61 protein-coding genes, 1 tRNA gene and 1 pseudogene (1 of these 63 cut by a window edge) are annotated in these 54,901 nt (G+C 70.4%); 12 read left to right on the top strand and 51 right to left on the bottom strand.

The genetic code is table 11. The annotated features are described in order from the left end of the window. On the top strand, nt 1-345 hold the 3' portion of the coding sequence (locus STRAU_RS39745) for a caspase family protein (protein ID WP_016638216.1). Its footprint begins 1,380 nt before the window's first position; the window shows 345 of its 1,725 coding nt (coding positions 1,381-1,725); its start codon lies beyond the left edge, outside the window; it ends in the stop codon at nt 343-345. 140 nt (nt 346-485) lie between these two features. Here STRAU_RS39745 and STRAU_RS00400 read toward each other — a convergent pair whose 3' ends face one another. The 9 genes from STRAU_RS00400 to STRAU_RS00360 all read right to left on the bottom strand — a co-directional run bounded on the left by STRAU_RS00400 (nt 486) and on the right by STRAU_RS00360 (nt 11,041). Next, nucleotides 486-2,825, bottom strand: coding sequence for a hypothetical protein (locus tag STRAU_RS00400; RefSeq protein ID WP_016638215.1), 2,340 nt, complete (start codon nt 2,823-2,825; stop codon nt 486-488). 15 nt (nt 2,826-2,840) lie between these two features. Then, nucleotides 2,841-3,167, bottom strand: coding sequence for a helix-turn-helix domain-containing protein (locus STRAU_RS00395; RefSeq protein ID WP_016638214.1), 327 nt, complete (start codon nt 3,165-3,167; stop codon nt 2,841-2,843). 14 nt (nt 3,168-3,181) lie between these two features. Beyond that, nucleotides 3,182-4,309 carry a tyrosine-type recombinase/integrase gene (locus tag STRAU_RS00390; RefSeq protein ID WP_016638213.1) on the bottom strand — a complete coding sequence of 376 codons (1,128 nt, stop codon included), beginning with the start codon at nt 4,307-4,309 and terminating at the stop codon, nt 3,182-3,184. 117 nt (nt 4,310-4,426) lie between these two features. Beyond that, entirely contained in the window at nt 4,427-5,152 is a 726-nt protein-coding gene (locus tag STRAU_RS00385) for a Mom family adenine methylcarbamoylation protein (RefSeq protein ID WP_016638212.1), read from the bottom strand. A gap of 88 nt (nt 5,153-5,240) precedes the next feature. Next, on the bottom strand, nt 5,241-6,500 hold the full coding sequence (locus STRAU_RS00380; RefSeq protein ID WP_016638211.1) for a phosphoadenosine phosphosulfate reductase family protein: 1,260 nt from the start codon (nt 6,498-6,500) through the stop codon (nt 5,241-5,243). A 414-nt stretch (nt 6,501-6,914) separates the two neighbouring features. Continuing rightward, complete coding sequence (locus tag STRAU_RS00375; RefSeq protein ID WP_016638210.1) at nt 6,915-7,271, bottom strand: WYL domain-containing protein; 357 nt, start codon at nt 7,269-7,271, stop codon at nt 6,915-6,917. A gap of 856 nt (nt 7,272-8,127) precedes the next feature. Next, nucleotides 8,128-9,192 carry a DUF6292 family protein gene (locus STRAU_RS00370; RefSeq protein WP_016638209.1) on the bottom strand — a complete coding sequence of 355 codons (1,065 nt, stop codon included), beginning with the start codon at nt 9,190-9,192 and terminating at the stop codon, nt 8,128-8,130. A gap of 63 nt (nt 9,193-9,255) precedes the next feature. After that, a complete protein-coding gene (locus STRAU_RS00365) occupies nt 9,256-9,810 on the bottom strand; it encodes a hypothetical protein (protein ID WP_037656787.1) in 555 nt (184 codons plus the stop codon). Between the two features lie 391 nt (nt 9,811-10,201). Beyond that, entirely contained in the window at nt 10,202-11,041 is an 840-nt protein-coding gene (locus tag STRAU_RS00360; protein ID WP_259299790.1) for a hypothetical protein, read from the bottom strand. A 205-nt stretch (nt 11,042-11,246) separates the two neighbouring features. Here STRAU_RS00360 and STRAU_RS42135 point away from each other — a divergent pair. After that, nucleotides 11,247-11,369, top strand: a tRNA-OTHER gene (locus STRAU_RS42135). A gap of 294 nt (nt 11,370-11,663) precedes the next feature. Here STRAU_RS42135 and STRAU_RS00355 read toward each other — a convergent pair. Continuing rightward, nucleotides 11,664-14,396 (bottom strand): hypothetical protein, encoded by a 2,733-nt coding sequence (locus STRAU_RS00355; RefSeq protein WP_078620863.1) that lies wholly within the window; start codon nt 14,394-14,396, stop codon nt 11,664-11,666. Nucleotides 14,397-15,273: 877 nt separating this feature from the next. On the opposite strand from STRAU_RS00355, the gene STRAU_RS00350 reads away from it, so the two are divergent. Next, nucleotides 15,274-18,702 carry a DNA polymerase III subunit alpha gene (locus tag STRAU_RS00350; RefSeq protein WP_037656794.1) on the top strand — a complete coding sequence of 1,143 codons (3,429 nt, stop codon included), beginning with the start codon at nt 15,274-15,276 and terminating at the stop codon, nt 18,700-18,702. Nucleotides 18,703-19,319: 617 nt separating this feature from the next. Here the strand turns inward: STRAU_RS00350 and STRAU_RS00345 are convergent. Further along, nucleotides 19,320-19,520, bottom strand: a complete 201-nt coding sequence (locus STRAU_RS00345) for a hypothetical protein (RefSeq protein ID WP_037656782.1) — start codon at nt 19,518-19,520, stop codon at nt 19,320-19,322. 208 nt (nt 19,521-19,728) lie between these two features. Then, the gene (locus STRAU_RS39735; protein ID WP_158691985.1) at nt 19,729-20,172 is read right to left on the bottom strand and encodes an IS5 family transposase; all 444 of its coding nucleotides are present in this window, start codon (nt 20,170-20,172) and stop codon (nt 19,729-19,731) included. 76 nt (nt 20,173-20,248) lie between these two features. On the opposite strand from STRAU_RS39735, the gene STRAU_RS00340 reads away from it, so the two are divergent. Further along, nucleotides 20,249-20,962 (top strand): hypothetical protein, encoded by a 714-nt coding sequence (locus tag STRAU_RS00340; RefSeq protein WP_037656780.1) that lies wholly within the window; start codon nt 20,249-20,251, stop codon nt 20,960-20,962. Between the two features lie 35 nt (nt 20,963-20,997). Here the strand turns inward: STRAU_RS00340 and STRAU_RS00335 are convergent, their stop codons facing one another. The 39 genes and pseudogenes from STRAU_RS00335 to STRAU_RS00135 form a co-directional block, all read right to left on the bottom strand. Continuing rightward, a complete protein-coding gene (locus STRAU_RS00335; RefSeq protein WP_016638200.1) occupies nt 20,998-21,777 on the bottom strand; it encodes an ATP-dependent DNA ligase in 780 nt (259 codons plus the stop codon). Nucleotides 21,778-22,155: 378 nt separating this feature from the next. Next, the gene (locus STRAU_RS00330; protein WP_016638199.1) at nt 22,156-22,527 is read right to left on the bottom strand and encodes a hypothetical protein; all 372 of its coding nucleotides are present in this window, start codon (nt 22,525-22,527) and stop codon (nt 22,156-22,158) included. A 2-nt stretch (nt 22,528-22,529) separates the two neighbouring features. After that, entirely contained in the window at nt 22,530-22,790 is a 261-nt protein-coding gene (locus tag STRAU_RS00325; RefSeq protein ID WP_016638198.1) for a hypothetical protein, read from the bottom strand. 326 nt (nt 22,791-23,116) lie between these two features. Continuing rightward, entirely contained in the window at nt 23,117-23,338 is a 222-nt protein-coding gene (locus tag STRAU_RS42750) for a hypothetical protein (RefSeq protein ID WP_162473211.1), read from the bottom strand. A gap of 1,698 nt (nt 23,339-25,036) precedes the next feature. Further along, nucleotides 25,037-25,630: a hypothetical protein gene (locus STRAU_RS44365; protein ID WP_016638196.1), complete on the bottom strand. Its 594-nt coding sequence runs from the start codon at nt 25,628-25,630 to the stop codon at nt 25,037-25,039. A gap of 202 nt (nt 25,631-25,832) precedes the next feature. Further along, nucleotides 25,833-26,144 carry a hypothetical protein gene (locus STRAU_RS00300; RefSeq protein ID WP_016638195.1) on the bottom strand — a complete coding sequence of 104 codons (312 nt, stop codon included), beginning with the start codon at nt 26,142-26,144 and terminating at the stop codon, nt 25,833-25,835. A 77-nt stretch (nt 26,145-26,221) separates the two neighbouring features. After that, nucleotides 26,222-26,908: a hypothetical protein gene (locus STRAU_RS00295; protein ID WP_016638194.1), complete on the bottom strand. Its 687-nt coding sequence runs from the start codon at nt 26,906-26,908 to the stop codon at nt 26,222-26,224. A gap of 86 nt (nt 26,909-26,994) precedes the next feature. Next, on the bottom strand, nt 26,995-28,143 hold the full coding sequence (gene dnaN, locus STRAU_RS00290) for a DNA polymerase III subunit beta (RefSeq protein WP_016638193.1): 1,149 nt from the start codon (nt 28,141-28,143) through the stop codon (nt 26,995-26,997). Nucleotides 28,144-28,172: 29 nt separating this feature from the next. Beyond that, nucleotides 28,173-28,412: a hypothetical protein gene (locus tag STRAU_RS00285; protein WP_016638192.1), complete on the bottom strand. Its 240-nt coding sequence runs from the start codon at nt 28,410-28,412 to the stop codon at nt 28,173-28,175. Then, on the bottom strand, nt 28,412-28,897 hold the full coding sequence (locus tag STRAU_RS39525; protein ID WP_016638191.1) for a hypothetical protein: 486 nt from the start codon (nt 28,895-28,897) through the stop codon (nt 28,412-28,414). Before STRAU_RS39525 ends, STRAU_RS00285 begins: the two co-directional genes overlap by 1 nt. A gap of 231 nt (nt 28,898-29,128) precedes the next feature. Next, complete coding sequence (locus STRAU_RS00275; protein ID WP_016638190.1) at nt 29,129-29,677, bottom strand: hypothetical protein; 549 nt, start codon at nt 29,675-29,677, stop codon at nt 29,129-29,131. 239 nt (nt 29,678-29,916) lie between these two features. Continuing rightward, nucleotides 29,917-30,459, bottom strand: a complete 543-nt coding sequence (locus tag STRAU_RS00265; RefSeq protein WP_016638189.1) for an Lsr2 family DNA-binding protein — start codon at nt 30,457-30,459, stop codon at nt 29,917-29,919. Beyond that, nucleotides 30,456-30,737: a WhiB family transcriptional regulator gene (locus STRAU_RS41180; protein ID WP_016638188.1), complete on the bottom strand. Its 282-nt coding sequence runs from the start codon at nt 30,735-30,737 to the stop codon at nt 30,456-30,458. Before STRAU_RS41180 ends, STRAU_RS00265 begins: the two co-directional genes overlap by 4 nt. Next, on the bottom strand, nt 30,734-30,943 hold the full coding sequence (locus STRAU_RS42130; protein WP_016638187.1) for a hypothetical protein: 210 nt from the start codon (nt 30,941-30,943) through the stop codon (nt 30,734-30,736). The genes STRAU_RS41180 and STRAU_RS42130 overlap by 4 nt, the downstream gene beginning before the upstream one ends. After that, on the bottom strand, nt 30,940-31,413 hold the full coding sequence (locus tag STRAU_RS00250; RefSeq protein WP_016638186.1) for a hypothetical protein: 474 nt from the start codon (nt 31,411-31,413) through the stop codon (nt 30,940-30,942). Before STRAU_RS00250 ends, STRAU_RS42130 begins: the two co-directional genes overlap by 4 nt. Then, entirely contained in the window at nt 31,410-31,688 is a 279-nt protein-coding gene (locus STRAU_RS00245) for a hypothetical protein (RefSeq protein WP_016638185.1), read from the bottom strand. Before STRAU_RS00245 ends, STRAU_RS00250 begins: the two co-directional genes overlap by 4 nt. A 100-nt stretch (nt 31,689-31,788) precedes the next feature. Then, a complete protein-coding gene (locus STRAU_RS00240; RefSeq protein ID WP_016638184.1) occupies nt 31,789-32,298 on the bottom strand; it encodes a hypothetical protein in 510 nt (169 codons plus the stop codon). An 86-nt stretch (nt 32,299-32,384) separates the two neighbouring features. Beyond that, on the bottom strand, nt 32,385-32,657 hold the full coding sequence (locus STRAU_RS00235) for a hypothetical protein (protein WP_016638183.1): 273 nt from the start codon (nt 32,655-32,657) through the stop codon (nt 32,385-32,387). Further along, nucleotides 32,657-33,160 carry a hypothetical protein gene (locus tag STRAU_RS00230; RefSeq protein WP_016638182.1) on the bottom strand — a complete coding sequence of 168 codons (504 nt, stop codon included), beginning with the start codon at nt 33,158-33,160 and terminating at the stop codon, nt 32,657-32,659. Before STRAU_RS00230 ends, STRAU_RS00235 begins: the two co-directional genes overlap by 1 nt. Nucleotides 33,161-33,312: 152 nt before the next feature. After that, a complete protein-coding gene (locus STRAU_RS00225) occupies nt 33,313-34,017 on the bottom strand; it encodes a DUF6197 family protein (protein ID WP_016638181.1) in 705 nt (234 codons plus the stop codon). A 105-nt stretch (nt 34,018-34,122) separates the two neighbouring features. Then, nucleotides 34,123-34,362 (bottom strand): hypothetical protein, encoded by a 240-nt coding sequence (locus tag STRAU_RS00220; protein ID WP_016638180.1) that lies wholly within the window; start codon nt 34,360-34,362, stop codon nt 34,123-34,125. Nucleotides 34,363-34,455: 93 nt separating this feature from the next. Continuing rightward, complete coding sequence (locus STRAU_RS00215) at nt 34,456-34,704, bottom strand: hypothetical protein (protein ID WP_016638179.1); 249 nt, start codon at nt 34,702-34,704, stop codon at nt 34,456-34,458. Between the two features lie 135 nt (nt 34,705-34,839). After that, nucleotides 34,840-35,505 (bottom strand): hypothetical protein, encoded by a 666-nt coding sequence (locus tag STRAU_RS00210; RefSeq protein WP_016638178.1) that lies wholly within the window; start codon nt 35,503-35,505, stop codon nt 34,840-34,842. Between the two features lie 117 nt (nt 35,506-35,622). Next, on the bottom strand, nt 35,623-35,823 hold the full coding sequence (locus STRAU_RS41175) for a hypothetical protein (RefSeq protein ID WP_016638177.1): 201 nt from the start codon (nt 35,821-35,823) through the stop codon (nt 35,623-35,625). Between the two features lie 259 nt (nt 35,824-36,082). Further along, the gene (locus STRAU_RS00200; protein ID WP_016638176.1) at nt 36,083-36,277 is read right to left on the bottom strand and encodes a hypothetical protein; all 195 of its coding nucleotides are present in this window, start codon (nt 36,275-36,277) and stop codon (nt 36,083-36,085) included. Between the two features lie 131 nt (nt 36,278-36,408). Beyond that, on the bottom strand, nt 36,409-36,816 hold the full coding sequence (locus tag STRAU_RS00195; RefSeq protein ID WP_016638175.1) for a hypothetical protein: 408 nt from the start codon (nt 36,814-36,816) through the stop codon (nt 36,409-36,411). A 75-nt stretch (nt 36,817-36,891) separates the two neighbouring features. Next, nucleotides 36,892-37,152 carry a hypothetical protein gene (locus tag STRAU_RS00190; protein ID WP_037656768.1) on the bottom strand — a complete coding sequence of 87 codons (261 nt, stop codon included), beginning with the start codon at nt 37,150-37,152 and terminating at the stop codon, nt 36,892-36,894. 11 nt (nt 37,153-37,163) lie between these two features. Beyond that, nucleotides 37,164-37,361: a hypothetical protein gene (locus STRAU_RS00185; RefSeq protein ID WP_037656766.1), complete on the bottom strand. Its 198-nt coding sequence runs from the start codon at nt 37,359-37,361 to the stop codon at nt 37,164-37,166. Nucleotides 37,362-37,448: 87 nt separating this feature from the next. Next, nucleotides 37,449-37,862 (bottom strand): hypothetical protein, encoded by a 414-nt coding sequence (locus STRAU_RS00180; protein ID WP_016638172.1) that lies wholly within the window; start codon nt 37,860-37,862, stop codon nt 37,449-37,451. Nucleotides 37,863-37,907: 45 nt separating this feature from the next. After that, nucleotides 37,908-38,051 carry a hypothetical protein gene (locus STRAU_RS42125; RefSeq protein WP_016638171.1) on the bottom strand — a complete coding sequence of 48 codons (144 nt, stop codon included), beginning with the start codon at nt 38,049-38,051 and terminating at the stop codon, nt 37,908-37,910. Between the two features lie 96 nt (nt 38,052-38,147). Then, nucleotides 38,148-38,351, bottom strand: coding sequence for a DUF4236 domain-containing protein (locus STRAU_RS00175; protein WP_016638170.1), 204 nt, complete (start codon nt 38,349-38,351; stop codon nt 38,148-38,150). Further along, nucleotides 38,351-38,662, bottom strand: a complete 312-nt coding sequence (locus STRAU_RS00170; protein WP_016638169.1) for a hypothetical protein — start codon at nt 38,660-38,662, stop codon at nt 38,351-38,353. The genes STRAU_RS00175 and STRAU_RS00170 overlap by 1 nt, the downstream gene beginning before the upstream one ends. A 135-nt stretch (nt 38,663-38,797) precedes the next feature. Continuing rightward, nucleotides 38,798-39,610, bottom strand: a complete 813-nt coding sequence (locus STRAU_RS00165; RefSeq protein ID WP_016638168.1) for a hypothetical protein — start codon at nt 39,608-39,610, stop codon at nt 38,798-38,800. 192 nt (nt 39,611-39,802) lie between these two features. Beyond that, nucleotides 39,803-42,001, bottom strand: coding sequence for an FtsK/SpoIIIE domain-containing protein (locus tag STRAU_RS43345; RefSeq protein WP_259299789.1), 2,199 nt, complete (start codon nt 41,999-42,001; stop codon nt 39,803-39,805). A gap of 266 nt (nt 42,002-42,267) precedes the next feature. Beyond that, nucleotides 42,268-42,480: pseudogene (locus tag STRAU_RS44610) on the bottom strand (DNA translocase FtsK); the annotation flags it as partial. Continuing rightward, a complete protein-coding gene (locus STRAU_RS00150) occupies nt 42,473-42,976 on the bottom strand; it encodes an RRQRL motif-containing zinc-binding protein (protein ID WP_063890306.1) in 504 nt (167 codons plus the stop codon). The gene STRAU_RS00150 and the pseudogene STRAU_RS44610, both read right to left, overlap by 8 nt. Further along, nucleotides 42,976-44,562, bottom strand: coding sequence for a coiled-coil domain-containing protein (locus STRAU_RS44360; protein WP_016638164.1), 1,587 nt, complete (start codon nt 44,560-44,562; stop codon nt 42,976-42,978). Before STRAU_RS44360 ends, STRAU_RS00150 begins: the two co-directional genes overlap by 1 nt. After that, entirely contained in the window at nt 44,559-44,972 is a 414-nt protein-coding gene (locus tag STRAU_RS00140) for a hypothetical protein (RefSeq protein ID WP_158691984.1), read from the bottom strand. Before STRAU_RS00140 ends, STRAU_RS44360 begins: the two co-directional genes overlap by 4 nt. Next, nucleotides 44,969-45,457, bottom strand: a complete 489-nt coding sequence (locus tag STRAU_RS00135; RefSeq protein WP_037656759.1) for a hypothetical protein — start codon at nt 45,455-45,457, stop codon at nt 44,969-44,971. The genes STRAU_RS00140 and STRAU_RS00135 overlap by 4 nt, the downstream gene beginning before the upstream one ends. A 293-nt stretch (nt 45,458-45,750) precedes the next feature. On the opposite strand from STRAU_RS00135, the gene STRAU_RS00130 reads away from it, so the two are divergent. The 8 genes from STRAU_RS00130 (at nt 45,751) to STRAU_RS00095 (ending at nt 54,763) form a co-directional block, all read left to right on the top strand. Further along, nucleotides 45,751-46,074 carry a putative quinol monooxygenase gene (locus STRAU_RS00130; RefSeq protein WP_016638161.1) on the top strand — a complete coding sequence of 108 codons (324 nt, stop codon included), beginning with the start codon at nt 45,751-45,753 and terminating at the stop codon, nt 46,072-46,074. Then, a complete protein-coding gene (locus STRAU_RS00125) occupies nt 46,074-47,321 on the top strand; it encodes a helix-turn-helix domain-containing protein (RefSeq protein WP_037656757.1) in 1,248 nt (415 codons plus the stop codon). Before STRAU_RS00130 ends, STRAU_RS00125 begins: the two co-directional genes overlap by 1 nt. Before the next feature lie 724 nt (nt 47,322-48,045). After that, on the top strand, nt 48,046-49,122 hold the full coding sequence (locus STRAU_RS00120) for a hypothetical protein (RefSeq protein ID WP_016638159.1): 1,077 nt from the start codon (nt 48,046-48,048) through the stop codon (nt 49,120-49,122). Between the two features lie 81 nt (nt 49,123-49,203). Further along, nucleotides 49,204-50,649: a replicative DNA helicase gene (dnaB, locus tag STRAU_RS00115; protein ID WP_016638158.1), complete on the top strand. Its 1,446-nt coding sequence runs from the start codon at nt 49,204-49,206 to the stop codon at nt 50,647-50,649. A gap of 243 nt (nt 50,650-50,892) precedes the next feature. Then, nucleotides 50,893-51,465 (top strand): hypothetical protein, encoded by a 573-nt coding sequence (locus STRAU_RS00110; protein ID WP_016638157.1) that lies wholly within the window; start codon nt 50,893-50,895, stop codon nt 51,463-51,465. A 3-nt stretch (nt 51,466-51,468) separates the two neighbouring features. Continuing rightward, entirely contained in the window at nt 51,469-53,700 is a 2,232-nt protein-coding gene (locus tag STRAU_RS00105; protein WP_016638156.1) for a hypothetical protein, read from the top strand. After that, on the top strand, nt 53,697-53,948 hold the full coding sequence (locus tag STRAU_RS00100) for a hypothetical protein (protein ID WP_016638155.1): 252 nt from the start codon (nt 53,697-53,699) through the stop codon (nt 53,946-53,948). The genes STRAU_RS00105 and STRAU_RS00100 overlap by 4 nt, the downstream gene beginning before the upstream one ends. Further along, nucleotides 53,945-54,763, top strand: coding sequence for a hypothetical protein (locus tag STRAU_RS00095; protein ID WP_016638154.1), 819 nt, complete (start codon nt 53,945-53,947; stop codon nt 54,761-54,763). Before STRAU_RS00100 ends, STRAU_RS00095 begins: the two co-directional genes overlap by 4 nt. The last annotated feature ends 138 nt before the right edge of the window (nt 54,764-54,901 follow it).

Below are 54,901 nucleotides of genomic sequence, written 5' to 3'. Positions count from 1 at the left end.
GTTGCGTATGTCGCATTTGTTATTTGCTGGCACACCAACATCAGAGTCCTTGAGGATGACGTTACGTCGAGGCTAATCCGATGTGTGGTTATTTCACTTCTTGCCATCCTCTTGCCGGTAGGCGGGCTGGCTATTCAGTCCCGTCAGTTGGGGGCGGGATTAGCTGCGGGTTGGCTGGCCTTTTCCCTGTCAATCGAAATTCAGTTCATTTCAACTTTGGGTTACGATGACTCCATCTTGCGTAGCGATGCTTCGCTGTGGATCGAGCATCTGCTCCTCGGTCTCATGAATCTCGGACTGTTCTGTGCTTATTATCTGCATCTTAGGGAGCGTCGACCCAGCTAGTCCGTGACCGCTTTGGTTCACCGGATGTGATTCGGCAGGACCTCGCGCATGTTCGAAGAGAAGCTCAACACGCTCTCGCAGATGATGGCCGAGCACATGACTATTTCCTTGCTGTGTGGTCTCCTCAAAGGCGCCGATGGTCATCGAGTCATCTTGGCGGTGCGTTCGGGGTGGGCGGCGGTGACATAGCGCATGGCGGTTTGCTCGGTGATGCCGAACAGGCGCATGAGCCTGAGTGGGTCGGCGGTTTCGGCAGCTTCGTTGAGGATGCGGTCTTGTCTCAGGCCGCTCAGCGTTAGTCCGCGGGGAAGGGCTCCGCTTAGGGTGCCGAGGCTGACGGCCGGGTGGTCGGGGTCGACCGCGGTCTTCTGGCTGACCAAGAGGTGGGGGTTGGTCGACGCCGACCAGCGCTGGTGGCGGTAGTTCGTCCAGTCGGCGGCGAGCTGGTGGGTGAGTTCCTCCAGGTAGAGGGTGTGCCGTAGCAGGCCGCGACGTACTTCGAGGGTGCCTCGGGAGAGGTCCAGGCCCGCGGTGTGCAGGGTGCGGATCTCGTACCCGGGCAGGGCGTGGATGGCGGCCAGGGCGACGACGAGGCGGCCGAGCGGTGTCCTGGCCTGGTCAAGAAGCCCCATCAGGAGGTCGGAGGGGATGGGCTTCGGGAGGCCCTTGAGGTCGCCGACCGGGAGGCCGTGGGCGGGGTTGCGGAAGATGATCCGCTCGCGCTTGAGCGCGCGGAACAGGCTGCGTAGGGCTGTGGCCAGCCCTCGGCGGGCGTAGCCGGTCATGCCTTCCACGGCCTCGTCGATGTGGTCCGGTGTGATCTGCCTGAGCGAGGTCACGTCGGCCGTCGTGGTCCAGGCGGTGAGGGCGGGCAGGAGCAACATGAGGTAGCGGCGGATGCCGTCGTACCCGCGGGGCTCGCCCTCGCGGCGGCCCTCTTCCCGCCTGGCCTTCACCCAGATGCCCACCTCGTTCGCGACCTGCTCCGGCAGGGCGGCCAGGGCCGATTCGATCCACGCCAGGTCTGCGTCCCGATGCAGCTCGGGGTCCTCCACGAGCAGGCCGCAGGCGCGCAGGAACTGGCAGACGGGCTTGGCCGCGAGGTTCGTTTCGATCCGGGCGAGGTCGTACACGTCGCGTTCGAAAAGGGCCGCCTCCGCGCCGAGCCAGTACAGCAGGATCGTGAGTGTGCGGATGTTCTTGCGGTACTCCGGCCGTTCGTCGGGGCGATGACGAGCGAACTCCCTGACCAGGCGCCGGGCGGGGCCGGACAGAGGAGGCTCGCCCGAAGGCATGTTCCGCAGCCGGGCCAGCACCGGGGTCCAGTCGCGCCGCACGGTGAACAGCGGTTCCTGTCCACGGCCGATGTGCAGAGCGGGCCGTTGCTTGACGTAGTCCGGTGTCTCGTCGTCGCCGACAGGGAACGCCTCGAACGGGCCGCCCTTGCCCATCGGCAGCGCGAACACCAGCTGCGTAGCCCGCATGGAGGCGGGGTGGGCCTGGTCGAGGAGGCGGTAGGGGTGGCAGCCGCGGCAGCGGCCGTCGCGCACGGCCAACCCGTCACGGCCGCACCGGCAGCACCTGCCCCGCCCGGGCCGCTCCCTCCAATGCCGGCACGGATCGCAGACAAACCCAGCCCGCCGCCCGGCTGGAATCCACGCGTGGCAGTCTCGGCACTGGCGCGGCAGCCGGGGCGGCAGCGGTGCCGGAGCGGTGAGGTACGGGGTCCGCATGGGCTGACGAGCCCGCGAGAACCGCATCGGCTCGGGAGCCTCGTCGAGAAGTCCAGCCCACAGCAGGATCTGACGCACGGCGTCACCATTGGCTAGCAGATCCCGCAACATGGCCTCGGGCAGCCGCTCGGCACCTTCGGCTTCCCGCACGGCGAGTGCGAGCCGGACCATCTCCGAGACCTTGTACATCCAACCCGAGCTCAGCCCGTGCTCGGTTGCCATCTGCGCTATCGCCTGGCGGGCCGCCTGCCAGCCGGCCACCGACCGGCCGACCAGAGCGCTGACCGTTGCCTCGGTCAGCCGTCGCTCCATGGCGAACAGCGGGATCTGGCCTCGCGTACCGGGCTCCAGCACGGTCGGCTGCTCGATGGCGGCCTCGCGCTGCTGCTTCAGCTTCCTCCACCACTCCTGCTGCACGCGTGCGCCAGTGCTGCTGCCCCGCACCAGCGGCCGGGCCTTGGTCGTGTGGTCGCGGTACGCCCCCACGAGCAGCTGGATATCCCGAGGCCGCGCGTCGTCCAGGCCAAGCGCCCACTCGGCGTCGTCCTCAATCCGGATCGCCTGCAGACACGGCTTACACAGCCCGTCGGTGTTCAGGTGCGCCTCGTGACGGCAGCGCGGACACCTCCCGCGTGCGGGATAAGCCTTCTTCCACGCTTTGCAAGCCACGCAGACCCGGCTCCAGTACATCACCGACCAGCCCAGGCACAGCTCGCAGCTGCGAGCTGTGCCCCGCTCGTTCACCATCGCCGCCCTGACCCGTCAGCTCGGCGGAAGCGAGCGCGGCCCGCTGCCCCGGCGTCCGCGCGGTACCGGACGCACCGGCCCAGGCAGCTCCTCCTCGGCGCCGACCGCCCGCCGTTCCGACTCTGGCGCAGCCTCCATCGCTGCAAGCGGCTCGGCTTGGAGCAGGTCGGCGACCGTGCAGTTCAGCGCGGCGCACATCTTGTCCAGATCATCCAGGCGCACGGTGACCGGCGTGCCGCTCCACAGCGCGGCCACCTTGCTCAGTGACGGACTGAACCCGACCTGCTGGAAAGCGGCGAGCACCTCCGTCGGCCGCCACAAATCCCGCTGGGCGGCCACCATCCGCAAATTCCACTTCACCGAAGGTTCCCCTTGTCCATCACCAGTCGTTGAGCCGCACGCGAGCTGGCGGCCAAATTCGCAAGCTCAGGGTCGGCGTGCGCAGTCGCCATGTACCGAAGAGTCGTGGTGGCCCAGTCGTGCCCGAGGACCTTCTGAACCTCCCAAAGCGTCATTCCCCGCTCATAGTTATGAGTCGCGCAAGCGTGCCGCAGCAGATGTGGAAACAGGTCGGTGACCGGACCGCTCAGGTAGTTCGCGGCCGCAGTGTGCAACGCCTTGCGGAACGTCGAGGGCACGATCGCTGGCGCGATCGGCACGTTCAAGTCGGCGATCGCCTTCGACTTGCGCTCCGAAGGCCACAGCGGCGCCCGCGGGTGCTCGGCATCGTCCCCGAACTCGCCCCGTACCTCCTCGATGTACCACCACAGCAGGGCCCGGCCCTCCTGGAAGAGGTACGCCTCCCGCGGGCGGGGACCCGAGCCCCGAGCGCCCTTGCCCAGAACGACAAAACGGCCCCACTGGCCGTGCTCCCAGTGGATGTCGCCCAAACACACTCCGCACAGCTCTGCCGCGCGGACGCCAGAGAGGTAGGCGACCTTCGTCATCACATAGTCGCGGCAGGCCACCGCGTACTTCCGCGTGTCCGGCAGATCCTCGCGCCACCGGCCGAAGAAGTCCTTCATCGCCGTCTGCGACGGCGGGATACGCAGCCCGAAGTCCCCGCGGTGACGCGGCCGGTTGAACGGATCGATCGGCGACTCAACGGCAGCACCGAAGCGGCGCATGATCTCGCCGACGTAACGCTGCTCCAGGAACGCGAAGTACGCGTCGATCTTGTTGATCTTGCCGCGCAGAGTCGACTGGGCCCGCTTGCCCGGGCCGGCGAAGTACCGATCGACCTCGCGGGATGTCAGCTGCCAAGGGACCGTGCCGTAGAACTCACAGACCTCGATCACGGGCTTGATCAGCCCGTCCAGCGTCGCCGGAGCCAGACCTGCCGCATCGCGCGCCCACTGGTACTCGGACAACGTGTCGAGGAAGAAGCTCTCCTCGTCGTGCACCGAGATCCGGGCCTGGCGACGCCGTTGGAGCGTGACCACGTCCGCGAGCCCGGCTTCCACCGACACGCCGGCCGGGTCCACGGGGACTCTCGGGTCCGGGTCCGGGCGCACGAGCGTCAGCAGGCGACTTTCAGAATCTGACACGAAGCCGTAGATTACGGGCGCTACTCGCAGATTCTGCGAGTTACTGCGGAGATCTCACGCCATCGAGTGAACGACGCAAGCACCCCAACTCACCTGCCGAAATGGCCCTCCCGCCATCACGGGGCCATGGCGGGAACCCGCGCGTACTCCACTATTGAAGACCGTGCCGTCCGGCAACAGCTTCACAGTGCGCGCGGTTGCCCGGCCGCAGTAGGCCGCGTTCGACGCCTGGTAGATCGTCCCGACGTGACCCACCGCGATCAGGGCACCGGTGTTGCTCCGGCGTGGTACTGGATCGGCGAAGGACACAATCCCGCGCACACCGTGGGTGAGCAGGGCCTCGAAGCAGCGGGCGAGGAACCAGCTCTCCGAGTTGGCGGGGCATTCGTCCAGCAGGACGAAGCGCGAGCACTCCAGGGATTCGTCGTACGGGCGGAGCTCCGGCAGCGGCTTGGTGAGCACGGCTTCGCTGACGGGGACGCCGAATACCGCTGCGCCGCACAGCCGGCGTTCTGCCCCGGCGGCGAGGTAGAGGCCAAACCGCTCCTTGGCCGAGGGGTAGGAGGCGGAGTAGTGGTGCTGGAGGACGAATGCCTTGGCCTCTTCCTCGGCGAGCGGCTCGACCGTGTAGCGGCGGGCGTCGAAGCCGCCTTCGCTGGCGTGCCGCCACGAGGGTGTGCGCTGCTGCCACCTCTGGCACCAGTCGGATGCGGGCGGGATCTCCGTCTGGACCGTGAAAGGCAGGTGCTCCGGAGAGCTCAAGGCGTCGGTGCACGTCATGTGGATCTCCTTGCGGGCAAGGGCCGTCCGCCCAGGGGCAGCGCCGCGTGGCCGATCGGCGGCTCCGGGGAGGACTGGGGGATGGGGATCAGGCGGCGAGCGCGATGCGGGCTAGGTAGTTGTCGGCGGCGCCGTCGCAGAGGTGCTGCCGGAGGGCGTCGCCGCGGTTCCAGACCAGAGGGCCTTCCTCGCGTTCGAGGCGCTCGGCCTCGCCGTAGACCTCTGCGAGGCTGTGGCTCTGCTTGAAGCGGTGGCCGATCTTCGCTTCCAGGTCGCGGTAGCGGGCGGGCAGCGGCAGGCCGAGGGCCCAGCACAGGCGGGCGGCACGCACGAGGACGGCGAAGGGGGCCAGGACGCAGAACACGCAGGACAGGCGGGGGATCAGGGCGTCGTAGACCGGGTGGTACTCCAGGGCGCGTGTGGCGATCTCCTGCCAGATGTCTCGGTCCGTCACCTCGAAGATGGGGTGCCAGGTGAGGACTAGGCGGCTGTTCGCGCTGGTGCGCATGTCGATGGCCAGGCGCTGCTTCTTGCTGCGGGCGGGGGACTCAGCCGCTCGGATCCCCATACAGTTGAGGATGACGGCCTGCGCGTCGAGGCCGAGTTCGGCGGCGATCTGGCGCAGGAGCTTGTTGGCGACGTCCCGCTTCAGGGTCGCCGTGCACAGTCGGCGGGCGGCGTCGGGCCACATGCCGCGCTTCTCGACCAGTCCGAGGAGTCCGCCCTCGGCGTGCAGGACATGGAAGCGTAGGCCGTAGCGTTCGGCCTGGCGCTGGGCGAGCTCGCGGACGCCCGGCCATTCGGACTCTTCACCCAGGTCGATGTGGATCACGACGACCTTGTGGAGGCAGCCCGCTTTTTCGGCCCAGGTTGCGATCCGGTGCAGCATGACCAGCGAGTCCTTGCCGGCACTGGACTGCACCAGGATGGCGTGCGCGGCATCCATCATCTCAAGTGGGGTGTCGGCGAGTTCGTCCAGCAGGTCGGCGGCGATCTCATCGCGGCTGGTCGCTCGGGCGTGGCCGCGGGCGTGCCGGGCGTAGGAGGCGCTGAGGGTGCGGTTGGTAGTGCGAGCGGCCAGGAAGGTGCGGGCCACCTTGTTCTTTGCGGACTGGAGGCGACGGAGGCGGTCGGCGTATTCCGCCAGTGCCTCATCCAGCTCGTCGGAGGCTTGCTCGGGGTCCTGGGCCGTGGGGCGTTGCTGTGCGAGTTCGTCGGCGTGGGCGCGGGCCTGGGCCGTGGCCGTTGCTGCTCGGGCGGCGGCGCGCACAGCGGCCGTGTGTGCGGCGGTCGCCTGCTGCGCCCTGCGGACCAGGTCCAGCAGGTGCAGGCGTGTGGTGATCTCCATGGGTTCCTCAGCCGTGTCGTGTCTTCGGTTCGGGCCGGGGGCGGGCGGCTGCCACTGCTGCTCCGCGCCCGGGTGCAACTCGTCTCGTCGGATGTGCTGGGAGCTGTAGACCAGGGCGGCCCGGGCTGAGGCCCGGACCGTCTGTAAGACCGCTACGCAGCCGTCAGTCCGAGGACCTCCGCGGCGGGCCGGGCCTGCGGCACTACGTCCGCGGGCACGGCCTCGCCGTCCTCGTCGAGAACCAGGCCGTTCCGCTCCAGGTAGAGGGCATAGTCCTCACGACGCTGCCGGTCGGCGCGCTGCGTGCTCTCGCGGCGCAGCCGGTGCAGCGTGTCGATGGAGACCGACCGAGGCGGCGGCCGCGGTGCCGGGCCCGTACGGCGGGCCCGGCACCGGGCGGTGTGCCGCGTGCGGTCAGTTGCGCTCCAGCTCCAGGGCCACGAACTCCTTGTCGGTGAGGGCGGTGAAGCGCACTGGGAGCGGGATGGTGGGGGTGTCGAGGACGTACGCCTCGTCGAGGGTGATGTACATCTGGATGCGGTCGGCCCGGAAGCCTCGGAAGCTCTCGCTCAGGCGGTCCATGGACTGCACGAAGACGGCGCCGTCGCCGCCGGTGACGATGTCGTGGATCTCGATGGTGCGGATGGAGGGGGCCTCGTCCGCGTCGGCGTACGCGATGGTGACGGCGCGCTGTTCGTCCATGGCGCGGCCAAGGTCGGTAAGGGTGTCGGTGAGCGGCTGGTGGGCGGTGTTCTTCATCGTGTCCAGCACGGAGTCTCCCTGGGGATGTGTCTGTCTTCGGTGGTGGGCTCTGCCACGAAACCCGCAAGACAAAGATACAGCACTAACAACACGAAGGGGAGGGGACACGCCTGTTTCCGGGGGGAATTGCCACGTCAGCGATGCACCCTCAGCGACCACCGAGCGCACGTCACCAACGGCAAGGGCGCACCTCGCGGCTCTCGGCCGCCGAGCGGCGCTCACGTTCTCGCTGCGTCAGCTTCTCGCAAGCGGCCCATAGCTGGGCGTCTGCGGTGGTTGACAGCACGTCGCACGGAGCACGACGCTTGCGAGCGTTCGAGAGCGAGAGGGGTCCGAACGTGTGGCTGCAGCCGACAGCAATCCGACGCGCCTGGTTTTCAGCGCGAGGCCGTTGTGACTGGTTCGTGCACGATGAGGAGGACGGACTACTTCGCCGGGAGCGCACTCGTCGGGCCGCGATGAAGTGGGCGCGGACGTACGGCGGGACGTGCGCGGTCTCACCGCAGGATCTCACTCCTGAACTTGCTGCCCAGGCCGCGCTGTACCCCGTGCCCGAGGCGCCTGACACGCCCGTCCCGCGCCCTTGAGGAGCGTTGCGAGAACTCCTCGGTTGCAACGGGTGTCTGAGTAGGGTGCGGATCGCCAGAGGAGCATGCCGTGTCGGGGCCTGGACACCGCGGGTGTCCAGGCCCCGACGTTTTCAAAATCGCGTTCGGGCGTTGCGGTACTCACGCACGAGAACGGCGACGCTTGTGGCTAAGCCACCACGCCGCCAATGGCGGGGTCGCCGTCGTTGAGGTTCTCCAGCGCAGCAACGGATCGTCTTCCACGGGCCTCCTGGATGGCCCGCTGTACTGCTGCGGGTTCACCCGTGCAGGACGGTACCGGCCGGGCGGATCGTCTTGGGGTGTCGGGAGCCGCGCCGGCGGTCGGCGAGCGCGGCAAGCAGATCGGCGGGTTCGGGCTGCTGCTCCTCGCTCAGGTAGCGGATGTCGTCGCCCTCCGGTGGGGTGCCGGTCTCCTTGCCGATGGGGTGGCGCCGGCTGACGGCGGTGCGCCAGCCGTAGCGTTCATCCCACACCAGGGCGGGCGAGCCGGTTCCACTGAGCAGCACGGCGGCGGCCAGCACCTCGCCCTCCAGTCGATGTACCTGGACGTCCTGCTGCGCGGCCAGGCCTGCACCGACCAGGACGTCGGCGACGCGCTGCAGGTACAGCTGGACCCGCCGGGCGCGCAGTTCGGTGGCGGCGCTGGCCAGGGCCGTACGCTGCACCGCCGTTGGATAGCCGAGGCGGGCGGCGGCGTCCTCGGAGGTCAGATGCGGCGCCTCCTGCAGCAGGTCAGCGATCCGCTCTCCCCGCAGCCGCGGCAGTGCCCGCGCGGCCGCGGCATAGGACAGGCCGACACGCTCCTGCACGGTTGCGATGGTGGCCGCCGGGTCCTCGTCGAGCAGGGCGCCGACCCGGGCGGAGATCTCATCGCGCGGAACCATGTCGCCGCTTCCCTTGGGACGCCCCTTGGGCCCGGCCTCCGCACTGTCGCCCTTCGCCGTGCGGAATGCCTTCACGATGCCGCGCGGGCAGTGCTCCACGCCCTTGATCTTGGTCAGGTGCTGGGAGATCTGGGGGTGCGTCTTGTAGGCGTCCCAGGTCTTGGGAGTGACCCCGAGTTCGGCGGCAGCCTCGTTGCGGTCGAGGAGGTCCTGGTCGTCGTCCTCGTCCGGAAGGGCGGGGACGGGGCGGCCGGCCAGGTGGGCGGCGGTCTGCTGGCTGTCCCACAGCTTCACCCGCGCATCCTCTGAACTGATCGTGGGCGGGAAGTCTTTGGCGGTGTAGGGCTGCTTGTTGCGGAAGGTACCGATGCTGATGCCCATCGCCTTGGCGAGATCGTCGCTGGTCTGGGCGTACTTCCGGCGTCCGGCGCGGATCATCGTTCTCTCCTGGTCGGTTGGGCAGGGCGCCGGCGTCGGCGTTCCGAGCAAGGGACGGATGGGTTATGCGGTGTGGGCGGGCGTGCGGTCAGCGGCGGTGGCCTTCCACTGGGCTTCGAGCGTGCGGACCGCGGCCCGGTAGTAGTGATCGTCGTCGCCGATCCGTGCGTCCTGGGCCTCCGTCAGGGCCTCGAGCAGTTCCAGCTCGCCCAGGGAGCGGCGGCCGGCTGGGTCTTCGACGATGTGGGCACCGAGGTCTTCAAGGACGCGAGCGTGGCGTGCCTCGAGCACGGCGCGGCTGCAGCGCTCCGCCTGGCACTCCCGGGACACTGCCCGCGAGGCCAGCACGAACACCGTGATCATGGCGCCGCATGCGATGGCGCCGGCGGCTATGCCGATCGTTCCCCACGGGATGGTGACCTCGGGCAGGAAGGGCGGTGCGGGGCGGCCGGCGACGAAGGCGTCGAACTTGGCCTTCCCACGGATCGCGAGGAAGCAGAGGACGGCTCCGAAGGTGAGCCCGGAGACGGTCAGGAGCAGGGTTTCGACGGATGCGGTGCCGGCGTCATCGCGGGCGTGGGGTAACACGGAGGCACGCGGCCGAGCGCGGTGCAGCATGGGGGAACTCCTTGACGACGGTGATGACTTCGGTCCGTGGTGCGCTTGCCACAACACACCCATCGAAAGAAAGTTACCGGGCTTACGTCATCGCGGGCAAGGAGGCGTTCCTCGTGCCTGTCGCACCGCTACACTCCAAGGACGGCGCAACCCGTGCGGGTCACTTCCTGTCCTGGGCGGTGTGTGTCTTCGGTTGGCCGGTGCCCTTGCCACCCGCTTCGGCGGATTGGGCGCCGGCCGCTTTCTTTCGTCGTGCCTCCCAGCTGCCCTGCAGCGTAGGTGCCCCGCCGACGGGGGAGCGGCGGGGCAGGGCCAGTGTCTCAGCCTGATCCCCGCCCAGGGCCGATTTCGCTGTACCGGCTCTTCCCGATGGCCGAGTCCGTGCGCTGGTTCAGCCGTCCTGCTGCTGGCCGAGGATGCCAGCGAGTCGAGCACGCTGCTGCTCTTCCTCTGCCATGACCTGGGCGAGGGCCTCCCGGTCGATGTAGACGTCGATGGCCTCCAGGACCAGGCGCTTGAGTTCGGCCGGTTCGAGCGCCTCCACCTCCCACTGGACGGGGCGGTCCAGGTCGAAGCCGTAGCGGCGGGCGAACCCGGGCCAGCGCGGATCGTCTCTCTTGCCCTCGGCCGGCGGGAGCTGGTACTCGCGGACCTGCCCGTCCGTCAGCAGCACCCGCTCCACTCGCTCCCAGCAGTCGGTGCGCACGACCCAGTCGCGTTCGATGTCGGAGCCGCTGGCGTCGAAGTCGCCGACATAGAGCAGCGCCGCGGGGCGGGGGTCGCTGCGCACGCGGTCGCGGACGACCTCGGCGTAGGACTGGCTGCCGAACCCGCGCACCACCAGGACCGGGATGCCGTACTCGGCGAGCCACCCGGTGAGCAGCTGGCGCAGCGTGTCCTTCTCGGCTGCCACGTACAGCGCACGTTCCTGCCCGCGGGTGCGGTCCAGGCGAAACCACGCGGGCATGTCCGCCACGAACGCGTCGGTGTCCTGCCAGGCCGGGGGGACGTGTACTTCGCGGATCGTGTCGATCAGGTCGGGGAAGAGGCCGTCCCGGCGGGCCTGGGCGAGCCGGGAGGACAGCCTGCGGTACGTGGGGGCCGTGTTCGGCACGAGGCCCGCAGCGACAAGCCGGTACATGACTTGGCGTACGGTCACGCCGCCGTCGTATCCCTCGACGATGTCGCGGGCCCGGTCGATGATCTCCTGCCATCTGATGCGCGCACTCATCCGGTACATGTACCCACTTCCCCGTCTCAGTGGTCAACAGCGCCTTCGAGTGCGGAGACCGGAGGAAGGCCGAGCTGGCTCAGGCCGCGGCTCGTTCTGCCAGCGCGGCGCCACCTCACGGCCGGTGCCACCATAGAAAATGACGGAGCATTTGGTGATGCCCCGGAATAGGCTGGGCCAGCAGGATCGCGCGGTCCTGCAGGGTGCAGGCTGTGGCAGAGCGGCCAATTGCAACCTGGCCCGGGAGGGATCCCCCGGTTCAGGTCTGACGGGCAGGGCCGACCCTGGCCCGGGTCTGTCCGTGGGTTCGAATCCCACCAGCTCTGCACCCGCAGCCCGTTGCCCGTGCTGAGCCACTGAGCCTCCGGCCGTCGCCGTCGTACCGCCTGTATCGGCACCGGCGAGGCATGAGGGTCCGGGCCGCTCCGCTGAAGGGCAAGCCGCAGCCCTCGGGCAGCTTCACAAGCCGCCTGGTGCCGGGCGGCGGGCTGATTGTCGCTTATGCATCGTCCGGCAACGGGTCGCCCGCGGGGCGGTGGCCGGGCGGACGGTCCGGCGGCTGCCTTTCGGGCTGCTGCGCGGGTTTGGGCCCGCCCGGTGGGCGGGCCCAAGACGGGCGCCGTCAACTGGCAATCGGGACGTGTACTGATTCGTGGTACTCGGCCCGGGGCTGCCCGGCGCTCTTGGCGGAGTGGGTCCGCAGGGCAGCCAGGACGGTGCTGGCCTGCCTCTCCGTGGCGACGGTCTCGAAGCCGTCGCCGCTCTTGTTCTTGTGCCGCACGCTCCACCTCGCACCGGTCAGATGCGGCCTCCAGGTCAACTCGTAGCAGTTCCCCTCCGCGCTCACAACGTCCCACCACCCCCGCTGCACAGGGGCGATGAACTCCCCCGGGTTCACCTCCGGCGTCTGCGGGCCAGGCCCGTACATCGCTTCCATCCATGCCAGGTAGGCCGGAGTCGGGGCAATGGGGGCGCGCAGGGTGGTCCCGTTCGTCCCGTGGGCCGTCCAGGTACCGGTGAGGGTCCAGCCCCGCTTCTCGACCAGGACCGCGATCTTCTCCTGCCCCACGGCCAAGGGACTGCGGTAGCTGCCTTCGATCCCCTGCGGCCTCCGCAGGGAGTCACCGTGCGCGGCCGTCCTGCATGTACCGCACACAAAGGACAGCACTGCGGCTCCCGTCAGCGGTGAGACGTAGAGCTCGGCGGCAACAGGCCGGTGCTTCTCCTCAGCGCGTCGGGCGACGGCTCGGCGGCGGTCCTCGGTGGGCCGAAGGGGGGTCTGGGGCCGCTCGGCCGCCAACTTCCATGCTGCGCGCCGCTGTTGAGACTCGATCCGGCGGCGGTCCGCTTCCAGGGCCGCGGTCCGGCGGCGATCGGCCCGGATGATCGCGCGCACGTCGTCCAGGCCGACCCACCGTCCCAGGTCGGTGTCGGTGTCGCCGAGGGTGTAGGGCACTACCGTGTCCGGGGTGTGATAGACGCGGTACTGCCTCCCGGCGCAGGTCAGTTCAGTGGTTCGGCGGTTCGTGCCCGGCACGGGTGCCCACTCGGGCGCGGCCGGATGGACAGCGTAGGGGTCATCGGTGCCCCGCTCCCCTGCGGCGCGGTCACCGACTCCGGTCACGGCGCCGTCCTCGCCGTCCCAGGTGTCGATGGCCCCCGAGTCGCTCACGGCGTCGGGGCGTACCGGGGTGACGTCTACGGCCGGGGCGGTACATGTATCCATTTCCGGTGAAGGGTCGGTGCCGACGGGCCGAGCACGCCATCCAGTGCCCGGTGCGCTGGGCCGGTCGACGCCGATGCACGCCCCGCCCTCGTCCTCCCACACGTCCACGCTGCACGGGTCGCTGATCACGTCGGCCGGACGCTGCCCGTACGCCACGGCGGCTGCCTTGCGCGCGGCCTCTCCAGCGCGGTGAATCTCGCCGAGGCTCGCGCCCGACTCCTCCGCCTTCTTGCGCGCTGCCCGCGCGGCCCGGATAACGTCCCGGGCAGGTGCCTGGACCGGCGCCGGGCCCGCCTCGGGAAGACGGCGCCCGGCTGCCGTGTAGCACTCGGCGCACACGTACGCGGGCCCCGTGTGCAGTGTCGTCGCGTACAGCGCTACACCGACCGTGAAGCAGCGTGGGCAGTACTGATGGCCCGTAGCCATGGCCTTTTCCTCCGCTGGGCACAGCATCGGCCCGGACGGCATGAGTGCGGTCACGATGTCCACCCGTCCACACGTCCGGCACTCCGCACCGAACACGGTGTCGGTGCCGCAACGGTGGCAGTGCGCACCTGCCGGGCCCTCCGGCGCGGCGGTGTCGGCCGGAGCGGCTTCCGGGGCAGGCTCGACACCCGGTACGTAACCGCCCTCTGCCTCCCACTCCTCGATCGGGTCACCGGTCGTGGCCACCCTGTCGAACAGACCGTCGGACGCGCACTCCGGTGCGATCACCTCAACATCGGCGTTTCCGCGCGGGGTCGCCACGAACGCGTAAGCGCGCTTCCGGGTCGAGCCGTGCACGAACGGCAGGCATACGGCCTCATCACGCCGTGCCCGACGGCCGTCAACTGTCGCCACCACGACCGCCGAGGTCTGGCCTCGGTTGCCGTTCCACTCCCCGGACCGGATGCGGTTCGCCCACACCTGCCCCGTGTACCGGGCCCCGTCCACGGTCCATGCCAGCATCACGCCCGGGGCGTAGTCGACCGGAGTGAACTCCTTGGCGCGCGGAGGCTTGCCCGGCCACATGCTGAGCGGACGCTTGCGCCACTTCGGCGCGCCCGCCCCGTACCGGGCGACTTCACCGGCGAATTCCCGTACACACGCGGCAAAGCCGTTCTTGGCTTCCTGGTGTCCTTCCTCCGGCACCGTGCGCAGCGTGTACGCCATGCGGCCGTCCGTCGACTCAATCCGCATCCGGTCGCCGTTCCCGGTCACGTAGGCGCGCCCGGTTTCGCTCGCGCTGATCAACCGGCGCGCGTTCTCCGGGGTGCCCGCCGGGGCAGTCTCCGGGGTCTGTGTTGGGGGCGTAACCGGGATTTTGACGGCCGGAGCCCCGACCGCCGGAGCCTCCGGAGCGCCAGCCACCACGGTCGCGACGTTCTTCCGCACGTAGGTCAGCACCGGCCCCCGGGTTTTGTACCCCTCCTTGCCAGGGATGATCCAACGCCCGTCAAGCGTCACCAGGCTGTACCGGTCCGTCGCGGGGCAGTAGACGGAGTACGCAACCGCGCGGCACGTCGTGCTCTGCCGCTGCCGCGCCGGGTACAGGTCAGCGTCCGAAGCGAGGATCGTGCGCGCGTCCGTAAGGTCGTGCCCTGCCATGGCGTGGCGGGCGGGAGTGGTGATCTTGACGGTGTGCGACATGGGGAAGTCCTCCGTGATGGGGTGTGTGGCTTCGGTGTTGGGGGTCGTGCCACCGACCAACCCAACGAGAGAAATATACCGCATATTCATCACTCCTGGAAGGGGTTCCGGGCACTTCTTCGAGAGTCTGCGCTGGTCAGCGGCTCGCGCGAAGCCGCGCCCGCGGGCGCAAGCACCCGCCCGCGGGGCCCCTGGACGGGCTGGCGGCCACCCGAAACGACCGTGCTCCCGCGGGACGACCAAGCCGAGCCGAGATGGGCTGGACTCTGGGGCGGGCTGGCCCGTACTGAGCTAAGTCCTCTTCCTCCGACTTACGCGGAGAAAGAGGTGTCGGCGTCCAGGAAGGGCTTGCCCACAGCCACTGACCAGCGAAAACGTCAGCATGCAGGAAGGGCAGGCCCCCACCCGCGGCCGCACTCCCGGTGCAACCGCGGGACCGCCTGTGCGGCCAACCGTGCAGACCACCGTGGGAGCAACTGTGCGGCGGGGCCGCTCCGCGAGGCTTGCCCACGCGCGATTCGGGCGGCACGCCCTCGTGAGCCGAACACAGCCCCGCTGGCTGCCGACTGAGTCCTGCCAAGCCACGACCGGCGGGCCATACGCCGGGCTGCTGCTGTCGATGGCCCTGACGCGGCCGCCGGTTTCACTGACAGGGCCCAGGCCCGACAGCGCGGGCGGGGCCCGACCTGCGCCGGCTGACATTTGCCAGGCGGCCGGATGGCTCGGTCGCCTCACGCCGTTCACCGCCCGAAGACATGCCACACACGACGCTCGAACGTTTCTTCGATTCCTGCGTTATGGTGGATGCCTCAGAAGACGCAGGTCGTGGGGAGGGACACGCGGGAAGCAGGAGGTACAGGGCCGTGGATTTACTCATCTGCATGTCGCCTCCGGCTACTCCGCCCGCTACGGCGCGTCCCTGCCCGACGCCCTCGTCAAGCGTGCGGCTGAGCGCGGCATGGCGGCGCTGGCACTGACCGACCGGGACACCGTCGCGGGCACGGTCCGCTTCGCGAAGGCCTGCGCAGCGGCCGGGGTACGGCCCGTCTTCGGCGTCGACGTCGCCGTGGCCCCCATGGCCGAGGCGCCCGCCCGCACCGCCCGGGTGCGCACGCCCGTGCGCGGCGGCGCGCACGTGGTGGAGCCGCCGCTGCGCGTCACCCTGCTCGCGCAGTCGGCCACCGGGTGGGCGCGGCTGTGCGCTGTGGTGTCGGCCGCGCACGCCGAGGCCGGCGGCTCGCTGCCGGTGGTGTCCTGGCCTGTGCTGCACCAGCATGCCGACCGTGACCTGGTGGTGCTGCTCGGCCCGGCCTCGGAGCCGGTGCGGGCCTTGTCCGCCGGCCGCCCGGACCTGGCCGCGCGGCTGCTGGAGCCGTGGCGGGAGCTGGCCGGGCCGCGGCTGCGCCTGGAAGCGGTGTGGCTGGGGCGCCGGGGCACCGGTCCGGGCTCACTCCGGCTGGCCGCGCGCAGCGTGGGCCTGGCCGATGAGCTCGGTGTGGGCGTGGTGCTGAGCAATGCGGTGCGGTACGCGGATGCGGGCCAGCACCGGCTGGCCGATGTGCTGGATGCGGCCCGGCTGTTGCGGCCGATCGACCGGCGAGCCCTGGACGGAGGGGAGCGCTGGTTGAAGGGCCCGGGCGCGATGGCGGCGGCCGCGGAGCGGATCAGCCAGGCCGTGGGCGAGGAGCGTTCGCGCGCCGCCAGGCTGCTGGCGGAGACGGAGGCGACCGGCCAGTCCTGCGCCTTGACTGCGGGTGAGCTGGGGCTGGGGCGGGCGCATTTTCCCGAGCCGTCGGTCGTGGGCGCCGGCGAGGGGGCCGGGGCGGGGATGCGGCTGCTGCGGCAGCGGTGCGAGGCGGGGATGGTCGCCCGCGGTCTGGACACCGACGAGCGGGCGCGGCGTCAGCTCGACTACGAGCTCGACGTCATCGGCCGGCTGGGCTATGAGGCGTACTTTCTCGCGGTCGCCCAGGTCGTGGCGGATGTGCGGGCGATGGGCGTGCGGGTCGCCGCGCGCGGTTCGGGCGCCGGGAGCATGGTCAATCACGTGTTGTTCGTGGCCACGGCCAATCCGCTGGATTTCCGGCTGCTGTTCGAGCGGTTCTTGAGCGAGCGGCGCCGGACGCTGCCCGACATCGACCTGGACGTGGAGTCCGCGCGGCGCCTGGATGTCTACGACAAGATCATCGAGACGTTCGGGGCGGAGCGGGTGGCGGTCACCGGCATGCCCGAGACGTACCGGGCCCGGCACGCGTTGCGCGATACCGGACTCGCGCTCGGCATCGCGCCGCAAGTCATTGGTGAGGTAGCGAAGTCCTTTCCGCATCTGCGGGCGCGGGATATCCGCGGGGCCCTGGCCGAGCTGCCCGAGCTGCGCCATCTCGCCGCGCGAGCCGAGGAGTTCGGGCCGTTGTGGGAGCTCGCCGAGGGCCTGGACAAGCTGCCGCGCGGGTACGCCATGCACCCCTGCGGAGTGATCGTGTCGAATGCGTCGCTGCTGAAGCGGCTGCCGGTACAGCCCACCCCGGGCGGATATCCGATGGTGCAGGCCGACAAGGAGGACGTCGAGGACCTCGGGCTGCTCAAGCTGGATGTGCTGGGGGTGCGGATGCAGTCGGCGATGGCGCACGCCGTCACCGAGATCCGCCGCACCACCGGCCGCCAGCTCGATCTGGACAACCCCGACCACGTCGACCTCAACGACCGCCTCGCGTTCGAACTCATCCAAGCCTCCGACACCGTCGGCATGTTCCAGCTCGAATCCCCCGGCCAGCAGGACCTCGTGGGCCGGCTCCAGCCCCGCCACCTCGCCGATGTCATCGCCGACATCTCCCTGTTCCGGCCGGGCCCAGTGAGCGGCGGCATGCCCGCGCTGTTCATCGCCGCCCGGCACGGTGCCGCACCCCGCTACCCGCACCCCGACCTCGAGCCGATCCTCGCCGACACCTACGGCGTCGTGATCTGGCACGAGCAGATCATCGCGATCCTCACGCGAATGACCGGCTGCGACCGGGCGGCGGGCGACGTCGCCCGCCGCGCCCTGGCCGACGCCGACCGGCTGCCGCGCGTGGAGGCATGGTTCCGCCGCACCGCCGGCGAGCGCGGCTACGGCCCTCAGGTGCTGGACGAGGTGTGGGAGATCATCGCCTCGTTCGGCGCCTACGGCTTTTGCAGGGCGCACGCGGTGGCCTTCGCCGTGCCCGCCCTGCAGTCCGCCTACCTCAAAGCCCACTACCCAGCCGCCCTGTACGCGGGGCTGCTGGAGCACGATCCGGGGATGTGGCCGCTGCGCGTCATCGTCGCCGACGCCCGCCGCCACGGCGTGCCCATCCTGCCCGTGCACGTCAACCACTCCCGCACGCAGCACGGCGTCGAGCCCACCGAGCAGGGCTTCGGGGTGCGGCTGGCGCTGTCCACCGTCAAGGGCATCAGCGAGGCCGAGACCGCACGGCTCGCCGCCGGCCAGCCCTATGCCGGGCTGCAGGATCTCTGGCAGCGGGCCCGGCCCTCCCTGCCGCTCGCCCAACGGCTGATCCGTATCGGCGCCCTCGAGGGCCTCACCGGCGACCTGACGCGGCGGGATCTGCTGCTGCAGGCCACCGAGCTGCACCGGCAGTCGCGCTCTCGTGCAGCCACCGACGGGCAGCTCCCGCTGGGCGGGGACCTGGTCAGCGCGCAGCCCAGCGGGCTGCCGGAGATGAGCAGCCGTGACCAGCTGAATGCCGAGCTGGAGGTGCTCTCCATCGACGTCTCCCGTCACCTGATGGAGCATCACCACCGGCTGCTCGCCGAGCTCGGCGCGACCGACGCCACCCACCTGAAGGCCATGGTGCCCGGGCAGAAGGTGCTGGTCGCCGGCGTGCGCGCCTCCACCCAGACCCCGCCGATCCCCTCGGGCAAGCGCGTCATCTTCGTGACGCTGGAGGACGGCTCCGGGCTCGTCGACGTCGCCTTCTTCGACGACAGCCACGAAACGTGCGCGCACACCGTCTTCCACAGCGGCCTGCTCCTGGTCCGCGGCAGCGTCACCGCCCGCGGCCCCCGACGCACCGTGGTCGGCGAGATGGTGTGGGATCTCGACGAAGTCGCCGCCGCCCGACGCGACTTCGGCCCGCAGGCCGCCCTGGAACTCCTGGGCCGCACCGCGCCCGCCGCCACCCCCGCCCAGCCCGCCGCGCCGGCACGCACCCTCCCCGACGGCACCGCCGGGGCTCGGCTGCACCCCTACGCCGACCTGCAGCCCGCCGGTACACGCGCGGCCGACCTGCGGCGCCTGGGCCACCGCAGCCAGGGAAGCGCGGGGTGACGTCATGGGACAGCGCCGCCTCTTCCGCTTCCGCTTCAGCCTGCCGTCGGCCGATGAGTTCACCGACCGCGGGCCGTTGGTGGCCGGCGATCAGGAAGGAGTGACGTGATGGGTGTGAGGCAGCAGGTGTTCTTCCACATCCGTTTGCGTCAGCCCGGCGTACTGCCGCAGTTGGTGGAGGTTCTCGGGCGGTTCACGCCCTTGGTACAGACGCTGCCGCCTTCGGCGGCGATCGCGCAGATGGGAGGCACGCCTGCGCATCGAGCCGGTCCTAGACGCCCTCAACCAGCGCTACGGTCCGGGCACAATCGGAGCGGCCGCCGCGGTCGCAGCCGAAGGACGGATGGGCCTGTCGTAGCCCCTCGCTGCCCGCCTGTCCAGCAATCGGTCGGTTATTGAACATCAATCCCTGGGCATCGAAGTGCCGGGTAGACGATGTCCAACAAGCATGTTCATCGCAGGGGAAGACGCGGCAGTACGGTGCACTGTTACGACGACAATCGCGCCTTACCCTTTTAGACTCTCCGATTCGTTGGCGTTTAAACTTGCCTTTAAATGACGACGAGGCTATGTTGGGGGTCTTGGCTTGCTTGTCCGCATCCAAGACCCCCTGATTGTTAGGCGATGTACTGAATCAGTACCTGTACATAGGCGGGAATCAGAGGCAGCACGAAGTAGAGGCCGACGAAGAACACGACCGTGAGTACTGTCAGGGCAATCATCCCTCGGGGGGTGACCAGGGCGAGCCTGATCGTGAGGCCGAGCTGCTTGCACAGCTCGGCTAGCGGGCCGCGTTTGACGCGACTTCGGTTACACATTGCGTGGTAGAAACCTTCCGGCTCGACTGCATTGGCCTGACTGCATCACGAGCGGCCGAGTGCCGCGCGGGACGCGAAACTCGGCCACTGCTCGTGCTTGCGGTCGGGCCCAATGGAGCCGTGGGAATGCTTTAGGCACCCGCAGATGCAGCCTATTCAGGGCGGTACAGAACCCCGCAGGAAAGCTAACACGAATTATCGCCGAATTCTAGAGCCGTCTTACTTCTCGGAATAATTCAATTCCCTGAGTATTCCCTCCACGACAAAGCGCGACGAAACTCTGTTTACAGCACGCCGATGAAGGCGTTGCCCCCCTTCGGCCGGTCGGTGCGGCGTGCTGGCGGGCGCGAACGATCGTGGAGTCGATCTGGACCAGCCAGTCGACGTCACCTGCGGCGTCGGCCTGGGCCTGGATCCGTTGGAGCGCCCGCGTGAACACGCCGGTCAGTACATAACGCCGGAAGCGCGTGTAGACGGTCTTCCACGAGCCGAACCATTCGGGCAGATCACGCCAGGCGATCCCCGTCCGGATCCTGTAGACCATGCCGTTGATCACCCTGCAGTCATCCGCACGCGGTCGCCCGGTCACGGCCCGAGGTATCAACGAGGCCAGCAACTCCCATTCCTGGTCGGTGAGTTCATGACGACGCACCCGACCATGATCCAGTAAGGACAACTCGGGCCGCCGGCGAACGCTAAGGTCTGCCCGAGCGGAGGGGGAGATCGACATGGACAGCATTGCGGGAGCGGTGGGCTCGCAGATTTTCAGCGCGGTGGTGGCTGCTGTGGTCACCGGTATCGGCGGCCTGGTCCGCTGGTTCGTGGTTAAACGACTGCCCGCCCGCCGCACGTGGCGCTACTCAACTGGCGGCGAGGTTTCGATCGTTCTGGATACTTCCCACATAGACACCGGTCGCTACCAACGGCCTGTAGCTGGTCTGGGACAGGTCCGGGCGCTGTCCGTGCTCATCCCTACCCTGACCCATGCCTACCGGGACCTCGACCTGGAGAAGGTCCGACTGTCGGCCCACCTGCCGGGCCACGAGATGGAGCACGACCTGCTCGTCCTCGGCGGACCGAAGAACAACGAAGTCGCCGACCGCATCCTTGACGCCATGGCGGAGATGCTGCCGTTCCGACTGGGTGGAGGAGCGATCACCTGGGAGGACACCGCCTACACGGGAGACGCCACAGACGGTGAGGTCGTACGCGACTGCGGCTACATCGTCAGAGCTCCAAACCCCCTCAACCCAAATAGGCGCGTCGTCCTCATCGGCGGCTGGTCCACCTTCGGCACCGTGGCCGCAGCCCGCTGGCTGGCAGAGAACGGTGCCAGCCGTTCCCTGGCCGCCGACGTCGCCGTGCTTGTAGAAGCCTCAGTCCTTCGCGATGGCCACGTGTCCACGCCTCAAGTCCTACGCCAGGCAGACCTGAGCGCGTGAACGACGCCACTGCGTGTTTGAAGACGGGCCCTAGTTCAGTCCGGCAGCCGCAGCCGGACGAACCGCACCGTGCGGTGACGGCCGATGGTGGGCAGAACCTCCGCCACAAGGGCTTCCTCTTCCAGGACGGGATGTTCGGCTGTGCCGTCGGGCGGCATCCGGGCCGGGCCGAGGCGTCCGGCGACAGCCCGAGCCACCTGGACGCTCTGCACGGAGGTCAGCCGCGGTGACGTCGTGACCTTCTCGTCGTCGAGCAGTACCCGCACCGCCCGCGGACGGTGCGCCGGACCCAGCACGGACAGCACCGGGGCGTCCGTGCTGTCCGCCGAGCGCCACTTCACCCACGCGCGGGTCAAGCGTGGGTTGTAGGGAGTATCCCAGCGGCGTGAGACCACGCCTTCGACACCGGCTGGGGCCAGTGTGCGCGCCCACTCCAGCGCCGTGTCCCGGTCATCGGTGGACAGCACCGGACGTACTGGGGTGTCCTGCAGAAGGCGACACAGGCCCGCCCATCGCTGCGAGAGCGGCTGCGCGCGGATGTCGCGGCCGTCCAGGGCGAGCGCATCGATCGCGACGAAGGACAACTGCACCCCGTTCGTGCGCCGCCACGCGGCGGTGCGCAGGAGAGCTGCGAAGTCCATCCGCCCGTCCGACTGGACGGCGCAGAGCTCGCCGTCGAGCACGCTCCCGGTCGGCATGATGTCCGCGAGCGGCTTGACCAGTTCGGGGAACTCCGGCGCGAGCGCGCGGCCTGCGCGGGAGTGGAGCACGAGTTGGTCGCCTCCTGCCGCCGCGATGACGCGAAATCCGTCCACCTTGATCGTGTGTTGCCATCCGGCCCCGACGGGAACCGTGGGCACGGCAGCGGGGCGCATCACCGTGACGGGTAGTGCGAGCGGCCAAGGCGCATTCATGGGGTGACCGCGCCGCGCATGCGGCGGCCGCTTGGGCAGTCCATGGGCCACCTGTAGCGGGGGAAGAGCCCGAAATGGGGGGCATGGGGCCGTGTCGGGGGCCGACCGGCGCGGTATTTCACGCGGTGGCAGGAGCGCCTGCCAGGAGCTGGCCGTGGTCGGGGTGCTCCTGGCCCGTCGGCAAGACCAGCGACCGGCGCCGCGCCTCCCGGCATCGGCGGGACCAGGAGAGATGCCAACGAAAAGCCCGCGACGCCAAACCTCCGGCGGCCGGCAGTGCTAGGGTCGCCAGCTGCGCAGGTGTTCGGCGATGCGTGCGGCGGTGCACCGCGGGTCGTACAGCTCCTGGGCCAGGGCGGTGAGTTGGTCCCGTGTCGGGTCGGCGGCGATGCCGCTGGCGTTGAGGTACATGACAGCGACGGCGCAGGCCACGGTGAGGTTTGAGCGCTCCAGCCACCGGCAGCGGCCGAGGGTGTGCACGAGGGCGGCGGCGCGTGCGTAGGGGCCGCCGTATACGGGCTGGTCAAGGAGTTCAGCTCGGTGGCGTGCGACGGCGGCGATCGGGACGCCGAGGTCGTCGGGTGCGGGGTCGCGATGGCCGGCGCGCTGGGCGACTTCGAGGATCCAGGAGAGATCGACGTGCAGGGACATGCTCACGCAGCGGCGCCCCGGCTCGGCAGTGCCGGGGCGTGCTGCGCGTCGAGGTCGGCTTCCAGGCTGGCGAGGAATTCGCCGTCGGTGTCGATGAGGCGTTGGGCGGCGGCCATGCCCGCGGCGCGGGCGCCAGTGGTGTCCTCAGCAATGAGGCGCTCGACGTACCGGTTGAAGTCCAGGCCGCGCGCGGCGGCGGCGTCCTTGCCTGCGGCCAGTATGTCGGCTTCCAGGCGCACCTGGGTCTGCTTCCTGCTGCTCATACTTTTCACGGTAGCAGGGTGGTAGCAGGCGGGCGAGTGCCTCGTAGCGGGCCTCATCAGTGATCTGCCGCGTTCTTCGTACGTCGGCGCTCGGCAGCGGGTGAGGCGGGACCACTCGTCCGCGTTCCGGGGCGCCCGCAGAGTACCGCCTGCCTCCTCACGGAGATTGACGCACCGGGAGCGGATGAGCGGCTGCCCCCCATGCCTGGAGGGTGTCAGTTGAGGGCAGGGGAGGTGGCGTGGGCGGTCTGCTGCGGCGTTCAGGGCAGAGCCAGCCCGTCGCCTGCAGCGCGCGGAAGTACGTGCACATGAAGGTGGTGGACAGTCTACTTCGTGTGCTCTTTGGTGCGTTTGAGGATGTAGTCGCGGGTGATTCCCAGGGCCTCGGCGATGTCAGTCTGGGCACCGTGATACCGGGTCTTCATCTGCGCGATCTGCCGCCAGAATTCGCGTTCGGCGGCGGCGACCTTGGCGTCGCGCTCGGCCTTGGCCGCTTTGGCGTCCTTCATCAGCTGCTCGACAACTTGCGCGTCAGGGCGAGGTGCCACGATGGACTCCAGTCTGTAGTGCGATGGCGGGGCAGGACTCCTGCTCCAGCCGAGTACGGGAAGACGCCAAGGGCGGATGCCTTGGCGTCTGATCGCCCCTGTCCGCTGGCTGCAGCAGGACCAGGCGGCAGGGCAGGATGCCGCGAGTTCAATGAGGCCGACCTTGTATATGCATCTCATGAGTATGCACTCATGCTAGAAGCGATCTTCAGGGCCCGGCCAATGCACCTCGCACTGATGCCGAGTACGGGCGCGTGTCTACGCCTACGCAGAGCCAAGCATCCGGCGGACGGATTTGGGCGGTGTGCGCTGCGCCGGGCCTAGTGTCATCGGTACGGGCCGGGCGGGAACCTGCTCTGAGTCGACTGCCGAGCCCCCGGTGCTGGGCCCCAGCCGGAGCGGTGACCTCCCAGTCCGTGGGCGCCCGTTACGAAACCCTCCCTCCTCCCCAGCTCTCAAACCACCTGGTGGTTTGGGGGAGTTGACGGGGTGCCCGGGGCCTGACATCATGCAGTTGTGGGCGCCATTCGTGCGCCCATTTGTTATAGGGCTCCGCTTCTCCGGTCAGGAGGACGGGGCCATTTTCGTTCCTCGACCATCAGCCCCTGGGTCCTTCCCGGGGGCTTTTTTCGTACCTGGAGGTCCTCACCTTGTCCGTGCCGTCCGCCGCGTTGTTCGGCATCCCCTTGTGGTGGTTCGCCTCGCTGGCCGCGCTAATCCTGCTGGTCATGCTCCTTCTTGTCGCCTACCTGGGACGGGAGCTGATGCGGCGGACCCAGCCGCGGGACCTACCGCAGGCTATGTTCGGGCTGAGTCACGTCATTGCGGCTCTGAGCGGCCTGCTGCCCTGGGGGCGGCCTCCCGCGCCACCGGCCCTTCCCGAGCCCCCCACCCAGCCGGATGCTGGTGCTGTCACAAACCAGGCCGTGGTCGTCCTGCGTAGCGACACAGAACTGCGGCCGGGAACACGAGGGGAGGAGCGGTGAGCATTGACCGTGGTAACGGCGGTGCCCGTCGTCCCCGTGTGCACCGCACCGGTGATCTCGGTGCGATGCTTGGGACCATTTCGCCGCAGCGGGCACGGTTGGTTCTCGCCGTGGTGCTCTACGGAGCCACGTGTGCGGAGGTGGCGCTGAGGATGGGGATCTCCACGTCCAGGGCGGCCCGGATGCTCTCGACGACGGTGTCCCTCATGCGCCACCCGTCACGGTCCCAGGCGCTGCGCGACTACGCCGACGACGGGGGCGATGACGAGCTTGTCATCGACAGCGACTTGAGAACGTTGATCAGGCAATGGCGCATCGAGGAGACTCTCGTTCCACGGTGTTCTACGTGCGATGTCCTGCTTCCCCCGGCGACGTCTTGGGAGGGGCGCCCGCGGGAGTACTGCTCCAACGCCTGTCGTCAGAAGGCGTACCGCCGGCGGAAGACAGCCGCCCGCACGCAGAGCGGCGGCCGGCCATGAGTCCCTCCTCGCTCGGGCGCTCCCGTGGCCGGGGGCGGCCAGGCGCAGAAGAGCTCGGGACGCCCCCGTCGCTGACCATGTACATCTACAGGACGGCGTGCAGAGCGTTCTCCGCGACGCCGTCGTCGTCCTCGCGGTAGCCGCGCATCACCTTGGAGCCGGGCGCGCGGCCGCGGCCGCGCGCGGTTGATGCTGACGATGACGTGTGCCCTCGCGGTGAGCGAGGTTTCGCCTCACAGGCCGGCTTCGTACTGGTCGGCGTCCGAGCCGTGCAGGAAGTCATAGAGGTGGCAGGCCCGGTTCCAGAGGTCGGCGGCGCGGGTGTCTCCCGCATGGGCGATGAGCAGGGTGTAGAGGTCGGGGAAGTTGCGGCCGGTGCCGTCTGCGGCCTGTTCTTCGGCCATGGCGTCGGCGAGTGCGTACGGGTCGGTGGGGACGCGCGGGTCCAGGTGCTCGAGTTCGGGGCGGTAGTCGGCGACGTGGATGGTGGTTCCCTCGACGTGCTGGGTGCAGTACAGCTGCCTGCGCAGGCGTGCGGCAGCCTCGTCGGTCTGGTGCCTGCTCGTGTAGGGGCCGAGGCGGACCGGGTCGAGGCCGGGCCGGGTGAGGACGACGGCATGGCCGGGCGGGTGGGTGTAGCGGATGGGGCGGCCGAGTTGGTGGGCGAAGCGGATCTCGGCGTGGGTGGACTCGCCGATGTAGCCGCCGGGGTTGACGACGAGGACCTGGTCGGCGGTGCGGATCTTCCACCGGTGCAGGGCGTCGAGTTCCTTCTTGAGTTCCTCGGCGCGCTGGGGGTCGCTCCACAGCGGGTGGGGCTTCTTCATGTCGCAGCCGGGGGCGAGGACGATGCGGCCCTGGGCGGTCTCGCGGAGGTTGGCCTCGGCGAGTTCGGCCCAGAAGCGGGTGGAGCCGCACAGGCAGACGACAGTGGGGGGCGCGCCGGGTGCGGGGGCGGTGGGGAGGTCGCGGCGGTGGCGTCGGTGGTTTCGGCGGCGGTGTGCGAGGGGCGCGGGGGCTGCTCGTGGCTCATGCGGGATCGGTTCCTTCGGGCGGGGCGGGGCGGTGGATGGGGAACTCGAAGAGGGGGGTGTGGGTGAGTTCGGTTTCGAGGCGTTCGGTGACGGCGTCGCTGCGGGCTTGGACGCATACGGGGCACAGATGCCGGGTGGTGATGATCCAGCCCTCGGTGGTCATGCACCGGGCTGTGCCCGCGTCTAGCTGCGCTGATTCCAGGGTGAGTTCGTAGTCGCTGCCGAGGTCGTCCTGGTCCTGGGCGTGGTAGGTGGCGCCGCAGCTGTCGCAGCTCACGGCGTAGACGGTGCGGGGAAGAAAGCTCATCGGGGCCTCTCCGGGCCGCCGGGCCGGCCGGTTGCTGGCCCGGCGGCTGACGATCGGCGGTGGGTGTCTGCGGTGGCTCAGAACGGGGGTTCGTCGAGGTATCCGTCGGCCTGACCGGGTGTTGCGGTGTGAGGGTGCTGCGGCGCGGTGGGCTGGTAGCCGTTGGGGGTGTAGGCGGGGCAGAGGCTGAACTCGCTGCGAGTGGAGGTGTACTGCCGGCCGGTGCCGCGGCATCCGGTGCAGTCCGGGCCGTGCGGGTCGTCGTCCTCGCCGCGCCGGCAGGTCACGGGTTCGGCGTGGACGGGTGCACCGTCGTTTTGCCAGATGATCGGTTCGAGCGTCCAGCCTGATCCCTGGCAGCCGCCGGGGCAGTTCGGCGGGTGCGGGGCGCGGTCCTCGGTGTGCTGCTGGTACTGCTGGCGGAGCCAGATGCGGGCGGCCGGGGCCGGTAGCTGCATCCTCCAGTCGGCGCGGCGCAGGGCGTTCGCGGCGGCCGCGGCCTGCGCGGCGTGGTGGGCGTCGGCCGGGTCGGCGAGGGCGACGAGGTCGGCGATGACGGCGCGCAGCAGCAGCGCGGTGCGTCGGCGGCCGGCGATGTAGTCGGGGCGGAAGGCGTGGGCGGTGCCGCTGATGTGCGCGTATCGGGTCCAGAACTCTTCCTGGACGAGTTCGGTCAGCAGCCGCGGGATGGAGGGAGTGGGGTCGTAGGCGGGGCGGGTGGCCGGGGCCGGGTCGGCGGCGGGCCGGTGGTCGGTGATGGTCACGGTGGTGATCCCTTGGGGCTCGGTGGTGGCGGGAGGCCCGGGGCGGCCGGCTGAGTTGGCGACCTGGCGGCCGCCCCGGGGCGGGTTCAGGTGGTGACGCGGATCGGCATGAGCAGGTAGTTGAGCGCGCCGTCGCCGAGGTCGTTGCCGTCGCGGGTGGCACCGGTGAGCAGGGCGGGCTGGACGGGGTTGGCGAGGGCGAACTTGATGGCCTGGGCGTCGGTGTCGGCGGTCAGGGCCGTCAGGCCGTCCAGCAGGAAGCCGGGGTTGAAAGCGATGCTGAAGGGGGCGCCGGTCTGGGTGTCGAAGTCGGCGTCGATACGGTCGTGGGCCTGGGCGTCGTCGCTGCTGCCCGCGGTCAACAGCAGGCTGTCCTGGCCGAAGTGGAGGTGGACCGGGCGGCCGCGTTCGGCGACGAGGGCGACGCGTTTGACCGCTGCGGTCAGCTGCCCGCTGTCGACGACGGCAGTGGCTTCGAACTCGGTGGGCCAGAAGGTCTTGTACGGGGGCAGGTTGCCTTCCAGGGCGCGGGTGGTGGTGCTGCGGGCGGGGCCGGCCAGGGCGAAGACGCCCTGGTTGGTGGGGAGGGCGGTGTCGATGTGCTCGGCGTCGGCGAGCATCCTGGCGGCGTCGAGCAGTGCCTTGGCGGAGATGAGGGCCTGGCCCTGGCCGGTGTCGCTGGTGGCGCTCCAGTCGATGCTGCGGACGGCGAAGCGGTAGCGGTCGGTGGCGGCGAGGGTGAGTTTGCCGTCGGCGGCGGTGAGCTGGATGCCGGTGAGGACGGGCAGGGTGTCGTCGCGGCCGGCGGCCGGGACGACCTGGGCGACGGCGTGGAAGAGGGCTTCGCCGGTGACGGTGCCGGAGGTATCGCCGGGCTTGGGCAGGCTGGGGTACTCCTCCAGCGGCAGGGTATGCAGGGTGTAGCGGGTGTGGCCGCAGGTCAGTACGAGCCGGGTGCCGTCGAGTTCGAGGCCGACGGGGTTGGTGGACTTGACGGTGCGTGTGATGTCGGACAGCAGCCGGCCGGAGACCAGGGCGCTGCCGTCCTGGGTGATGGCGGCGGGCAGGGTGGCCAGGGCGGAGACCTCGTAGTCGAAGGCGGCGACGGCCAGTTGCCCGGCGGCGGCCTCCAGCTTGAGGCCGGCGAGGACGGGCACGGGTGGCCGGGCGGGAAGAGCTCGGGCTGCGTCAGCGATGGCGGCGGCGAACGGGCCGGGTTCGATCTGGAGCTTCATGAGTGCGGGGTCCCTTCTCGTCCTCAGGCTCAGACGGCGCGGGTGGGGGCGGGCTTGGTGAGGTGGCTGCGCAAGTGGCTGTCGCGGACGTACTCCAGCGCGGCCTTGGTGGTGCTGGTCTTGGTCCAGGGGCAGGCGGAGCAGGTGGCGGTGTAGGCAGCCCGGCCGGGGCAGGCGGCTTCCTTGGGCTTGCCGGTGGTAGTGACCTTGTGGGTGCAGACGGTGTGGTCGGCGTGGACGGGCTTGATGGTGGCGGTGATGCGGGCCATCAGGGGTGAGCCTCCGGGCTCTGGGTGGAGTTGGAGTTGGTGAAGAACGGCAGCGGCTCGCCGCACACGGGTGCAGGAGCGGCCGGTGCGGCGGGCGGCAGGACCGGCTCGCGCGGCACGGCCAGGTCGGCGACCGCTTCGAGGGCGAGCTGCCCGGCGGCGGCCCGGCCAGCAGCGCGGGTGAGGGCGGCAGTGACGCGGTGATGGGCCCGGTCGTGGTGGAGGTGGCAGCCCTGGCACATCACGACCAGGTTGTCGGGGCGGACATCCTCGGGCTGGTGGTTGAGGTGGGCGGTGGTCAGAACGACGGTCGTTCCGGTTCCGTAGGCGGGCTGGCCGTGCCGGTTGGGGCAGCGGCCCGGGTGGGTGCCGCGCCCGCACTGGCCGGTGCAGGCGCAGCGCCAGTTGGCGGCCTCCTTCGCGGCGCGGGTGAGGGTCGGCCAGTCGTCGGGGTATCGGTCCTTGTTCTCCGGCCGGATCGGCACGGTCGTCCCTCCTCTGGTGCGGCGGCGCCGGCGGCTTCCGGGCGGCGGTGGGTGTGCTGGTGGTCAGGTGGCGGGGCGGCAGCTGAGGGCGGCGAGAGCTCGAGGTCGCTTGCGGAGGCGGTCACGATGTCCGCGTCGTGCAGCCACTGGGCCCAAGACCGGCTCCCAGGCCGGGGCGGGCGGTGACCTCGCTCTCGCTGAGCTGGCCGCGGGCGTGGGCACCTGCGTGGTTCAGCCCCCGTCCGTGCTGTTGTTCCAGTGGTGCCCGTCCGGGCAGATGAGCGCGTGGTTGGACAGCATTTGGTGAGGGCCGCGACCCTCCCACGCGTGCGTCCCGGACGCCGCGGGCTGCTCGCACCACGGGCATTTCCACGACGCCAGCTCGTGGGACTGGAGCGGGCGCGGCTGAGTCGACTTCGACGCCGGCGCGGACACCGCGGCCGCGCCCTGAGGCCCCAGGAGCGCGGCTACGTGTTCCACCGTCGCCGGAGGCCAGTACACGGTGTCCGGCGTGCCCCACCTCCTGATGCGCCCCGCCCAGACTGACATCCCCCGGCCGCACAACGGCCCCACCGCGATCCAGATCCCGAGGCCGGCCACGAGCACGATGGCAACCGTCAGCCACAACGGCACGCCCATCACTCCGTACGCGAGGATGCTGACCACTACGCCGATGCCCCACGCGATCACCACGTCCGCATTCAGCACGGTGATCGCGGCGAATAAGGCGACAGCCCGCCGTACCGAGAGCCGGCCTTCCTCCCGTGTCACCGCGCTCACCTCACGATCATGTTGTCGGGGCACCCACTCACGTGGGACAGGCATGCCTGGCAGTCCTCATTCCAGGCCAGGCCCGCGTGGGCGATGTTGCTGGCGTGGGCGTGGAACCAGCACTGCCTGCATTCCCCCTGGGGCGGGTTGTTCGGGTCCATGACGTCTCCCCTCTGCACGAGCCCGGGACGGCCCCGGGTGTGTCGTCAGCACCTACGAAGTGGGCGGCATGGGGCTGTGGCGATCGGTTACACCGCCTGGCGGGGTGCGGTGGTGTCCGGGTGGGCTTGGTGCCATGCCTGCACGACGCGTTTGGGCAGCACGCCGCCGTCGCCGACGTCCATGCCCTTCTCCTTGGCCCAGGAACGGATCACCGCGGAAGGTGCCGCAGCCGTTGTCGGCCCGGTGGAGGTCTTGGCGCGCCGCAGCTTGGCCTCGGCCGCGCTCAGCTTCCTTTTCAGGGCGGTCACTTCCTGCTGGGCCCTGGCGATCTGCTTCTCGGTCTCCTGGAGCTGGAGCAGTTCCAGCAGCCCCCTGCGGGTGCGCTCGGCGAGCCTCCTGGCCTTGGTGCTGTGGCTGCTGGCGGCGTCGTTGAGGGCGGAAAGGGCGCGCACCAGGGTCGGGTCGATCTCGGCAGGGCTGGTTGGGCGGGCGGCGGCCTTGGCGATGCCTTCGGTGTCCGCGACGGCGGCGATCTCGCCGGCGCTGGCCGGTACCTCCTGCTGTATCTGCGCGTGGGGGGTTCCGGCCTTGAGATGGGCTGCGATCTTGCTGCGGCGGTCGGGATTCACGGAGTGGGGTCCTCCTTCGGTGCGGTGGGGATGCCGAATTCACGGCGGAGCTGCTGGCGTTGGCGGCGGGTGGTGCCGGCCCAGGTGGCGTCGCCGGCCGGGCCGGGGTGGTCGACGGCCCAGGCGAGGCAGTCCTCGCGGGCCGGGCACGGCTGGCAGAGCAGGCTGGCGATCTCGTGGTCGCCGTCGCCGCCGGACCACAGTTCCGGGTCGTTGTCGGGGTTTTGGCAGGGCTCGCGTCCGGTGAGGCGGGGCCAGGGGGCCAGGCGGGGGCTCACGTCGGTTCTCCGAGGGGGCGTACGACGTGCATGTCGGTGTTGAGGTCTGCGTGCGTGTGGGCGCCGTGGCCGAGTTGGCGGGCGCGGTCGGCGGCGATGCGGTCGTTGTCGAGGCGGGAGCCGGAGATGGTGTCCAGGACCAGGGCGGGGCTGCCCGCGCACTGCCGGCACCCGGCGAGCGTCGTCGTTCGGGCGGGGGAGGTCATGAGGTCTGCGCCCCGGGCCGGTGGACGGTGGGCAGCAGGAACTCCGGCGGGTACCAGGACTCGAGCTCGTACAGGTCCAGCACGGCAACGGGCAGGTCGGCGCCGCGGCGGCCGTCGTTGAGCGCGGCGTCGGCGGGGGTGAGGCGGCAGTGGGGGCCGTCGTCGGTGTCGTCGGCGGCCGCCTCGAGGTCGCGGTAGAGGACGAAGATCCCGTCGAAGGTGGTGCGTTCGAGGATGACCAGCCGCTTGGCGGGGGCTTCTTCGGCGCTGACGTCGGCGCGCCGGATCCAGGTCTGGCCGGTGGCCGCCAGGATCGCGGGGTCGCCGTCGTCAGCGCGGTCGGTGATCTGCCGGTAGGCGTCGGGGCGCGGGATGCGGTGGCGGGCGGTGAGGTCGTCAACGGCGGCGGTGAGGTGGTCGCCGAGGGCCTGGGGGCCGATGAGGTCGGTCAGTGCCGTCAGGGTGCTCATGCCGGGACCGCCTTCGGGGCGGTGCGGGTGCGCAGGGTGTGGGCGTCGACGGCGGTCAGGAGCCGCTGGAGGGCGGAGCCGCGGCGGGCGCTGCGGAAGGTGGCGGGCAGGCCGCAGTTCCAGCAGTCGGCCTCCTCACCGGTCCAAGCGACGAAGCAGCGGCTGCGCTCGCAGACGGACTCGGGCCGCAGGCGGGGGGTGCGGTGGGCGATGGCGCGGATGAGGGCGGCGGCGGAGCGCTGCTGGCGCTGCGCCGGGATGCGCAGGGTGTGCATGGTGGTGGTCTCCTTCTCGCGGTGCGGGCAGGGCGCCCCGGGGCGGCCGGCGGTTTTTCCGGCCTGGCCGGGCCCGGGGCGCTGAGCCGGGGGGCGGGTGTCAGACGGCGAGCTGGAGCTGGCCGGGCGGGGCGGGATGGGGGCAGGCGTCGCTGAACCAGCCGTGCTCGCGCAGGTGCTCGGCGAAGGCGCGGGCGGTCGCGGGGTCGGTGTAGTCGGGTTCGTCGCCGTGCGGGATGCCGGCCGGGCTGTAGGTGTAGATCCAGGTGACCGGCAGCGCGCCGCGGGCCAGGCGGTTCGCCGGGCGGGCGTGGTAGGCGATGGGGGCGCCGCTGGTGTCCTCGGCGCAGCCGCACCAGTCCAGGTCGTCCTCGCCGGTGGCGTCGCAGCCCTGGTGGTGGCGGGTGAACAGGGTGAAGGTGACCTTCAGGGTGGCGGGGATGGTGCGGTGGTAGGTCCACCAGGCGTGCGGCGCGCTGCTGGCGAGCAGCCGGTCGGCGCTGTCGGGGGTGTGGTGTCCGTTGAGGATGAGGATGCTGGTTTCCGGGTCGTCGACCAGGACGGGTCCGTCCGTGAAGAGGTCGGCGGCGCTCAGGGTGGTGGGGTCCACAGGGGTCTCCGTTCGGGGGGCGGTGTGGTGTGTCGCGGGCGGGGGGGTGTGGCTGTCCGGGTCTTGGCGGGCGGCCCCGGGGGCGGTCAGAGGACGATCTGCTTCTTCTGGGCGCGGTCCCAGCAGAGCTCCCAGTCCGGGCGCAGCCCGCGGGCGGACCAGTCGACGCGGCTGGTACCGGCGGGGATCGGCCGGCTGGACATGGCGTGCAGTCGGGCGATTTCGCAGGCGCGTACGGCCGAGGCGACGGCTTCGCTGGCGTTGTCGGCCAGGCCGGTGAAGACGTGGACTCCGGTACGGGAGTCGTCCTGCCGGTGCTTCATGGGGACGTCGATCTCCCAGACGGTGCGCGGGCGCATCACTCCTGGGCCTCCGGGGTGTAGGCGGCGACCACGGTGACCGGGACCACGAGGTAGCCGGTGGCGTCCTCATCGGGGTCCTCGACGTCGCCGGGGCCGAAGAGGATGAGCTCTTCGATGGCGTCGTCGCCGGAGTGCTCGGGCACCCAGGCGGGAGTGGCGCTGTGTGGGATGCCTTCGCTGTCGACAAGGGCGCGGGCGTGGTCGCGGGCGGCGGCCCGGTTGGTGTACAGGCTCAGCGGCAGGGTGTCCGGGCCGTCCTCGTGCTCGGTGCGGTAGAGGGTGAGCTCGGCGGGCTCGCCGGGGGTGAGGTGGGTGATGCCGGGCAGCGCGGCCTCGGCGGCGTCGATCCGCTGTTGGAGGTCCTCGATGCGTTCGAGCAGCACGGCCACGTCGTGGCGGGTGTCGAGCGTGCCCTGGGCGGCGCGGACGACCACGGCGGCGATCAGGTCCTGTTGGGCGGTGGCGGATGTGGTGCGGGTGAGTGTGGCGGCGTCGGTCACCGGGTGCTCCTTGGCGTCGTGGCGGTGAGGGGGGTCCTGGGTCCGGCGGCTTGGCGGCTGTCCGGTCCCCGCGCCGTCCGGCCCGACAGCGGCGCGGCGGGGCTGGGCGGCACGGCGGCGGGGCAGATCGGGCCCGGCCGGGGTGGGCGCGGCTACTGGGCGGCGGCGCGGGCGCGTTCGGCCGCGGTGAGCAGCGCCTGGTGGACCTGTGCCTCGGTGCGTCTGAACCGGTCGTTCCACCACGGGATGTAGGCGGTGCCGATGACGGCCTGCAGGTGGGTGTTGGCGTCGCGTGCGGTGGTTCGGCTGGCGGCCCGGGCGCGGATGAGGTCGCGCTCGGCGCCGATCACGCACACGCCGCGGTGGGAGGACAGGGTGTGCTGCGTCCAGCCGCGCTCGTGGATGTACTGCGAGGTCAGCTCGAGGAACTCGGCGGCCTTCAGGGCCTGTTGCTGCTCGGGGCTGGGGGCGAGGGCGGGCGGGGGCGGGCTGGCCAGGGCGTGCACGAGCAGGCGCAGTCCCAGCCACAGCGGGCTGGTGAGGGTGAGCAGGGTGTACTTGAGCAGCAGCCACGCGGCTTGCTTGCCGAGGCCGGCGGCGGTGTGCAGACGGTCCTCGAGGGCGGAGGGGGCGGGCGGGTCGGGCGGGCAGGGCCCGGTGACAATGCCCGCCTGGGTGATCAGGGTGTCGGTGTCGGGCAGGACGATCGCGGGCCGGGCTGCACGGCCGGGGTCGTTCAGGGCTGTGGTGAGCTCCTCGGCCAGGGCTTCGGCGAAGACCTCGTCGACGGCGGCCGCGAGGGCCTCACCGGACCAGAACGTCCGGGGGGCAGGGACGGCGGGCGGGGCTGCGGGCATGAGGGAGGGCCACCTTGTGCTGGGCTCGGGCGGGCGGGGTGGGAGGCCCGGGGCGCGGCCGGCTGAGTTGGCGACCTGGCGGCCGCGCCCCGGGGCGAGGGGTGGCTACTCGGTGAAGGTGGCGTAGTCGCCGGGCGGGTAGACGTAGTTGGTCAGGGCGCCCTCGGCCGCGACGGCGGCGGCGCCGAGCCCGGCGATGGCTGCCGCGGCGGTCGTGCTGTGGTCGGCCGCGGTCTCGGCGATCAGGGAGGCGGCCTGGGTGGCGCGGCGGGCGGAGGCGGGCGAGCCGTCCGGGTTGGTCATGGCGTCGTAGGTTGCGTTGCGCAGGCGGTCGCGCAGGCCCATGGCTGGCTCCTTCGGGCAGGGCGGGTGGGGAGGTGCCGGGGGCGGGCGGCTGAGTGGTTGGCGACCTGGCGGCCGCCCCCGGGTGCGGGTGTGTCAGCGGTGCTGCTTGGTCTTCTTGAGGATGTGATCGCGGGTGTAGCCGAGGGATGCGGCGGCGTCGTTGCGGGAGCCGTGGTAGGCGCCGTCCAGTGCGCGGGCGACCGACCTCCAGAACGCGGCCTCGGCCGCCGTGCGGAGCCGGTCGGCCTGTTCGAGCTGCCGGGCGCGCTCGGCCTTGGCGGCGTCGAGCCGCTGGTGGAGTTCCTCGCGGTCCTTGGCGGTGGTGCTCGCTCGGGGGGTCATGGTTCCGCTCCTCGCGGTGGTGAGGGACGATGGTTCTGGCCCTCTGCTCCGGATGGAGCGGGTGGGAGGCCCGGGGACGGCGGGCTGAGTTTGGCGACCTGGCTGCCGTCCCCGGGGCGCGCGCGGGTGGGGCTGCTACTGCGGGTGCGTGGCGTCGGCCTGGTGCGCTGCGTTCTGGGTGTGGCCGTAGCCGATGTGCTCGACGGCGCAGCGCAGGTGCAGCACGGCGGCGAGGAGGCGCTGGCTCTCGTCGTAGTCGCCCTCGGCTCCGCGGTGGCCGTACTCCTCAGCAAGAGCCCGCAGGGTGGCGGCGAGTTCGGGCACCAGGGCGCTGGCGGCAAGGGAGTCCAGGACGTCGTCGATGTCGGCGCCGTCGGTGAGGCCGGTGCGCAGCCGGGTCAGGGCCTCGGCGAGTTCGAAGGCGATGTCGCCGTCCCACCGGTCGGGGTCGAGCAGGTCGGCGGCATCAGCGCTGACCCTGGAGATGATGACCGCGATGCAGTAGGTGAGGGCCGCGTACAGCAACAGGTCTCGCGCACTGGCGTAGGCGATCCGGTGCGGGCCGACGTGCAGGGTGTTCAGCAGCACCAGCACGGCCAAGGCGCCGGCGAAGGCATTCATGCTCTGGTCGCTGAGCGCGCGCAGGGCGAGAACGGTGAAGCGGCGGGCGCGCGCAGGCGGGGCCGTGCCGTCTGCGGGACCGGGGTTCGGCAGCCGGGATTCGGCCGTGCCGGGGGCGGCTTGGGTGTCGGTGGGGGGCGGCTGGGTGTCGGTGCGCTTGGCGTGGGAGTTGCGGAACACGCGAGCTCCTTGTCGTGCCCGGGCTGTCCGGGCGGCCGGGTGGTGCGGGCGGGGGTGGGAGGCCCGGGGCGGCCGGCTGAGCTTGGCGACCTGGCGGCCGCCCCGGGGGTGCAGCGGTCAACTGCTGCGCTGGGTGAGCTTGGTGGTGACGTCGTCGATCGCGGCCTGCTCGGTGGCGTGGCGGCTGGAGCGCACCGTGCCCTCGCGGGTGCGCAGCAGCTTGCCGTCGGCGCGGCGGACAACGGCGACCCAGGCCAGGGCGCTCGGCTCGTCCAGGGACGGGCACTGCTGGGACGTGTCGATCGTGTACTGGGCCACTGGTTCTCCTCGGTGTGGTGCAGTTGGCGGCCGGGCGGCCGCTGAGGGCTGGGGCCGTGACGGCGAGGGCTACGGGGGAAGGTCATCCCTGCCGCCACGGTGCTTGAGGGGTTTTGCGGTTCTGTCGGGCCGGGAGGCACGGCCGCTGGGAGACTGGCTCCCCGCGGCCCGGCACCAGGTCCGGGACCACAGGCGCCAGTCAGCTGCGGCGGCACACCCGCCAACGCGGCAGCAGCAGCAACTATCGCGCTGGCCAGGGTCAGTGACTCTTTGCGTTGCGGATGCCGTCCTCGGCCAGGTCTTGGCACCGGTCGGCGTTGTACGCGTGGATCTCTGCCGACGCGGAGCCCGCCTCCTCAGCCGCCTCCTGTCGCGCGCGGTGGTAGTCCCGTGCCTCGATGAGCCGGTGCACGTCGTCCCCGATGCTGTCCTCGCCGCCGTAGTCCTTGGACATGGCTCTCTCCTGTCTGGTGATCGATGTCGGATATGGGTGGTACGTGCCCCCGCCTGCGTTCGCGGCACAGACCCGGGTAGCGGCCGGGCGGGGGGCTGGGGGCTGTGGCGGCGAGGGGGGCTCGCTTGCCGTCACGGCCTGAAGGGCGATGTTCGGCGGCCGAGTCCGCAGCCGCAGTCGGGGCCGTGGTTTTCCGCCATCGCGTGGAAGTCCTGCACGGTCAGGTCGCCGAGCTTGCCCAGGGCCACCAGGCTGCTGAGGTCCCCCTCGGGCAGCTTGTCGGTGGCCAGCTGCCAGTTGCCCTCGAGGATCACCGTGTTGCCGCGGCGGTTGAGTGTGCCCGCCTTGAGGATCTTCTTCCGCCGCTCTGCCGTAGCGGCACGCCGCTGCTTCCAACGCCGGGAACTCTCCTGCTGGACGGCGCTGGGCGTAGGGCCGCCCTGGGCCAGCCGCTCGCGCACGGCCTCCTCCTGCTCGGCGCGGTACCGCTCCTCGGCAGTCGGCATCTCGTTGAACCTCTTGCGACCGAACAGCCCCATCACGGGCTCCTCTCGAGAGACGAAGATCAGGAAATTGGGGCCGTGGCGGCGGAGGGCACCCGTCGCCACGGCAGTTCAGGGGGTGGAGCGGCGGCGTGCAGCTTCGGCGCCGATGTCGTGCACGTCGATGCCGTAAGACGAGGCATGGTCAGCCAGTCGGTGCGACTCGCCCACAGCCGCCTGCCAGAACGAGTCCGCCGTGTGGTCTCGGCCTTTGGCGTTCAGGTCGGCCGCGATACCGCGGCACACGTTCATCTGATCCGCCGCAGCACCAAGCGCATCGCCGGAACGGGCAAGGTCTTGGAGCTGGCTCTGCAACCAGGCAGGCTTGGACACAACAGGCTCCTTCAGTTGATGCGGGTGATGTCGACCGGCTCGGGACCGAGCTCGGTGTCGCCCCGGTTGAGGCGGTGATGCAGTCGGCCGGCCTTGGCCGCTGTCTTCGCGACCGCCTCCTCGGCGGACCCGGCGCGGGTGCTGTACGTGTACTGGCCGCCGATGCCCGGGCCTTCGACACCTCGACGGGTCACGGTCCAACGGGACATGACCAGCTCCTCTCTGTGAGGCAAAGGGACTGAGGGGAGAGCCGTGACGGCGAGGCGGAGCACACCTGCGGTCACGGCGCTCCGGGTCTAGCGGCCGGTGTACGGCTGAGCACGGCACTTCTCGGCATGGGCCTGCGCCCACTCGCGCGCGGCCTGCACCAGCGGCAGAACGGCTGCGGCGATCTCCTCAGTCACGCCGTCGTCGAACGACACCGCCTCGGCGAACAGCTCCTCACGCTGCGGATCGACGCAGCCGTGACCGTGGCAGAGGGCGGACGCACCAACCTGCACGATGCCCTCGCGACTCGGATAGCGCTTCAGGCCGAACCTGGTGAGCGCCCGAACTTCGACGGTGGCGCCGCCCTCGGTAGCGAACCGGCCGACGGTGGCAGGCGACGTGTAGTGATCGATCGTGTAACGCCCGCCGCGAGCCCGGTGGTGCTCACGAATGAGCTCCGCGACCAAGTCGGTCGCGTCCGGGGCAATCTTGATGTACGGCATGACAGCCCTCCAGGGCAGGTGTCAGGAGCTGGGTTTCGAAGGCGCTCAGTCGAGGAGTTCGTCTTCGGTCAGGCCGCCGGGGCACCGGTAGACGGTGACGCCGTCGGTGGAGACGATCACGGTGTCGGCTCCGTCCTCGGACTTCTCGGTGACGACGTAGCCGTCGTTGTCCTGGGGCTTGTCGTTCATCAGGCTTGGTTCCTTCTTGTTGTGGTGGGCGAGTTCGTCGGTGATCAGAGCTGGTTGGGCTGGAGGCCGAAGCGCATGGCGGTGAGCGGCCGTCCTTCAGTCCTCTCGGTTGCGTCGGATGTGGGTGGTGCGCCAGCCGAAGGGGCCGGGCAGGTCGGCGGAGGTGGTGCGCCGGCCGGTGGAGCTGACGGTGTGGCGGGGGCCGTTCTTGCCGCCGAGCGTGATCGACCAGGAGTGCCGGTTGATGTTGAGCCGGACTCCGGGCAGGAGCCGGAGGCTCTTGCGGAATGTGATCGGCATCAGGCGGCCGCCGGTCCGTGTTGGGTGTGGTCGGTGGCGAGGTCCTGGAAGGCCGCGAGTCGCTGCGGGGCGGTGCCGCGCGGGGCACGGATCTCGACCAGGCAGCCGTGCGTCTGACACCGGTAGACCTCGGTGGCCGCCGCGTTGGCGACCTTGAAGGTGAACTGGAGGCCGGCCGCCAGCATCGTCAGGATCACGGAGATGAGGGCCAGGATGCTGACGTCGTGGCCGGACAGCGTGACGGCGAGGCCGCAGGTGACCAGCACGGTGATGGTGGTGCCGATCACTTCGGCGGGGCTGGGCTTGTTCACGGAGTTCCTCCCGGGCGTTGCGGCTGGGTGCTTGCCACACCCTCATAATGCAGACTTCCAGAATGCATTTCAAGAGTATGCCTACTGGATTTCGGGTTCTTTCCGGTGCGGCCTCGGCCCGGGCTGCCTGCGGGTCTACTCGCGGGCCCGCTCGCCGCCCGCACGCGCCGTCCGGGCCCGCCCGGCCTTGCGTTCCGCGGCCTTCAGCGCGGCGGCCACGGGCCCTTCGCACTCGGTGCACTTGATGCTCACTCCCGGTGCGGTGATCCACCCCGTGTCCTCGCAGACCAGGCAGGCGAACCTCTTCTTCGGCGCGGGCATGCGGTATGCCTTGCGGTAGGCGGACAGCGGTGGCGTCTTCGGCGCGGCCGGCGGCCGCGGGGGCCGCGCCGGTGCGGCGGGCAGCGCGCCGGTCCGCAGTACCCAGGCGGCCCGCAGCGCCGCGGCCACCGGCGTGAAGGCGGCGCGGAGCGCCCTGCGCCGGGCTTTGCGCAGCGGGGTGCGCACGGCGCGCTTGACCTTCGTGCGGCCCTTGCGGACGGCGCGTTTGGCCGTCCAGGTGGCGATCTGCCGGATCTGCTCGAGGTTGTCGATGGGGGGCGGCGGGTCCTCGCCGAACCCGGCATCGGCGATCCACATCAGGTCGGGTTGCAGGGCGCCGAAGTGGAGCAGGCGGCTGTAGGTGATGAAGTGGGCGACATCGATGGCGGGCTCGGGCCAGTGGTGGCGGGCGGGGCAGCGGACCTGCACGGTGTCGTCGGCGCCCTGCTCCAGCACGAGGGTCAGTCCGGTGCCGGCCGCGCACACCGGGCATGTGACCGCCACCTTCAGCCACTTGACCCGCAGCAGCGTGGTGGGGTCCTGCTCGAGGTAGAAGAAGCGGCGCTCGCAGTCGATGCGGTGGTAGCCGGAGGCCGGGTGGGGGGCCCGCAGCGGGGGTAAGGCCATTTCGGACTCCTTGGATCTTTCGGGCGGGGAACAGGCGGGAACCCGAGGGAACGTGCAGGTCAGAGCGGGGGAACGCGTCCGGAACGATGGGCCAGGGGCGGAACGCTGTTCCCGGCCCGGTGGGGTGTTCCGCTCGTGTTCTCGAGCTGTTCCGGGCCGCTGCCCTGCATGTTCCTGGCGTGTTCCGGCCGGTCAGGAGGCATTCCATGCCTCCCCGGTGAGCTTCTTCAGGTGCCGCAGGCAGTAGCCCTTGGTCGTCTTCTGCTCGCCGGGGCGCCGGTAGCTGTCGGTCGTCCAGGACGCCCCCGCGGGCGCGAGGACCGCCCTGATCGCCGCCTTGAGCGCGGCCGTTCGGGCCTGCTCCCGCTCGGCCTGGCCGTAGCCCTCGGCGTCGAAGACGTCGAGGTCCCAGCGGTCGGGGTCGAGCGGGGCGAGACCGGCCGCGATCTCCTCCAACTGCAGCCCGCCGGGGTCCCCGAGCTCCTCGTACACTCGCCGGATCAGGGCGATCAGCCGCGGGACGTCGTCCTGTTCGGCTCCCCCGTCCCCGGTGGCGAAGGCTTGCCGGCTCGCCTCCATCAGATCCTTCAGCTTGATCGAGCTGAGGCGTGCCGACTCCTCGTCGATGTCGACCAGCCCGGCCTCCTCCCGCTCACGGCCGCGGCGCACCAGTTCCTCCGGCGGCGCGTAGCAGCCGCGATACGGGACGGGCTCGCAGTAGGTGCTGCCCGCGGTCACGTACACGACGGAGGCGTCGTTGAGCTGGTCACCCATCTGCGGCAGCAGCCGGTCGGGGCGCCAGCCCTGGGCGAGCACGCCGTCGCCGAGGATCTGGACGACGTCGTCCTTGTCGCAGGCGGCCAGGACCTGGACGGGCAATTCGACCACCCACGTGTTGTCCTTGATCTTCTCCTTGGTGACGCCCTGTCCGGCGATGAGGATGGTGACGTCGCTCTTGGCGCAGGTGATGGCCAGTTCGGCGAGCAGGCCGTCCAGGTCCCAGGGGACCCGCTTGTTCGTGTCGGGGTCGAGATAGCCCTTGCGGCTCTCGCGGACCAGCGCCGGGAACTCATCAACGATGATCTTGATACCCGGGCGCGCGGCCAAGGTGACCCAGTTCTCCCCCATGCCGAGGCGGTCGAACAGCGCGGGGCGGCCCTTGCCGACGTCCAGCGCCCACCACAGCGCCCGCCGTGCTTCGGAGGGGGTGGTGGCCACCACGTGCATCGCCCGGCGCAGGCCGCCGAAGCCGCTCCCGGCGCTGCCCAGGTCGATGCCGATGACGATCTGGTCCTCGGTGGCGGTGAGCACGTCCAGGATGGCCCGCAGGAGCGTGGACTTGCCCGAGCGGCTCTTGCCCACCACGTTGACGTTGGTGCGCATCATCGGCAGCGCCAGGCTGCGGGCGGCCATGTCGGCGCCGATCTGCGCGGTGTGAATGGCCGGAGTGGAAATCGAATGCGGCGCCCGGTAGGGGAGTTCCGGCACGGCCTGCCACGGATCCTTGCCCGGCACCCGGATCACGCAGTAGTTGCGGGACTCGGCGGACTGCTGCAGCAGGATGCTGCTGGTGCGCACGCCGGGCAGGCATGCCTCGAGAAGGTCGAGGCCGGCGGAGACCTTCTCCGGGGTCATCCGCTCGAGCCAGACGTGGACCTCGAAACCCCAGGCGTAGGGGTCGACCCGCAGCGCGGACAGCGTGACCTTCAGGTCCTCGGTCAGGGCCTGACGGATCATCTGCTCGAACATCCGCGGCGTCATGCCGCCGCTGAACTCCTGCGGGATGCCGGCCTCGATCTGCTCGAGCTTCTCCAGCTCCTCCTCGCTGACCTCGACGTCGCGCCCCAGCCAGGACGCGCCGGCCAGGTTGGCCACCAGGGCACCGAGGAAGCCCCACACGTCCGCAACGCCGTAGGCGACGGTGTCCGCGACCGCCAGCGCCCCGTAGGCGAACGCGCCCCGGCCAGCCACGATCCTTTTCGCGCGGCTCTTCGTGGTCTGCGCGACGGCCAGCTGCTTGCCCGCCTCCAGCTGCAGCTTCTGCGCCAATTCCCGCTTCTCGCGGCGCTTGAGCACCGACCGGCCGGCCCGGCTGGCGGCACGGTCGGCCTCCTCCACCGTGGCCAGGGCGAGGTTGAGGTCGGCGCGCGCCTTGGCGCCCTCGACCCCCACGACCCAGGCCCGCACCCGCCTCTCACCGCGCAGGACACGCGGCACGACGCCGTGGACGGTGCGCTGGCGGGCGGCGGCCTTGCGGGCACGCCGGCGGGCCTGGCGGCCCAGGTAGTGCAGGCGGTCCCTGCGGCCCTGCGGCGTGCGCAGCGCCGGATTGATCCACGGCCGGTCACCCTCGGGGTCGGGGCGCAGCTCCCACTCATCGGCGGTGAACACCGCGCCCTCCACCGGCCGCCCGTGCTCAGGCTCCGGCTCCGGCGCGGGCTCGGACTCGGGCCCGGCTCCGGCGGGCGGCTCGGCCGGCTCGGCGGCCGGGCCGGGCCGGCGGGAGCGGCGGAGTCGGTGGCGGACGGTTTGGTGAAGTCGACGGGCGCCGCCTGCTCGTGGCCGGCCAGGGCCCCAGCGACGACGTCGGCGGTGCCGTCGCCGTAGAGCGCCTCGAAGACCGGCTCGAGGTCCTCCCGGAGCTTGATCCGTACCTCGCGGGCCTCCGCGCCGCGGTCCGGGCCGACCACGCCGAACGCCTCCATCGCGTCCATCACCACGCCGGTCTGCTTCCAGGTGATGCCCAGTTTGCGCTGCAGCATCGACCGGGACCCGAACTGCGTGGCCACGAGCAGTGAGGCGGCGTCCCACAGCAGTTGCCGGTCCAGGGCGCCGGTGCCGATTTCCGTCCGGGTGTCGGTCTCAGTCATGCTTGCTCACGCCTCCGTCAGTGGGGTGGGCGCGGGACGGGTGCCGGGCTTCACTTTGGTCGGTAGAGACCGGCGGTTTCGTCTCGCGCTCTTCAGCTGGCTGTGGTTCTTCTCCCGCGAGCCCCGTGGTGGCGCGGTCCTCGCAGTCGTCGCAGCGGCCCGTCTTGCGGGGGATGTCGCCGTTCTGCTCGGTGTTGCACTCGGGGCAGATCCGGCGGGCGCGCAGGGCCTTGGCTATCGCCGCCCACCGGGCCTCCGTCATCGGCCGGCGGGGCTTGGCCCGCGCGACGGGGTAGAGGTACGCGAACCGGTCACCGCCCGAGATGCGCCAGCCGAGCTGCCCGGCCGGCTCGTGCCCGCCCGGGCGCAGCCCGCGCTGCTTCAACTGCCGGACGGTGGCGAGCACTTCCGGGTCCGGACCCATCTTCACCGGCCAGGTCGGGAGGCCGAACTTCTCGCCGTCCGGATCCCAGTACCGCAGGCTGATGTTCGGCATCACGCACCCCGCACCGGCTTGCCGGAAGCGCGCTTGGCCGCGGCGATCCGGTCGTAGCACCAGGTCTTGCCCGGACGGCCCAGCTCAGCGGCCCGCTTCTTGGTCAGCCGCTCCTTACGGCGCCGCGCGGTCTCGTCCGCGACCTCCTGCGCGCCCGCCTTCTTGCCCGCCGCGAGCTGGCCGCGGATCCACTCCTCGAGCTCCGCGTTCTCGCTCGCGCTGTAGGCCTTCGCGGTCACCGCCGCGGCCTTGCGGGCACCCGGCGACAGCTTCCGCGCGCCGCCCGCGGCCTTGGCCCTCCGCGTGCGCGGGAGCGCGGTATCGCGGGTAGGCGCGGGCGCGGATTCAGACGCGCGTGCGGACGCGGGGACGGACGTGTTGATCTGCTCCGATTCCATCCGCAACCGGGGCGTACCGGGATGAACAACTAGTTCCGTGGAGGACGCCTCAAAGAACCGCGCCGGCAGCACCACGGACGCCGCCCCGGACGCGGCCGCAGGCTCGACCGGACGCTCCTCGAGCCCCTCCCCGCACTCTTTGACGGACAGCACCTCCGACAGCTTCCGCCGCCCCAGGCGCACCTCGGCCAACTCCTCCAGGACCACCGCCCGACGCCCCTCGGCCTCGACCAGCGTGCCCAGCAGCTCCGCCGACAACAGCGCCACCACCTCGTCCGACAGCGCCTCCGAACCCGCGCCCTCGAACACCGCATACGCGACCTGCCACGCGTCCTCCTCGGACAGCCGCTCATGCCCGGCGACCGCGCGCAGCCGCACCGCGGCATCCCACACCGCCCGCAGCTTCGACCGGCGCAGCTTCCGTGTCGCGCGCGCCTCCCGGCGCCGCAGCCGCTGCGCACGCCGCTCGTCGCGGTACTCGACATGCCGCCCCAGCTGCACCAGCTGGAACAGCACCACCGGAAACACCGACGAGGCCGCCAGCACGGCGCCCAGCGCCGTCCCCCACCGCTCACCGCCGGTCTGCGCGCCGTGCCAGAAGTTGACCGCCGCGGCCAGCCCCACGAACACGTACACCGCGATCCGGTACGGCCACGGCGAACGCCGCTGCCGCAGCGCCTTCGTCTCCCCCGCCGTGGCCGCCCATGCCGCGATCTCGAGCATCACCGGCAGCAACGCCACCAGCACCCAGCCCGCGAACCCCATCTCCTCAACCAGGCCCGTACGCCTCAGCGTCGACGCCTGCGAGATCAGCGCGGGCACGATGCTGCACAGCATCACCACCAGCGCGGACGACAAGTCCAGGTGCTCCGCCAGCCACTTCGGCACCGCAGCCAGCCGCCGCCGCACCAGATCCCGGCGCTCCTTGCGCCGCCGCGCCCGCTCCCGCGCCCGCTCCCGGTCCTGCTGCGCCTTCGCCGCCCGCTCCGCGTCCTCGCGGTCCTTCTTCTCCTGGGCAGCACGCGCGGCATCGAGCCGGTCCTGCTCACGCCGCGCCGCCTCATCCAGCCGCTCCTGCTCCCTCGCCTGGGCGTTGAGCTGAGCAGCCAGCCGGCGGTCCTCACGGTCCTGCTCGCGCGCCGACTCCTGATCCTGCCGCTTGGCCGTGCGGAAATCGGTCAGGCTCATCCCGCACCCCCGGCAGGCGCCGCCGCGTGCGGCGCGAAGTGATACAGGGCAGCAACCACGGCGATGACCGCGCCGACCGCGAAGCGCTGCCCGGCATCGGCCATCAGGCCCAGCAGCCACGCCCCGCCCGCGACCGCGAGGGGAATCTGCGCCCAGTTGAGGTCACTGAGCGCGCGGGTCAGGCTCACCCGCATCTCCACCACGGCGTCGATGCCGCGCGTATCCAGCCACGCCAGGACGGTGACCGGGACCGCGAGGAACAGGCGCTGCCACCAACTCGCCTGCAGGCCCAGCGCCCAGGCGGCACCGAACAGGACCAGGCCAGTGATGGACCAGGTGGTGACCACGGCCTGAAGCCGGACCGCGGAAGCCCGCGCCGCGTCCACGCCGGTGGGAGTCGTCGCACTCATGCGGCCCACACCCCCGCCAACGCCTCGCGCACGGCGGCCGCGTGCCCGACCGGCAGGAGGGCGGGAATCTCCTCCACCACGACCACCGGCTCCCGCTCCCGCTCCCGGGACAACTGGGTCGTGCGGGCGATGTTCTCGAAGGCATCGAAGTCCGCCGCGGACCAGTCCTCCGGGTCTCCGTGCGCGTGCCTAAACAGCAGCGTCGGACCGTCGACCGGCTCATCGAGCACCACGCGGTGAAGCTCCGCCACCCGCGCCGCCTTGGCCTTCTCCCCGGCCCGGTGCCGCTCACCCTCGTCGATCCCGAGCATCACGTCGGCCAGGAACTCCAACCGCTCCGCCCGCGCATCGCCCGACTCGCCCGGTGCGCCGAGCCACACGCCCAGCCTCACGCCGGTCAGCCGCTGCAGCTCCAACAGAGCTTCCACGATGGCCAGCTCGGTGGCTTGGGAGGCAGTCAGTTGACCTGCAATCATGGTGTTCACGGGTCGTACTCCGTTTCAGATCGGACGGCCTGTGCGCGGCTCTCCGGGTCTCTGCCAAGACCACCCGGAGAGCCGTTTTTGCATTTCAGACGGCATATGGAGACATGCCGAATAGGCACTTCCTTGGCCCGAGGGCCGCGGAGCATCTGACTCCGAAGCTATTCGCAGTCTGGTTGCGAGTCAACACACCATTCGCAACCTGTCAGCGCTTTCACTGCTTGGCAGCAGGTATTCGCAATCAGGTTGATGCTGTGAGATGGTGACCGCGCTGACACCACGAAGGGGAGGACCACATGGCGTACAGCCTGGTAGTTCGCTTCACTGCCCGAGACGCGGCCGCAGCCGCCGCCTTCGACCATCTGGCCGCCGAAACCCTTGAGGGGATCAAGGCGTCGGAGCCCGGCACCCTGGTCTACGTCAGCCACACGCCGGTCGACGAGCCCACCGTGCGCGTCTTCTACGAGCTGTACGAGGACCGCGAGGCATTCCTTCAGCACGAGGAGCAGCCGCACGTGAAGCGCTTCCTGACCGAGCGCGGGCAGCACCTGATCCAAACCGAGGTGACGTTCCTCGACGAGGTGGTCGGCAAGCGGCCTTCATCTGCACGGGAGAGGTAGTGACGGAAGATCAGCAGCGGGCCTTCGGGCAACGTGTCAAGGAGTTCCGCAAGGCAGCATGCCTCGACCAGCAGAGCCTGGCGGCGCGCCTCGGAAAGTCCGCAAGCTGGATGTCCCAGGTAGAGCGAGGGCTGATCCCTGTACGGAACCTCGACCTGCTACACGACCTTGCTAACCAGCTCGGCGTATCTCTGATCAAGCTCGAACCGTCGCTGCCGGCAGCCGACCCGGAGGAGCCGTCGATGCCGCCCCCGGCTAACGACCTCGATGGGGCTCGGTTGCTGATCTCCGGTCACCCTGCTCTGGACGCACTGCTCCCCGACGCGGGCGGGGGCGATGAGCGGCCGACCTCCGTAGCGGACCTGACGGAGAGCGTGGACGCAGCTTGGGAATTGGCCCACCGCTCCGAGTTCGCCGAGCTCACCGCCGAGCTCCAAACGTTGGTGCCCGCGCTCGAGCGCGCAGTGCGTACGTACACGGGGGCCGAGCGCCTTGCCAGCCTCCGCCTGCTTGCTCGCACCTACCAAGCACTGTCGGCAGCATTCGCCCGCCAAAATGAGGCGGACGCGGCATGGGTCGCCGCGGAACGGGCCATCGGAGCAGCCGAAGCCTCGGGCCAGCCACTCGAGGTGTTCGCGGGCATCTTCCGCCTCGCCCACGCCTTCGTTCGGCTCAAGCACCTCGACCAGGCCGAGCATGCGGCAAGTACCGCTCTACAGACCCTTCGTGATCACTTGGCAGATCGCTCGGCGCGCCCTGAGGAGAGTTCGATTCTGGGCTCCCTACACCTGGTCCTGGCATTGACCCACTCGCGCGCAGGCAGGCGCACCAAGGCCAAAGCCGCCATCGAGGCTGCCCGGAGAGTGGCGCTTTCGATGGAGGGGGACCGGAACGACTTCGGTCTCGAGTTCGGTCCGACGAACGTGGAGATTCAAGCCGTCGCCACCAGTGTTGAGCACGGTGACGCAGGTGAAGCCATCGACATCGGGCAGGAGCTCGACCCTTCATGCCTGTCCTCGGAGCGGCAGGCCCGGCTCCTGATGTACCTGAGCCGGGCGTATCTCCAGCGTCGGCAGACACAGGAAGCTCAGGACTGCCTACTCAGGGCAGAGGAGCTCGCTCCCGAGATGCTCCACTCGCACACGGACGCGAGAGCTACGATCCGGGAGTTGTTGCTGATCAGCGGCGATTCGGCGCCTGCGGAGTTGGTCGAGCTCGCTGATCGAGCGGGCGCCGAAGCTTCATGATCGACAACGGCAAGCCTCACGGCTCCGGTACGGGCGCCAGCAGTTCAGGCGCCCTCCCCCCTCCGGCGAGAAGCCACAGCCCTCGCCAGACCGCGCGCCAGGGCTACCTCGTGTGGGCGAGCCCTCCGCAGCCCCAGGAGCAAGAAAGAGAAGAATGATCCGCACCCGTATTTCGAGCCCTCCGTAAGCGAGCGACGGCCGCCCTGCTCTAACAGGACGGCCGTCGAGGCGACTCCCTGCCGGCAAGCATCCGGAGTCGTGGTCAGCGCGGTGACCGCGCTGGGTGCCTGGACCACCAGGGCCCGCGGTCACCGGTATCAGGATAGACAACCTCGCTAGCGAAGCTCCAGTGCGAGTGTTGATCACGTGGCCTGGCTCACACAGCCCGCCTGCTGACCATCGGCTCCCTAGAGATCTAGGGACCACAGGTGCCAAACCAGCACAACCTCATCTATGAGGCAACCACTCCGTCCAGGCGTCGCCGCCCTTCGCGACCTGAGGGCCCGAAAGGCTTGCCCAACGGTGGCTTGCCCTGGCTGATCCGAGACGGGCAAGCCTCTCACCTGCTCCATCCGTGCTCTGGGCAAGCCGATCGGCAAGCCCCGATGAGCAGGGTTCTCGGCACAACATCCACTTGGAGGTGTGCCATGAGCCCCAGCCTGTTCTCCTCTCCTGCATTGGTGCCGGGCGCGAGCCGGTCCATTGGCGTGCAGGCGGTGCGCCGGTGACGCAGATGACGGTGGCCGATTTCAGTGCTGCCATGGTGTCGCGGGCCTGGGAGCCGCCGGAGGAGGTAGTCGTTTCCCGGCCGCTCGCGTACGCCGAGGAGCTCCAGCCAGAGGACTACGGGGTCTTGATCCGGCTTCTCCTGCGTGACCCGGGCCAGCCGTCGGGGATGAAGGCGCTGGCCGAGGAGTTCCAGGCGACGGGCTGGAAGATGGGCGAGAGCAGGCTCCGCGGCGTCATGGGGCGCCTGAAGAAGGCGGGACACGTCCGGCACGAGCAGGTCGGGTACGACACGGCGTCCAAGCGGCCCGTGTGGGCGTTCACGGTGTTCCGGAACCCCGCCAACAACCCGGAGCACGCGCGCACCCTGAGCAGCGCGTCGTCGCAGGTCAGCCCGACCGGTGGATTTCCAACGGATGAGTCGGCCAGTTCGAATAGTCATCCGTTGGATTCCAACGTCCTTGCAGGTCAGACCCTGTCGTTGGATTCCAATGTGTCGAACACACATCTGTTGGATTCCAACGCGTTGGAATCCAACAGATGTGCAGGTCAGGCCGACACTGCGATTTCCAACAGATGGGTCGGCCACCCCCCACACCCCCCGGAGGAGGTGGAAACCTCCTCCCCCTACCCCCTCACGGACACCTCCGGTCACACGGCGCCTTCGGCGCGGGAGGAGGGGGAGGAGAAGTCTGCTTCCGACACCCCGACCGACGAGGCCGTCGACGCCGCGGAGCAGTTCCTTCAGGAACTTCCACGGCCATGGACCGCGGGGCGCGTGACAGCGAAGAAGCTCGCTCCCCTGCTCGCTGTCGCTGCTGCCGAGCAGGGCTGGGACCTCGACCAGGAGCTGGTGGTCGAGCTCACCCAGAACCCGGAGGGCGTGAAGCGCTTCCCGGCGACTCTCAAGGCCCGGATTGATGACCTGCCCCGCCGGGTTGGCCGCCGCCGCGGTGTTCCGACTCAGCGCGGGGATGCCCCGCCGGGTCTGCCGACAGAGCCCGACTTCGAGCCGGTCCCGATGCCGGCCAAGGTGGCTGGCCTCTTGGCCGGTCTGCGTAAGCCGACCGTCTGACCAGTCAGCGGAGCGGCGGCCGTTCAGGCAATGAGTCCGGCCGTCGCTCGGGCAATCCCCTTATGCCGCAGAGGAGTACCTGTGTCCAGCGTCGCACCGTCAGCCGCCCCGGGCCCCGGGCCTTCGGAGGACGTCCCGGAGACGTTCCTGCCCGGCCTGAGGCAGCGCGCCTCCCCCGAGTTCGAGCGAGTGCCGCCGCAGGACCTGGATGCCGAGCAGTCCGTCCTGGGCGGAATGATCCTGTCGAAGCGGGCCATCGATGAAGTGATCAACGTGTTGGCTGCCGATGACTTCTATCGCCCCGCCCACCAAACGATCTTCCGGGCGATCGTGCGCATGCGGGCGAGCAGTGAGCCCGTCGACCCGATCACGCTGGCTGCCGAGCTCTCAAGAACACGCGAGCTCCAGAAGGTGGGCGGCCCGACGTATCTGCACGCCCTCGTCCAGACGGTGCCGACGGCTGCCAACGCAGAGCATTACGCGGAGATCATCCGGGAGCGGGCCGTGTTGCGCCGCCTGGTCGAGGCGGGCACGCGGGTGGTGCAGATGGGCTATGAGGGCACGGGCTCGCTGGATGAGATCACCGCTGGTGCGGCCGCGGAGATCATGGCCGTTACAGAGGGCCGGGACCGTGAGGACGACTTCCGCACGCCGCGTGACTCGCTGGGGAGCACGCTGGACTTGATCCAGGCAGCCGAATCTGGCACCGGCATGACCGGGGTCCCAACAGGGTTTGTCGACCTGGACTCGTTGACCAACGGCTTTCAACCGGGGCAGGTCATTGTGGTGGCCGCACGGCCGGGCATGGGCAAATCGACCCTGGCCATGGACTTCGCACGGGCGTGCACCATGCCCAGAGGCAAGAACCAGCAGCCCGATGCGGCTCGGCCGGCGGCGTTCATCACCCTGGAGATGAGCATCGACGAGCTGAACATGCGCTGTCTGTCCGCGGAGGGCAAGGTCGCGCTTCACCACCTGCGGTCCGGCACACTGGATGAGGCGGGGTGGGAGAAGCTGGCCGGAGCAGTCCAGGTGTACAACGACGCGCCCTTGTACATCAACGAGTCGGCGCGCAGCCTCCCGGAGATCCAGGCGAAGTGCCGCCGCCTGAAGACGCGGCTGCCGGATCTGGCGCTGATCGTCATCGACTACCTGCAATTGATCACTGCTGGCGGCAGGCGGCGCGCGGAGGTGCGCGAGCAGGAAGTCGCCGACATCTCCAGGAGCTTGAAACTGCTGGCCAAGGAGCTGCACCTGCCGATCGTGGTCCTGTCGCAGCTCAACCGCGGGCCCGAGATGCGCCAGGACAAGAAGCCTCAGGTATCCGATCTCCGCGAGTCCGGCTCCGTGGAGCAGGATGCCGACATGGTCATCCTGCTGTACCGAGATGACGCGTACGAGAAGGAGAGTCCTCGTGCGGGGGAAGCGGACCTGATCGTCGGCAAGCACCGCAACGGCCCGACGGCAACGATCACAGTCGCCTCACAACTGCACTACTCGCGGTTCGTTGACATGGCCCAGACCTGAAGCGCAGATTTATATCATGCATAACTCTACTCTGCTAGGCGGGCTCGGGGTTGCCCGCCCACGATCGAGGTTCACGCCGTGGACCGCTCTGGCATCGCCCGGTCTTCGCCGGGCGTGGGAGCACGTGAGGGCGCAGCGCAGATGACCACCAGCGGGAAAGTAACTCTCACTAACACTTGCAATGAGTAATCTGATGTTACTACGGTGTGGTGTCGACTCACCTACCCCCGGCGGAGGTTGCCCGTGACGACCGAATCGCCCAACGAACCCGACCTCGTCCTCGCGGTGAGCGTCGTGAAGCGCTGGCCGGAGGTCGAGCGCGGCATCAGCAGCCCCGCTGACGTGATCCTCTCCGCCTGGTCTCCCTGGGTCGGGGCCAGCACCACCCACATGCACTTCGACCCGGACAGGATCGCGGTCGTGGTGGGCTGCCGCCGCGGCGAGACTGTCGGCGTCTTCGACGTGGTGCCCAACCCTGACAAGGGCAACAAGCGGTGGGACTGGGTGGGGACCGGGCCGCGCCGCCGCATCGAGTTCTACGGCCGGCCTTCCCAGCGCTACGCCGCCCAGTTGCACGCGCCGGCGCCCACCTGGCGGCAGGGCGAGGGAACCCCCGTCAAGGTGCTGCGGCTTTCAGATCTGCTGCCGGGAGCCCCCGCCCCCGCTGCGCCCACCGACCGCCACGTCGTCCTGGGCGAGGCCGTTGTCACCATCGAGGCCGAACGCCATCTCGTGGTTTCCGTTCCCTCCGACTACCGCGTCACCGTCCAGACCCGGCCGGCGCTCATTCCGTCCCCGCCCCGCACGCAGGAGTAAGCCATGACCAACAAGGGCTACACCGAGGGCCTCGCCGAGCTCCGTGAGGTGCGGGACGAGATCAAGCCGCTGACGCGGCAGCTCGCGAAGCTCCAGGCCGAGCTGGCCAAGCTGGAGGCCCAACGGGACCGGAAGATCGTGGAGTTGGGCGCGTTCGAGAAGGCGAAGGCCGACCGGCTCGCGACGTCCGCGGGTGTCTCCGTAATCGACGTCGTCGCCCTGGTACCCGCCCTGGGCCCGCAGGGTCCCGCCAGCGCGCCCGCAGAGCCGGCCCCGGCCCGTTCCGCCGCCGAGGCGCCCGCGGAGCCGCAGACGGCCGCACAGTCGATCAACGAAGTGGCAGGTGCGCCGACGCCTGACCTGCCCGCCGCGACGCAGCCTGCTGTCGGCGAACAGGCCCCGAGCACCGACGCCGCCGAGAACCATGACCAGGAGCAGGAGTTGGCGGCCCCGGCCGAACCCAGCGCGCCGTCCATGCCCGCCCCCGCATCTGCCGCTTCCGTTCCGGGTGAGGAGCAGAAACGGACCCTGCCGTCGATTCCTGAGGGTCCGGCCGGTGACGGGTGGTTCCGTGCCGAGCAGGGCTTGGCTTCGAAGCGGCCCAACTTCAAGCAGGCCACCCGGCAGATGGCGTTCCTGGATACCGGGAGCGGTGTCCTGGTGTGGCAGGGCGGCGCGGTGACCCTGGAGCTGGGGCGCGCGAGTGTCGCGGAGATCCTGACCGCGGTGTACGCGACGGTGCCCGCGGCAGTGGAGCGCATCTACGTCACGGCGGGCGATCCCTGGCACCAGAACGCCGGCGGGCATCAGTTCCTGAAGGACGCGGTGGCGGAGTGGCTGAACGGTCCGCTGCCGGAGGGCTGGCAGGTGGAGTCCTCGCGGGGCAAGGACCGGCAGGCCGGGCACCTGGTCCACCCCCGTAATCCGGTGGGCCGCTGGCAGCGCGGCGCGGACCAGCACACCGAGATCCGCTCCGCAGGCGAGTGGTTCGACCCGGAGGGCGCCGACCCGGCCACCGTGCGGGCCGCGTTCGTCGAACTGTGGAAGGCGCTGCACCGGCACTGGGACGACGTGGTGCTGATGGGCTCGCCGTCGCAGACGGGCCGGGACCTGTGGTCGCGGACCATTCCCGCCAAGGCCGGCGCGAAGTGGGCGGATGGCTACCCGGTCATGTCGCAGGAGATCCGCGGACTGCTGCACGCCACCGCCGGGCAGGGCCGCACCGAGCTGATCGTGCCGCCGCGGGTGGCGGAGCGGGTGCCGGGCTGGTTCGAGGCCGACCGCACCTTCGCCTACGCCAAGCACACCTGGAGCTCCGGTGTCGGGGTGCCGCGGCGGGTGACGGCGTCCGCGTTCGCGGCGATGAGTGAGAAGGAGCAGTCCAACGCCCTGTTCTCGCCGAGCCACTGGCAGGTCCGGGTGACCATTCCGAAGGGGTGGGAGCACGTCGGTCTGCTGCCTGCGCCCGCGCCCGGTGAGCGGGCCTGGCACTACCCGTATGAGGGCGGGCGGACGTTCGTCACCTGGGCGGGCGGCGCCGAGGTCAACGTGGCGTTGCGCAATCCGCTGCAGCCCTGGCGGATTGAGATCCTCGACGGGCTGGTCTGGGAGAAGGGTGACCCGCTCAAGGACTGGTCCGCCAAGCTGAAGGACGCCTGGCGGTCGCTGCGTGCGCTGGCGGAGTTCCACGGCGATGAGCAGCAGCGTCAGGCCGCGCGGCTGGCTTCGCGGGCGGTGCGCAGCATTCTGCTGTACGGGATCGGGACGTTCGCGCAGCGGCCGCGGATCACGACCGGTTCGGTGGTGCTCGGTGCGGGCGGGGAGGTTCCTGAGATCCCGGACGGGGCGCGGCTGACCGGTCTGACGGATACGCACGCGACCTGGGAGCGCAACGCGGGGTTCGCGCGGGATCCGTATGCGCATCCGGAGTGGGCGGCCGGGGTGTGGTCGGCGGCGCGGGCGGCGCTGCTGGACGGGCCGACCAGCAGCAAGGATCCGCAGAGCGGGAAGCCGCTGCGGGCCGGTGCGCTGCATCTGCCCGCGGGGGCGATCCTGGCGTTCCGTACTGATGCCGTGTACAGCTCGGTGCGTCCCGAGTGGCCCTACGGCGGGGAGCCGGGCGATTTCCTGCTCAAGGGCGCGATGCCCTGGGAGCAGCCCACCCCCACCAGCGATGAGGAGTTCTACGTGCTGCAGCGCCTGGGCCGCCAGGCCGTGGAGGCGGAGGGCCTGTGAGCGCCGATGTGGTGTGGGGCGGGCAGTGGGAGCACCCGGTGTGCGGTGCGACGGGTGATGTGGTGTGGGATGACGAGGACACCGCGTCCTCCGGGCACGACTGCGGCGGCGAGGGAGAGGTGACCTGGCGCGGGGCCGGGGCGGGTGTCGAGCAGTTCGGCGACGACACCACGACGCTCTCCGGTCACGACTGCGAGACCGCTGAGGACGAACACAGTGACGGTGGGGTTGGGGAGGTGGCGGCGTGACACCGCGACGCAGGCGAAGTGCCGGCGGTGGGCGCCGGGCGCAGCGCAATGAGGCGGCGCGGCTGACCGAGCAGCTGCTGGAGGCTGGCTTCAACAAGAAGCAGGTCGGGGAGATCCTGGGCCGTAACCCGTCCTTGGTCAGCCAGTTCTTCACGAAGAACAAGGGCGCGTCGATGGTGGATGCGCTGCGGGCGGTGGTCCAGGAGGTCCAGGCCGGCGGGCCCCGCGACCTGGCCAGCCTCAAGGCGCTGGCCGCCGCCCATGTGCAACCGCGGCTGACCAAGGCCGGTGGCCGGGCCCGGGTGCGGGGCAGGACCCGTGTCCGGGCGGAGAAGACGGTCACGGACCGGCGCGGCCGGCCGGTGCTCGGCCCGGACGGGCAGCCCGTCAAGGCGTGGTCGTCGTCTCTGGCCAAGGCCGGGAAGCAGCACATCGCGTCCGGCGCGAGCCGGCTGGTGCCGGTCGTCGAGGACGCGGCCCGGTTCGGCGGGAAGATCGCGTTCACGGTGCGGGCCCGCAAGGGCTCGTTCACGCACGACGCCGGCCGCCGGGCGGACTCCCCCGGTGTGCGGCGCAACGTCGTCCAGCGCCGGGACGGCACCGAGGAGCGCGCCTACGCCGACAACCGCGGCGGCCCCGGATCCGGCGAAGAAGGCTTCGACGGCCGCGAGTTCAAAGCCATGGTCGACGCTGCCGGCGGCGATGTCACCGCTGCCGTACAGAAATGGCTCGTCGACAACGACCGCATCACACCCGGCACCCCCATCGTCGGCCTGGAAATCCGCGCCTGGATGCCCGACGGACCGGTTTCGTGACCAGGGAACTCGAGGTGTTCCTGCGGATCTACCTGGGCGAGGAGCAGTCCCCAAGTCACGCTACGGCGCCCGGCCCGTCCGTGGCAGCCCGATCGGGTGGCCACGCTCCCGCGCCTTCGGCCAGGGTGCAGCGATCGG

The organism is Streptomyces aurantiacus JA 4570, assembly GCF_000414115.1.
Classification (GTDB): Bacteria; Actinomycetota; Actinomycetes; order Streptomycetales; family Streptomycetaceae; genus Streptomyces; species Streptomyces aurantiacus_A.
This window is presented reverse-complemented; position numbering and strand designations above follow the sequence as displayed.

Excerpts from the sequence above, each read along its gene's own strand:
- STRAU_RS00400 (WP_016638215.1), bottom strand. The coding sequence starts at position 2,825 with ATGGTGAACGAGCGGGGCACAGCTCGCAGCTGCGAGCTGTGCCTGGGC.
- STRAU_RS00395 (WP_016638214.1), bottom strand. The coding sequence starts at position 3,167 with ATGGTGGCCGCCCAGCGGGATTTGTGGCGGCCGACGGAGGTGCTCGCC.
- STRAU_RS00385 (WP_016638212.1), bottom strand. The coding sequence starts at position 5,152 with ATGACGTGCACCGACGCCTTGAGCTCTCCGGAGCACCTGCCTTTCACG.
- STRAU_RS00380 (WP_016638211.1), bottom strand. The coding sequence starts at position 6,500 with ATGGAGATCACCACACGCCTGCACCTGCTGGACCTGGTCCGCAGGGCG.
- STRAU_RS00370 (WP_016638209.1), bottom strand. The coding sequence starts at position 9,192 with ATGATCCGCGCCGGACGCCGGAAGTACGCCCAGACCAGCGACGATCTC.
- STRAU_RS00365 (WP_037656787.1), bottom strand. The coding sequence starts at position 9,810 with ATGCTGCACCGCGCTCGGCCGCGTGCCTCCGTGTTACCCCACGCCCGC.
- STRAU_RS00360 (WP_259299790.1), bottom strand. The coding sequence starts at position 11,041 with ATGAGTGCGCGCATCAGATGGCAGGAGATCATCGACCGGGCCCGCGAC.
- STRAU_RS00355 (WP_078620863.1), bottom strand. The coding sequence starts at position 14,396 with ATGTCGCACACCGTCAAGATCACCACTCCCGCCCGCCACGCCATGGCA.
- STRAU_RS00345 (WP_037656782.1), bottom strand. The coding sequence starts at position 19,520 with ATGTGTAACCGAAGTCGCGTCAAACGCGGCCCGCTAGCCGAGCTGTGC.
- STRAU_RS00340 (WP_037656780.1), top strand. The coding sequence starts at position 20,249 with ATGGACAGCATTGCGGGAGCGGTGGGCTCGCAGATTTTCAGCGCGGTG.
- STRAU_RS00330 (WP_016638199.1), bottom strand. The coding sequence starts at position 22,527 with ATGTCCCTGCACGTCGATCTCTCCTGGATCCTCGAAGTCGCCCAGCGC.
- STRAU_RS00325 (WP_016638198.1), bottom strand. The coding sequence starts at position 22,790 with ATGAGCAGCAGGAAGCAGACCCAGGTGCGCCTGGAAGCCGACATACTG.
- STRAU_RS44365 (WP_016638196.1), bottom strand. The coding sequence starts at position 25,630 with ATGAAGAAGCCCCACCCGCTGTGGAGCGACCCCCAGCGCGCCGAGGAA.
- STRAU_RS00300 (WP_016638195.1), bottom strand. The coding sequence starts at position 26,144 with ATGAGCTTTCTTCCCCGCACCGTCTACGCCGTGAGCTGCGACAGCTGC.
- dnaN (WP_016638193.1), bottom strand. The coding sequence starts at position 28,143 with ATGAAGCTCCAGATCGAACCCGGCCCGTTCGCCGCCGCCATCGCTGAC.
- STRAU_RS00285 (WP_016638192.1), bottom strand. The coding sequence starts at position 28,412 with ATGGCCCGCATCACCGCCACCATCAAGCCCGTCCACGCCGACCACACC.
- STRAU_RS42130 (WP_016638187.1), bottom strand. The coding sequence starts at position 30,943 with ATGACCTCCCCCGCCCGAACGACGACGCTCGCCGGGTGCCGGCAGTGC.
- STRAU_RS00250 (WP_016638186.1), bottom strand. The coding sequence starts at position 31,413 with ATGAGCACCCTGACGGCACTGACCGACCTCATCGGCCCCCAGGCCCTC.
- STRAU_RS00245 (WP_016638185.1), bottom strand. The coding sequence starts at position 31,688 with ATGCACACCCTGCGCATCCCGGCGCAGCGCCAGCAGCGCTCCGCCGCC.
- STRAU_RS00235 (WP_016638183.1), bottom strand. The coding sequence starts at position 32,657 with ATGCGCCCGCGCACCGTCTGGGAGATCGACGTCCCCATGAAGCACCGG.
- STRAU_RS00225 (WP_016638181.1), bottom strand. The coding sequence starts at position 34,017 with ATGCCCGCAGCCCCGCCCGCCGTCCCTGCCCCCCGGACGTTCTGGTCC.
- STRAU_RS00220 (WP_016638180.1), bottom strand. The coding sequence starts at position 34,362 with ATGGGCCTGCGCGACCGCCTGCGCAACGCAACCTACGACGCCATGACC.
- STRAU_RS00215 (WP_016638179.1), bottom strand. The coding sequence starts at position 34,704 with ATGACCCCCCGAGCGAGCACCACCGCCAAGGACCGCGAGGAACTCCAC.
- STRAU_RS00200 (WP_016638176.1), bottom strand. The coding sequence starts at position 36,277 with ATGTCCAAGGACTACGGCGGCGAGGACAGCATCGGGGACGACGTGCAC.
- STRAU_RS00195 (WP_016638175.1), bottom strand. The coding sequence starts at position 36,816 with ATGGGGCTGTTCGGTCGCAAGAGGTTCAACGAGATGCCGACTGCCGAG.
- STRAU_RS00185 (WP_037656766.1), bottom strand. The coding sequence starts at position 37,361 with ATGTCCCGTTGGACCGTGACCCGTCGAGGTGTCGAAGGCCCGGGCATC.
- STRAU_RS00180 (WP_016638172.1), bottom strand. The coding sequence starts at position 37,862 with ATGCCGTACATCAAGATTGCCCCGGACGCGACCGACTTGGTCGCGGAG.
- STRAU_RS42125 (WP_016638171.1), bottom strand. The coding sequence starts at position 38,051 with ATGAACGACAAGCCCCAGGACAACGACGGCTACGTCGTCACCGAGAAG.
- STRAU_RS00175 (WP_016638170.1), bottom strand. The coding sequence starts at position 38,351 with ATGCCGATCACATTCCGCAAGAGCCTCCGGCTCCTGCCCGGAGTCCGG.
- STRAU_RS00165 (WP_016638168.1), bottom strand. The coding sequence starts at position 39,610 with ATGGCCTTACCCCCGCTGCGGGCCCCCCACCCGGCCTCCGGCTACCAC.
- STRAU_RS00150 (WP_063890306.1), bottom strand. The coding sequence starts at position 42,976 with ATGCCGAACATCAGCCTGCGGTACTGGGATCCGGACGGCGAGAAGTTC.
- STRAU_RS44360 (WP_016638164.1), bottom strand. The coding sequence starts at position 44,562 with ATGAGCCTGACCGATTTCCGCACGGCCAAGCGGCAGGATCAGGAGTCG.
- STRAU_RS00140 (WP_158691984.1), bottom strand. The coding sequence starts at position 44,972 with ATGAGTGCGACGACTCCCACCGGCGTGGACGCGGCGCGGGCTTCCGCG.
- STRAU_RS00130 (WP_016638161.1), top strand. The coding sequence starts at position 45,751 with ATGGCGTACAGCCTGGTAGTTCGCTTCACTGCCCGAGACGCGGCCGCA.
- STRAU_RS00105 (WP_016638156.1), top strand. The coding sequence starts at position 51,469 with ATGACCAACAAGGGCTACACCGAGGGCCTCGCCGAGCTCCGTGAGGTG.